This is a genomic window from Azonexus sp. GW821-FHT04F04, from assembly GCF_059420025.1.
This window is the reverse complement of record NZ_JBWKSX010000009.1, coordinates 164,011-206,254: the sequence shown is the minus strand read 5'-3', so window position 1 is coordinate 206,254 and position 42,244 is coordinate 164,011. Positions and strand designations below refer to the sequence as shown.

The window sequence follows — 42,244 nt, the reverse complement described above, 5'->3', positions numbered from 1 at the left end:
GCACGGCAACACTGGGCACCGATACCAGCGCCGCCAGTACGCTGCAGTACTACAACGGTACGGCCTGGGTCTCGGCCGCCGGTGGGGTGAGCATCCCGGCCGGCAGCACCAGCGTGCAACTGCGTCTGCAGACGACGGATGACTTGCTGGACGAACCGGCCGAGAACTTCTCGCTGACCGGCACGGTGACCAGTGGCAATACGGCCAATGCGTCGGCAACCGGTACGGCCTCGATTACCGACGACGATACGACGCCGACGGTCGGCACTGCTGGCGCTGTCCTCTCGGAAGAAGGTCTGGCCGGCGGCATTGCCGATACCACGGGCAATACTGATACGACTGACGTGCGGACGATTACCGGTACCATTCCGGTCGCCGATGCCGATGGCAACGCACTGACGGTAACGCTCACCGCACCGCTAACTGCGCTGACCTCCAATGGTCAGCCGGTAACCTGGAGCGGTACGGATACCCAGATGCTGATCGGTTCGGCCGGTGGCAACGAAGTGATTCGCGTCAGTGTCGACGATGCAGGGAATTACACGGCAACCTTGAGCAAGCCGCTTGATCACTTGCTGAACAGCCAGGAGGATGTGCTCAGCTTCAACGTGGGGGTTACCGCGAGCGACGGTGCGCAAAGTGGCACAGGAACGCTGACCATCTCCATTGAAGATGACATGCCGACGGCCATTCCGGGCACGCAAACGGTGGTTCTGCCTTCGCAGGACACCAACATCATGCTGATTCTTGATATTTCCGGCTCCATGAACGATGACGCTGATGGTGTGGCCGGTGGGCCGACACGTCTGGATGTCATGAAGAGCTCGGTCAACATGATGCTGGATCAGTACAATAATCTTGGCGACATCAAGGTTCGCATCGTCACCTTCTCAGGCAATGCTGCCGAGCGGGATGCGGTCTGGGTGGATATTGCCCGGGCCAAGGATATCGTGAATGCGCTGACGGCCGGCGGAAGCACCAATTACGATGCCGCCTTGCTGACCGCTCAAGGGGCATTTACCGATAGCGGCAAGATTGCCGGGGCCAAGAATGTTTCGTATTTCCTGACCGATGGACAGCCTACGGCAGCCAGCGATTGGGACGGCAGCGGTCCGCTGACTAGCCAGAATGGCATTCAGTCCGGCGAAGAGGCTCTGTGGGTCAATTTCCTGGCCACCAACCAGATCAACTCGATGGCCTACGGCATGGGCACCGGAGCGACGCAGTCCAACATGAATCCGGTGGCCTACGACGGGATCAATCAGGTCAACACCAACGCCATTGTCGTGGCGAATCCAGCGGTTGATCTGCCGCCGATCCTGCGTGATTCGATTGTGATGCCGACCGGTGGCGAACTGGTCAACGGGTCCCTTGGGGCCGGTTCGGGCATCGGTGCCGATGGCGGCATTTTGGCGTCCTTCGTCCTGAACGGCACGACCTACAGCAGTGGCGGCGGCGTTTCGGGCACCAACCGCGGCACCTACGATGCCGCCACGAATTCGTGGACGGTGACGACTACGGCGGGCGGCAAGTTCACGGTCGACATGGATGACAGCCAATATACCTACACGCCGCCGGCCTCGACTTCGGCCCAGTACAACGAAAGCATTGGCTACACCCTGCTTGACAACGACGGTGACAGCGCCTCTTCTGTCCTGACCATCGATGTCATGCCGCCGCAGGTTGTCACGCTGACCAGTACCAACACCAATATTACCGGCCTCAACATGGGCTTGTCCGGTGAGTACTTTGGTTACAACGATACCCGTACCGGTACCTCGACCGATCCTGCCTACGATGGATCGACGACGGTTCGTCTGCATTCCGACGACGGCACGGCCGATGCCGGTACCGCCAACAACGTCGATCGCCTGGCTGATGTCGAGGAAATCATCGAGGGACGTAATAACAACACCAACCTGATCAACAACGCGATCCTTTCGGATCCGAGCAAGGCCGATGCCACGTTCTCGGTCAACAAGGTGGAGTTCGGTCTGCCCGCCGGTTCGAATACGCCGCTGTTCAGCAACGACCTCGGCCAGAACGGCAAGGTGACCAGCGGCACGATCGGCGCCACGGCGGGCGGGAATACCAATAACCTTTATACCTTCCTCAAGGTTTCGTCAGGCAACGTGGATGGGCTGGCGGCTACCAGCGGCCTTGGCGACACCACCGATGCTGTCATCCGGATGGTTGGCTACATCTACATTCCGGCCGGTGGTGTCTACGATATGCGGGTGACGGCGGACGACGGCTATCGTGTGCTGATCAATGGTCAGAACCTCGGTCAGGCCGACTTTATCCAATCGACTGCGACTCAGGTCTACAGCGGTGTCACGCTGTCGGAAGGTCTCCAGCCGATCGAGATTCTTTACTGGGATCAGGCCGGTCACGCCAGCCTGCGCGTCGAGTTCAAGGTGAGCGGGGCGGCCGACAGCACTTACAAGATCATCGGCAACGACGAATATGCCCTGTTCTCGCCGAATGACGTTCCAGTGCTGGGTGCCAACGACGACATCGTCGAGTCGGCAACCAATGGTGTCTGGCAGATTCGCGAGGGTGAAGTCTTCAACGGCGCCGATATTTCCGAAAGGATCGTCGGCAGCGACGGCAAGGACACCATCCATGCCGGCGGCGGCGATGACATCGTTCAAGGCGGGGCCGCGTCTGATCTGATTTCGGGCGGTGCTGGCAACGATGTTCTGACTGGCGGTCTGGGTTCTGACACCTTTGCCTGGACGTTGGCTGATCAGGGCAGCATTGGCCTGCCGGCGAAGGACATCATTGCGGACTTCAATGTGGCGTCGAAGGCGGCCGGCGGCGATGTGCTCGACCTGCGCGATCTGCTGCCAACCGCGACGACCGGGGCCACGCTGGACGCTTATCTGAACTTCAGCACGTCCGGCAGCGATACGGTGATTGATGTGAAACCGGACGGTACCAACGTGACCCAGCAGATCGTGCTGGCCGGCGTTGATCTGGGGGCAACCGGCGCCAATGACGTGGCCATCATCAATGACCTGCTGACCAAGGGCAAGCTGATTACCGACTAAGCTGCTGCACCCCAAGGGTACTTCCTGCGGGGCGCGGTCGGCGGCAAAAAGGGGCGATTTTCATCGCCCCTTTTTCATTTCATTTTTGCCCGTTTTTTCCGGTTGACCGTAGCAACCCGGCCCTGAACGCAGTTATTCGTGCTGACGCAGCTTGGTCGCGTTCGGGATATGGATTTTCCGGCCTTCGACGACGATCAGCCCGAGTTCGGTCAGTTCGTGCAGGATGCGCGAGAAATGTTCCTGGGTCAGGTTGAGGCGGGAGGCGATGACGCCCTTGTTGGTCGGCAATGTGATCGCCACATTGATGCCGTCATGCTCCGCCTCGGGCAATTCACGCAGCAGGTAGCCGATGATGCGCTGCTTGCCGGAATGCAGCGAATACGACTCGACGTCGTTCATCAGTTGATGCAGGCGCATGGCCATGCCGGCCAGCATCTTGCGGCACAGGTTGTGGTCGCGTTGCAGTTCCTCGAAGACTACGCCTTTCGAGATATGCAACAGCAGGCAGTCGGTCAGCGCCTGGGCGAAGACAATGTAGGGCTTTTCCATGAACATGATGGCTTCGCCGAAACTTTGTCCCTGGCTGATGATTTCGACGACTTTCTCGCTGCCTTGCGAGGAGGTGAAGGCGAGCTTGATCTGACCGTACACCAGCAGGTGAAAGCCGCCGCAGGGGTCGCCCTTGTGGAAGAGGATTTCGCCCTTGCTGGCGTGGATTTCGCGGGTGCCACGGGCGATGCGGCTGAGCTCCTCCGGGGCCAGTCCCTGAAATAGCGGAACGTGCGTCAGTAGGGCTTCTATGTTGATTGGGTGGCTGCCGTGCATGATCTTCGCGCAATAACGATAACATCCAATGTTGGCACCCGACCGATGCCAAAGCAATACGACTTTATGACTACCTACTGCCGAGTAAGTTGCACATAAAGGAGGGGGAGCCGGCTGGGTAGTTCCTCCGGTTTGCGGATGACGCAGAAGCCGGCCGGCCCAAAAAGATAGGGCAGGTAAGCGCCGGCTTCGCGGTCGATGGTGACGCAGAAGGGGGTCAGGCCGAGGCGGCGGGCTTCGTGCACGGCCATCCGGGTGTCTTCGATGCCGTAGCGCGAGTCGTAGATGTCGAGGTCGTTTGGTTTGCCGTCGGTGATGATCAGCAACAGGCGTCGGCTGGCCGGCTGTTCGGCCAGAATGGCGGCGGCTTGGCGGATGGCGGCACCCATCCGCGTGTAGTAGCCGGGCTTGATGGCCAGGATGCGGCCGCGGGCGGCGGCGTCGTACTTGCCGGCAAAGTCCTTGAGGAGGTGGAAGCGGATGTTCTGGCGACGCAGCGACGAAAAGCCGTAGATGCCGAAACGGTCGCCGGTCGCAGTCAGCGCTTCGGAAAACAGCAGCAGCGAATCGCGGATGACGTCGACGATGCGGTGCGAGTCGGAGATGAAGGCGTCGGTGGACATCGACAGGTCGGCCAGCAGCAGACAGGCCAGATCGCGTTCGCAGCGGGCCTGGGCGAGGTAGCCGCCAGCTTCCGGCGTGTGCCCCGAGGCGCGGTCGGCGTGGTTGCGCACGCAGGAATCGACGTCAAGTTCCGGGCCGTCCGGCTGGCCCTTGAGCCAGCGGCGTTGCGGGGCGAGGGCGGCGAACTGGCCGCGCAATTTCTTGGCCGTGGCGGCCAGTTCAAGCGGCAGTGCGGCGGGCACGGCATCGTGGGCGACCATCGGCTGTAGCAGGCAATGCGCCGGCTGCATCGCGTTCTTGCGGTAATCCCACTCGGGTAGCGCGATGCCGGGGCCGATCGGGGTGTCGTCCTCGGCGGCCGAGGGCAGGTCGAGGTCGAACTTGACGCGCGACTTGGCCGTTTCGCCGTCGCGGGTCAGCGACAGTTTGTCGAGGTCGTTGGCCGCATCGCTGGCATTCGGGTTCTCGTCCTCGTCGAAGGCGCGATTGACCCGGACGTATTCGGCCCAGGTTGGCAGACTTTCGGCACGGAACATGGCGAGCATGGGATTCTTGTTATCCGGTGTCTCGACCTGCTCGGCCTTGTGGGCTTCCTTGGCTGTTTCGCTGTTGCCGCCACTGCCTTCGGGCGGCAGATTGTCGTTCGGGTCGGCGACTTTGACGCCCGCTTCCGGCTCCTCCGCTCCAATCAGCCAGAGCAGCACGGGCTGCGGCGGCCGCGATTTCATGGTGTTGAGCGGTGGCAGGCCGGCGACCGAGCCGGGGGCTTCGAGTGCCTGGCGAATGGCCTTTTCCTGCGCCGCTTCGTCGGGTTGCATGGCTTCAGCTGCAATGCGGCCGGCAAGATGGGCGGCAACCAGGCGCCGGTAACGCTCGTTGAGGCCTGGGTAGCGTTCGAGCGCTGTTCGGCTGGCGATCTGGTTGCGGATGAACCACGGTTGCCCGGGCGCGGCATCGCTGGCGGCCAGCGCGGCCAGCCATAAATAGAGATCGCGGTTCAGCGATTTTTCGGGAAAGGCGGCGATTTCCGGCGGCAGGCGCAGGGTTTCGGCGTCGCGCCGGCCCTGGGCGATGCGCTCGTTGCTGCCGGCGACACGCTGCAGCCAAGTGCGCCGCGCGCCATGTTCTTCCGAGGTGGCGGCCGCAACCTTGAGGCCGGGATCGCCGCCAAAGGCGCGAAACAGGATACCGGCCGTTTTTTCGACCTCGCCCAGTTTGACGGCGGCTTCCGGGTAATGGCCGGCGGCGGCCTTGGTGACCCAGTTGTGCCAGAGCTTGCCGATAAATTCTTCCATGGCTACAGTTTGGCTCCCGCGTCTTCGTCTGTATTTGATAAAGCCGAAAAACCGGCTTCATTGCGCCGGGCGTCCTCGTTGCTGACCCAGCGCAGGAGTTGGCCGTTCGGGTTGCTGCGGTTAACCGTGTTGCAGGCTGAAATGCACTGGCCACATTGGGTGCAGGCGAACATCCAGCGTTTGACGTTGCGCGGTTTGAGGCGCATCGGGCAGACGGCATCGCAGGCGCTGCCGGCGGGCGAGGCGAATTCGTTGCCGCTTTCGCGCAGGGCTTGCCGGGCCAGAACGGTGTGACCGGCGCTGCCGGCGCCCTGCTGGCAACTGGCGCAATCGGTCAGGCGCTTGCGGTCGAAGCCGACGACCATGGCCTTCTTGTTCACGATCCAGGCGAAGCTCTGGAAGATGCCGATGGCGCAGCCGTAGCGGCAGAACAGGTGGCGGGCGAAGAGGAATTCGAGGCTCAGCACCGTCGTGGCGGCGGCCAGGAAAATCACTTCCTTTTCGTAGAGCGTGAAGGTGAGCAGGCCGTGGTAAACCTGAAACGGCGGCATCAGGTAGGTCAGGCCAACCAGCGCCCAGGCGAAGGCGAAGCCGATGGCGGCTGGGACGACGAGCAGCCAGTAACGCTTGTCGCGCTTGGCCGGCGTGCCATCCGGTTCCCACGGCGGGGTTTGTTTCTTGTCCCAGACCGAGTGCTTGCCGCTGGCGATCAGCATCAGGCGGTTGATCGTTTCGACGACGGAAAAGTGCGGGCAAAGCCAGCCGCAGTAAAGGCGGCCCCATTTCCAGGCGACGCCGATGATCAGCGCCCCGGCGCCGAGGACGGGCAGGAAGAGGTAGAGGATGATGTTGATCACCGCCGTGCTCGCTTCGCCGGTGCCGGCCATCAAGTCGTCGATGCCGAGATGCCATGGATAGGTCAGGAAATAGGCGTGGCGCTCGGTGAGGTCGTAGCGGAACAGGTCGAAGATGGGCGTGACGGTGAATAGCGTGAAAAATCCCATCTGCGCCAGCAGGCGGTAACGCTGCAGCCTTTCAGTTTTGATCATTTTTTCCGGTTGACCGTGGAAGCGCCGGACCGATCAGCGGAAAACGCCAGATTTGCCCGTTCATGGCCTTGATCAGCGCGTACATGCCGAACAGCACGAGGGTCGAGTGGATGCAGGTGAAATAGAGAATCAGGGCGACCCAGGTCCATTCCCAATCGAGGCCGCCGAGACCGAGGATCAGGCCGGAAAAGGTGACGATGAGCAGGCCGCCGATCAGGCTGACGAAGGTGGTTTGCTTGAGGTGCTGGCGGGCCAGCAGCGGTGCGCTGTCCTTGTATTTGAACCATAGCCCGGCAAGCAGCAGGAAGGTGATGCCCGGCAACAGCAACAGGTTGATCAGATAGAGCGCTTCGGCGAGGACGGCCAGGTTTTGCCCGGCCTTTTCTTCCTCGAATCCGAAACTATCGTCCGAAAGTGGCATTGACGATTTCCATGAGCGCCTCGACGGTCTCTTCGTCGTCGGTCAGGCTTTCGACCAACGCGGCACGGCAGGCGGCGGTGACATCGAAGCCGGATTTGATGAGCGTCGCGGCGTAAACGAGCAGGCGGGTGCTGGCAACTTCCTCGAGATCGCGATCTTTCAACGCCCGGAAAGCTTTCGCGATGCCGACCAGTCGCTTGGCGAGGTCGGCGTCGCAGCCGGTTTCGCCGATCAGGATGGAGATTTCGCGCTCGGCGCCGGGGAAATCGAAGCGCATCGAGACGAAACGCTGGCGGGTCGATGGCTTGAGGCCCTTGAGCAGGTTCTGGTAGCCCGGGTTGTAGGAGACGACGAGCATGAAATTGGCCGGCGCTTCGAGTATTTCGCCGGTGCGGTCGATGGGCAGGATGCGCCGGTCGTCGGCCAGCGGGTGGAGGACGACGGTGGTGTCCTTGCGCGCCTCGACCACTTCGTCGAGGTAGCAGATGCCGCCTTCGCGCACGGCGCGGGTCAGCGGGCCATCAGACCAGTAGGTGCCCTTGTCGGAAATGAGGTGGCGGCCAACGAGGTCGGCGGCGGTCAGGTCGTCGTGGCAGGCGACGGTATAGAGCGGCAGTTTCAACCTTGCCGCCATGTGGGCGACGAAGCGCGTCTTGCCGCAGCCGGTCGGGCCCTTGATGAGCAGCGGCAGGCGTTGCTGGAAGGCGTGTTCGAACAGCGATATTTCGTTGCCGGAAGGTTCGTAGAAGGGGAGTTCGGTCATTTGAGAGAGATCCAGTAGGCAAGCAGAATCAGGCTGGAAACGAGGATCAGCCAGCCTTCGAGCAGGATGCGCCACATCATCGGCGCCTCGCGTAGCTCCATGAAATCGAGGATGACCAGCCGGCCCTTGACGAAGGCAATGACCAGCATGGCGACGATGGCTATGGTGCCGGCGGCGCCGACTTCACCGAGATACCAGGTGAGGCCGGTGGCGACCATGAGGATGAGCCAGGCGCGGTGGGCAGGATTTTTGAGGGCGGCGATCATCAGCGCATCACATAAACGAGCGGGAAAAGGACGATCCACAGCAGGTCGACCATGTGCCAGTAGGCGGCGCCGCTTTCCAGACCGTGCGCGTTGTGGCCGCCGTAGGCGCCGTTTCGGGCCTGGAACCAGAGGACGGTGAGGATGACCATGCCGAGGATGACGTGCATGAAGTGGAAGAAGGTCAGCGAGATGTAGAACATGTAAAAGGTGTTGGTCGACATCGAAATTCCGGCGCCGAACTTGGCGGCGTATTCGATGACCTTGACGACCAGGAAGCCGCCGCCGCACAGCCAGCCGAGCAGGATGTTGGGCGGCACGGCCTTGATGTCGTCGCGGTGCGCGGCCTGCACGGCGCGGACGATGAACCACGAGCCAGTAATCAGGAGCAGGGTATTGAGGGCGCCGAGGTTGCGGTCCAGGGTCTGCTGGTAGAGGTTGAATTCCTCGACATGGCTGGCCCGGGCGAAGGCGTAGGTGGCAAAGAACACCGCGAAGGCGAGCAGCTCGGCCAGGATGAAGAACCAGATGGCAAGATCGCCGGGCAGGCGTTTGTCGACGGGGTCTGGCGCGGGAAGGGTAATGGTGCTCATGGGCTGCATGGTAGCGGGGCCTTGATCAGCACAAATTGATATGCCCCAAAAATGAGACTAGTTCTCACAACGGAAGGGCAGGTGCGCCGCCGCCTGTTCGCGATAGTTGGCCACCGCGTCGCCCTGCACGTCGAGGTGGCGGCCGATCAGCTTGCGCATGGCTGGATCGGCAATCCAGTGGGCGGAATGGACGACGGTGGGCGTGAAGCCACGGGCGATCTTGTGTTCGCCGCCGGCGCCGGGCTCGAAGCGCTGCAGGCCTTCGCGCAGGCAGTAGGCGATGCCCTGATAGAAACAGAGTTCGAAATGCAGGCTGTGATATTGGCCGTTACAACCCCAGTAGCGGCCGTAGAGCGTTTCATCGCTGCGGAAGCAGAGTGATAGCGCCACGGGCTGGCCGCCGTCGCGGGCGATGAAGACGACCATGCGGCGGCCCAGCGCCGGTGCCAGATCGGCGAAACAGTCGGCCGTGAACACGGCGTGGTTGTTGAATTTGTCGAAGGTCGAGGCGTAGAGGGCGTGCAGGGCCGGCCACTCGGCCCGGTCGATTTCATCGCCGTGGCGCACTTCGATAGTCAGCCCGCTTTCGGCCACCTTGCGCCGTTCGGCCCGGACCTTGCGCCGCTTGTCGGCGGCAAAGGTGGCCAGATAGCCGTCGAAGTCGCCGCAACCGCTGTCGAGCCACTGGAACTGGACGTTATGGCTGATCAGCATGCCCGCTTCTTGCAGTTCTCTGCGGTCGCCCTCATTCGGAAAGGCGACGTGCCACGTTGACATGTCGTGCCCGCTGGCCACCGACTGTGCACCATCGATCAGGGCGCGACGGATGCTTGAGGCATCCGGTCCGTCGGCCACCAGCAGGCGCGGCCCGGTCGCTGGCGTATGCGGCAGGCCGCTCAGCAGCTTCGGATAATAGCTGCGGCCGAGTTGCTTGTAGACCGAGGCCCACGACCAGTCGTGGATGAAGTCGCCGTGCGAATTGAAGCGGACGTAGAGGGGCAGGATGCCGACGATGCGGCCTTGCTGATCGGCCGCCGTGAGATGACATGGCACCCAGCCCCAGTCCGGCCCGGCGGCGCCGTGGCGTTCGATGATGGCGAGAAAATCGGCGTTGAGAAAAGGATCGCCGGGCGGGCAAAGACGATCCCATGCCTCGCCCGCGATGGCGTCGGCAGAATCAACGGAAGAGAGTGTCAGGGCTGGCATCGGGGCATTTTCTGTGGCGGCACTTAAGCGGACCGCTGGACTGGCCATCGGTTCCCCGGCATCGGCCAGGCGAGCGTCAAATTGCGAGCTTTGGGTGCGATTGCTACGGTCAACCGCAAATTTCGGCGAAAATTGAAATCCCCGCCGGCCGCCCGGGACGCCGCGTTTTCAGATCAGGAAAATCCATGTACTACATCGTCGATAGCGACAAATCGTTTTACGAAGCCAGCACCGATCTCGTCCCGGTCATCCAGCGCCTCGGCCTCAGCGTGTTGCAGATGCACGATCTGGGCGGCATGCTCGACAGCAAGGAGATCGAATTCGACAACGAATGTCAGGTATTCGAAGTCGGCAATCCCCGCCTGGTCGAGAAAATGCTGGCCATCGACATGCGCCTCAGCGCGGCGCTGCCCTGGCGGATTTCGGTCTATACCGAGAACGGCAACACGAAGATCGCCCTGACCCGGCCGCTCCCCGTGCTCGCCGCGCTTTCGCCGGATGCCGGGCTGGCCCGGCTGGCGCAGGAGCTGGAAGAAAAACTCATCCAGATCGTAGACGAGACGCGCTAGGCGGATAGCAACAGTCTATCGAGCGTATCCGGGCAATCAATTAGCAATACGGGACATGCTCTCCTAATATCAGTTTGACCGTTTTCAAGAACGTCATTCAACGAGGAGAGTAGAGAAATGGATAGCAATCAAGCGAAGAGCGCCGGCAAATGCCCGGTCATGCATGGCGGCAACACGGCCAGTGGCAACTCCAACATGGCGTGGTGGCCGAATGCGCTGAACCTCGACATCTTGCATCAGCACGACAGCAAGACCAATCCGCTGGGCCAGGGCTTCAACTATCGCGAGGAAGTCAAAAAGCTCGACGTTGCCGCCCTCAAGAAAGACCTGGTCGCGCTGATGACCGACAGCCAGGACTGGTGGCCGGCCGACTGGGGCCACTATGGCGGCCTGATGATCCGCATGGCCTGGCACTCGGCCGGTTCGTACCGGGTGGCGGATGGTCGCGGCGGTGCCGGCACCGGCAACCAGCGTTTTGCCCCGCTCAACTCCTGGCCCGACAACGCCAACCTGGACAAGGCGCGCCGCCTGTTGTGGCCGATCAAGAAAAAATACGGCAACAAGCTGAGCTGGGCCGACCTGATCATTCTTGCCGGTAACGTCGCCTATGAGTCCATGGGCCTCAAGACCTTCGGTTTCGCCTTCGGTCGCGAGGACATCTGGCATCCCGAAAAGGACACCTACTGGGGTTCCGAGAAGGAATGGCTGGCGCCGACCGACAACCCGAACAGCCGTTATTCCGGCGAGCGCGATCTGGAAAATCCGCTGGCTGCCGTCATGATGGGGCTGATCTACGTCAATCCCGAAGGCGTCGATGGCAAGCCCGACCCGCTCAAGACCGCCCACGACGTGCGCGTCACCTTTGCCCGGATGGCCATGAACGACGAGGAAACTGTCGCCCTGACGGCCGGCGGACACACCGTCGGCAAGGCGCATGGCAACGGCGACGCCAAGCTGCTGGGGCCGGCCCCCGAGGCGGCCGACGTCGAAGAACAGGGGCTGGGCTGGAACAACCACACCACGCGGGGCATCGGTCGCGACACCGTGACCAGCGGTATCGAAGGCGCCTGGACGACCCACCCGACCAAATGGGACAACGGCTACTTCGACCTGCTCCTCGGCTACGACTGGTGGCTGGCGAAGTCCCCGGCTGGCGCCTGGCAATGGGCGCCGGTCAATATTCGGGAAGAAGACATGCCGGTCGATGTCGAGGACCCGTCGATCCGCTGCAAGCCGATGATGACCGACGCCGACATGGCGATGAAATTCGATCCCGAGTACCGCAAGATCGCCGAACGCTTCCACAAGGATCCGGCCTACTTCTCGGAAGTCTTCGCCCGTGCCTGGTTCAAGCTGACGCACCGCGACATGGGGCCGAAGGCCCGTTACATCGGCCCCGAAGTGCCGCAGGAAGACCTGATCTGGCAGGATCCGGTGCCGGTCGGCCGGGCCGGTTATGACGTCGGCACGGTCAAGGCCCAAATCGCCGCCAGTGGTCTGAGCATCGGCGACATGGTGGCGACGGCCTGGGATAGTGCGCGGACTTTCCGTGGTTCGGACATGCGCGGCGGGGCCAATGGCGCGCGCATCCGTCTGGCGCCGCAAAAGGACTGGGAGGGCAATGAGCCGGCCCGGCTGGCCCGGGTGCTCGGCGTTCTCGAAAGCATTGCCGCGCAGACCGGGGTCAGCGTCGCCGATGTGATCGTGCTGGCCGGTAATCTGGGCGTCGAGCAGGCGGCCAAGGCGGCGGGTGTCGACATCACCGTTCCCTTCGCCCCGGGCCGTGGCGATGCCAGCCAGGCAATGACCGACGCCGAGTCCTTCGAGTTCCTCGAACCGGTGGCCGATGGCTACCGCAACTGGCTCAAGAAGGATTACGTGGTCAGTGCCGAGGAATTGATGCTCGACCGCACCCAGTTGCTCGGTCTGACCGCCCATGAAATGACGGTGCTGGTTGGCGGTATGCGCGTGCTCGGGACCAACCATGGCGGCACCCGGCATGGGGTACTGACTGACCGTGTCGGAGCGCTGACCAACGACTTCTTCGTCAACCTGACCGATATGGCCTACACCTGGAAGCCGGTGGGTCGGAACCTGTACGAAATCCGCGACCGCAAGACCGGCACGGTCAAGTGGACGGCGACCCGGGTCGATCTTGTTTTCGGGTCAAATTCCATCTTGCGCGCTTACGCCGAGGTTTATGCCCAGGATGACAACAAGGAGAAGTTCGTTCGGGACTTCGTCGCCGCCTGGACGAAGGTCATGAATGCTGACCGCTTCGATCTGGCGTAGATCCGGCGGGCAATAAAAAAGGCGCGGTTCCGAAGAACCGCGCCTTTTCTCGCTATTTCAGCTACTTGCTGATCAAGCCGTCTTTTCTTCTTTACCACCGACAAAGAAGCTGACGATGTAGAGGATCAGACCGATCAGGAAGACCACTCCGGCCCATTCACGCATCCAGTAGAACAGCGCGATCTTGTCCTGCGCCACCATGAATGGCAGCGGAGTATCGGAAACGCGTTGCAGCCAGACTTGCAGGATGCCGGCGGCGGTCAGGAACAGCGTGATGAAGACGATAGCCGTGGTCATCAGCCAGAACGACCACATTTCCAGCACTTGCGACTTGTTGCTGTTGGCAGCACGGCCGCGCAGGATGGGCATGGCGTAGGAGATCATCATCAGGTTGACCATGGCGTAGGCGCCATAGAAAGCCATGTGACCGTGCGCCGCAGTGATCTGCGTACCATGCGTGTAGTAGTTGACCGGAGCCAGGGTGTGCAGGAAGCCCCACACGCCAGCGCCCAGGAAAGCCATCACGCCGGTACCCAGCGCCCACAGAACGGCAGCCTTGTTCGGATGCTCGCGACGACGACGGTTCACCATGTTGAAGGCAAAGACGGTCATGGCGAAGAACGGAATCGGCTCCAGAGCGGAGAAGATGGAACCCCACCACTGCCAGTATTCCGGCGTACCGATCCAGAAGTAGTGGTGACCCGTACCGATGATGCCGGTAATCAGCGTCAGGGTGACGATGACGTACAGCCACTTTTCGATGACTTCGCGGTCAACACCGGTCGTCTTGATCAGCACGAAGGCCAGGAAGGCGCCGAGGATCAGTTCCCATACGCCTTCAACCCAGAGGTGCACCGTCCACCACCAGAAGAACTTGTCGAGAACGACGTTCACCGGGTTGTAGAAAGAGAACAGGAAGAAGACGGCGAGGCCCCACAGACCGAGCAGCAGAACGATCGAGATCGAGGTCTTCTTGCCCTTGAGCACCGTCATGGTGATGTTGAACAGGAAGGCCAGGGCAACGACGACGATACCGAGCTTGGTTGGCAGCGGTTGTTCGAGGAACTCGCGGCCCATGGTTTCGACGAGGTTGTTACCGGTCATTTCCGCCAGCGCGGCATACGGCACGGCCAGATAGCCGACGATGGTCAGCGCCCCGGCGACCAGGAAGACCCAGAACAGGATCAGCGCCAGTTTCGGGCTGAACAGTTCGGTCTCGGATTCTTCCGGGATCATGTAGTAGGCGCCACCCATGAAGCCGAAGAGCAGCCAGACGATGAGCAGGTTGGTGTGGACCATGCGGGCCACGTTGAACGGGATGGCGGGGAACAGGAAGTCGCCGAGCACATACTGCAGGCCAAGAATCAGGCCGAACAGGATCTGACCGACAAACAGGCCGATAGCCGCGATGAAGTAGGGTTTTGCAACCGCTTGTGATTTGTATTGCATGTTCAGTTCTCCTCTCGATCAGCCCTGGCTGTTAGGCGGCCAGTTGTTGGTGTTGATCGAATTGACGTGCTTCAGGAAGGCCACGATGGCGTTCAGCTGCTCGTCGGTGAAATTGAACTGCGGCATGCTGCGGCGACCCGGGATGCCTTCTTTCGGACGACTCTGGATGAAAGCCTTGACGCCTTCGTCGCCGTAGCGAGCGATGACGTTACCCAGTTCCGGGGCGAAATAGGCGCCTTCACCCAGGAGGGTGTGGCAACCGATACAGTTATTGACTTCCCAGAGCTTCTTGCCCTCGGCGATTTGCGGCGTGATATTGGCCCGCATGTCGCGTTTAGGCAGTTGCGTATGGGTGTCGAAGGACAGCGCGAGGAACAACAGGAAGAAGAAGACAGTCCCCCCGTAAAATATGTTCCGCGCCATCGATTTGGTGAAAGCGCCACTCATTGTTTTCCCCCTTTCGGAAATTGTTTGGCCGACGGATGGTAGGTTGCGGGGGTAGGGGCAATCTTTGATGCCCGCTAAAAATGCGGAATTACTTGAGGCATCGGGGGAAACGGTGTCGGCGGTATACTGGCGCCTCTTCAAGTTGAAAGCATTCCATGGCCGCAGCCAACGACAACGCCAGCATGGCGCTCTTTTGTGATTTCGAAAACGTTGCCCTTGGCGTCCGCGATGCCAATTACGAGAAGTTCGATATCAAGCCGATTCTCGAGCGCCTGCTCGCCAAGGGCAGCATCGTCGTCAAGAAAGCCTATTGCGACTGGGATCGTTACAAGGCCTTCAAGTCGGCCATGCACGAAGCCAATTTCGAGCTCATCGAAATCCCGCACGTCCGCCAGTCAGGCAAGAATTCGGCCGACATCCGGATGGTCGTCGATGCGCTAGACCTCTGCTACACCAAGGCACACGTCGATACCTTCGTGATCATTTCCGGCGATTCCGATTTCTCGCCGCTGGTCTCCAAACTGCGTGAAAACGCCAAGAAAGTCATCGGCGTTGGCGTCAAGCAATCGTGTTCCGATCTGCTCGTCACCAATTGCGACGAATTCATCTACTACGACGACCTCGTTCGTGACCGCGAAGGCCGTGGCAATGCGCGGCGTGACCGCGAAGCGCCCAAGCGCTCGCCGGAAGAAGAAGCCAATCGCAAGCTGAAACAGGAAGAACGCAAGACCAAGGCCGTCGACCTCGTTACCGCCACCTTCGTCGACCTCATGGCCGACCGGGGCGAAAGCGAGCGCATCTGGGCCTCGGTCCTCAAGGAAGTGGTCAAGCGTCGCAACCCGGGCTTCAACGAAAGCTATTACGGCTTCCGGACCTTCGGCAATCTGCTCGAAGAAGCCGCCAGCCGTGGCTTGCTCGGCTTTGGTCGTGACGACAAGGGCGCCTTCGTTTTTCGCGGGCAGGGACGTCCTGCTTCGGGTGAGAGCGAGGCCGGCGGCGAGTTGCCGGTGGAGCAGGAGGTGGCGGCCATCGAAACAACTGCCGCTTCCACGGTCAACCCGGAAAATCAGCCAAAAATGGAATCGCCGGCCGGTGAGTCGGAAACTTCAGGAAACGCCCGCCGACGTGGTGGCCGTCGCTCGCGCAACGGTCGGGAACGGACGGTCAGCGAGCCGCTCGAACCGGCAGCGGTCAGCGCTGAAGCTGCGCCGGCCGAAAGTCTGTCTGAGCCGGCGATCAGCGAATCTGCTTCGACCGAAAAGGCCGAAAGCAAGCCACGCCGTGGCGCTCGTCGTCCGCGCAAGGAGAGTGTCGGACGGAGCACTGAAGTAGTTGTGGCGGAGACTTCATCGACTGAGCCTGTCGCTGTTCCGGTGTCCACAGTAGTCGCTGATGCGGAGTCGCCGACCAAAGTAGCGCGCCGCCGAGGCGGCAAGAAGGTTCGCCAGGAGCCTGGAGAGCCTCCAGTTTCCGAGTCGGCAGTGGAGTCTGCTGTTTCAGCTGGCCCGGTGCCTAAAGCCCGCAAACCACGCAGCCGCAAGCCAATAAAGTCGGCCGAAAAAATCTGATCGCCGCGCGAAAGCCCCGGCTCCCTGGTCGGGGCTGAGAGCCGGGTTCGCTGTTTGCGAATTGGGCTGTTAGATAACCTTCAGAAGTTCTGCCCGCAGATGTTCGGCTCGGCGTTTGCCCTGGGTTGTTTCGATGATGGCGGCAAACCATGGGGCGAATTGCTCACGCAGCGCCTCATGGGAGGTGGCAGCAAACACGGCTTCGACGATGGTCAGGTGGGAGTACGGACCGACGAAAGCCTTGAGCGAATTCATCATGTAGTTCTTGGCCATATCGAGTTCCTTCGGATTGGTTTTGTCCGGGAGGCTTCGGAAGGCTGTAATCGATGGCAAGGGAGCATCCGGTATCGAAGCCCGCCCTTTTTCATCGAGTACCGCAGCAACTTCGATATAACCCTCTTCTTCCAGCATGCCCAGCGTGTGCTGCAAGTCGTCCGACTGCAACATGCCGCGCAATTCGTCGACGGTCCTTTTTCCGTCGACGAATATCAATACCCGTCTGACCCGCGGTGACAGCCCGCCGGCCTTTGTGGTGATTTCGTCATGCCCCTTCGGGGTCTTGGCGAAAGCAATGCCCATGGTTTGTCTCCATTATTTGTGTGAATTTTTGTAGTGCATTGTACACAAAAGAAAAACCCGCCGAGAGGCGGGTTTTGAGCAAAGCTGAACTACTTCACGATCAGGCGGCGGCTTGCACCGGAATCTTGTGACCGCGTCGCGTGATGCGGTTCTGCGAATCGACGTAAATCAGATCGGGCTCGTGACGGGCCAGTTCGACTTCGTTATAGACGGCGAAGGTGGCGATGATCAGGATGTCACCCGGGGCGGCGCGGCGGGCAGCTGAACCATTGACGGAAATGACGCCCGATCCGCGTTCGGCGCGGATGGCGTAGGTGGTGAAACGCTCGCCATTGTTTACGTTCCAGATGTCGATCTGTTCGTATTCCTTGATGTTCGCCGCTTCAAGCAGGTCTTCATCGATGGCGCAGGAACCCTCGTAGTGCAGGTCGGCGTGGGTTGCAGTCACGCGGTGCAACTTGGATTTCAGCATTGTTCTCTGCATGGTTTCACTCATCCAGATAGTTGGGGGAAGCGCATTGTAACGACAATGGATTTGCTGTCAACGGCCGTAATTATGGATATTTTTTCTGCGTCAAATCTCGATGTTGTCGATCAGCCGCGTGTTTCCGAGGCGACTGGCGGCAAGCACCACCAGTGGGGCATCTACGCCTTTCGGCAGAGACAGGTCGGACTGTTGTCGCACCGCAACATAGTCGGTTTTCCAGCCTGCCACGGTCAACCCGGAAATTGCCTCATTTTCCAAAACAGCATAGTCGGTTCTGCCGCCGCGGATGGCGGCGCGGATTTCGTTGAGCAATCGGTACAGGCGCGGCGCCTCGGCGCGCTCGGCCTCGCTCAGGTAGCCGTTGCGCGAAGAAAGGGCCAGGCCGTCCTCGGCGCGCACCGTTTCGCCGCCGATGATGTCGATCGGCAAGGCCAGTTGGCGGGTCATGTTGCGGATGACCATGAGCTGCTGGTAGTCCTTCTTGCCGAATACGGCGGCCTGCGGCTGGACGATGTTGAACAGTTTGAGGACGACGGTGGCGACGCCACGGAAGTGACCGGGGCGGAATTCGCCGTCGAGGATGTTCTGGATGGCCGGCGGCTCGACCGTGTACTCCTGTGGCTCGGGGTAAAGATCGGTTTCGGTCGGGGCGAACAGGACATCGACGCCGGCGGCGGCCAGCTTGTCGCAGTCGGCCTGGAAAGTGCGCGGGTACTTGTCGAAATCCTCATTCGGGCCGAATTGCAGGCGGTTGACGAAGATCGAGGCGACAACGGTATCGCCGTGGGCCCGGGCTTGTTCCATCAGGCTGATGTGGCCGGCGTGCAGGTTGCCCATGGTCGGCACGAAAACGACACGGCCGCGCCCCTTGAGCGCCGCACGCAGGTCGGCGATGGCGGAAATGATTTGCATGGCTTTACGCTGAATAGGTGTGTTCGGGGCAGGGATAGCTGCCGTCCTTGACGGCGGCAACGGCGCGGCAGGCGGCGTCATGGATGCTGCTGGCGCCTTCCATGAAATTTTTGACGAACTTGGCCTTCTTGCCGGGCGGGATGTCGAAGGCGTCGTGCAGCACCATGACCTGGCCGGAGCAATCCTTGCCGGCGCCAATTCCGATGGTGATGATGTGCAGGCTGGCGGTGACTTCCGCGGCCAGCACGGCGGGAATGGCTTCGAGGACGATCATCGTGGCGCCGGCATCCTGAACGGCCTGCGCGTCGTCCTTTAGTTTTTGCGCCGCCACTTCGCCCTTGCCCTGAACCTTGTAGCCGCCCAGTGCATGGACCGATTGCGGCGTCAGGCCGACGTGGGCGCAGACCGGAATGCCACGGTCAACCAGAAATTTGACCGTTTTTGCCATTTCCTGGCCGCCTTCGAGCTTGACCATCTGGGCGCCGGCCGCCATCAGCGTGACGGCGTTGCGGAAGGCCTGCTCCGGCGATTCCTGATAGCTGCCGAAAGGCATGTCGGCGATGATGAACGCGTGGTCCGCGCCGCGTTTGACGCAGGCGGTGTGGTAGGCGATGTCGGCGACGGTGACCGGCAGCGTCGTGTCGTGGCCCTGGATGACATTGCCCAGCGAATCGCCGATCAGGATCGAGTCGACCCCGGCGCCATCGAGCAGGCGGGCGAAGCTGGCGTCGTAGCAGGTGAACATGACGACCTTCTCGCCGGCTTGATAAAGCTTGGCAAGATCGGCCTGGGTCAGGCGGCGGGTGGCGACTTGGGCAGACATTCAGGTCCTGAAAACGAAATAGACGGCGCCTAGGATACACAGAGCTGCCCACAAGTAGTCAAGCTTGAGCGGCTGGTTCATGTAAAAGACGACGAAGGGAACGAAGACGGCGAGGGTGATGACTTCCTGCAAAATCTTGAGCTGGCCGAGGCTGAGCTCGGTATTGCCGATGCGGTTGGCGGGCACCTGCAGCAGGTATTCAAACAGCGCGATGCCCCATGAAATCAGCGCGGCGATCCACCATGGCTTGTCGTTGAGGTGCTTGAGGTGCGAGTACCAGGCGAAGGTCATGAAGACATTGGACAGCGCCAGCAGCGTCACCGTCTGCCAGAGCACGGGGATGTGCAGGCCGAAGAGGGTCACAGCCTGACGATGCCCTGATTGGCGACGGCCGGCAGCCAGGCGGCGACAGTGCCGCGGCCGGGGATGGCGAGCCGTGGCGCGATTTCAGCCAGCGGCTGGAGGACGAAAGCGCGCAGGTGCAGGCGTGGGTGGGGCAGGGTCAGGCGCGGCAGGTCGATAAACTGGTCGTTGTAGAGCAGCAGGTCGAGGTCGAGCGTGCGCGGGCCGTTCTTTTCGGCGCGGATGCGGCCGAAGCGTTCTTCGATATCAAACAGCGCGGCGAGCAGGGCTTCCGGTGCCAGCGTGGTTTCCAGTTCGGCCACCGCATTGACGAATTCGGGCTGATCGGTGAGGCCGACCGGCGCTGTCCGGTAGAGCGAAGAGCCATGACTGACGCGGCTTTCCGGCAGGTTGGCCAGGGCGGCGAAGGCGGCCAATACGGTGGCCGCCGGGTCGCCAAGGTTGGCGCCCAGCGCAACGTAGGCAGTGTTCATTCAGCGGGGTTGGGCGAGCCACCTTCGGCCGCCGGTTTTTTCTTGCGGCGGCGACGTTTCTTGTCACCGGCTTGTTCCGGCTGCAGCATTTCTGCGCGCTCTTCGCCATCGACCTTCTGGAAGCGCGTCCACCACTCGGCCAGTTCCATGTCGACTTCGCCGGATTCGGCGCGCAGGACGAGGAAATCGTAGCCGGCCCGGAAGCGCGGCTGTTCGAGCAGGGCGTAGGGGCGCTTGCCGGCCCGAGCTTCAAAACGCGGTTGCAATGCCCAGATGTCCTTGATGTCGCCGGCGATGCGGCGCGTGATGGCGAGCTTTTCACCCTGCACGTCGATGACCGTGTCCATTGCCTGATAGAGCGCCGGAATTTTCGCCTCGCCCTTGGCCTTGAGCTTTTCCCAGTGAGCCAGGACTTCGTGCCAGAGCAGCGTGGCGAACAGGAAACCGGGCGAGACGCCTTTTTCCTGACGAATCCGGTCGTCGGTATTTTTCAGCGACAGCATGACGAATTTCTCGCCCATCGGCTGTTCGAGAATGACATCGAGCAGCGGCAACAGGCCGTGGTGCAGGCCCTCATCACGCAGTTGGGTGATGCATTTGACCGAATGCCCGGAGGTCAGCAACTTGAGCATTTCGTCGAAGAGGCGGGCGGCCGGCACATTTTCGAGCAGGCCGGCCATTTCGCGAATCGGCTTCTTGGCTTCCGGATCGATCATCAGGCCGAGCTTGGCGGCGAGGCGGACGGCGCGCAGCATGCGGACCGGATCTTCGCGGTAGCGGGCGCGCGGCTCGCCGATCATGCGCAGGGTTTTCTGCTTGAGATCGCCGACGCCGTGGTGATAGTCGATGACGGCTTCGCTGGCCGGGTCGTAATACAGCGCGTTGGCGGTGAAGTCACGGCGGGCGGCATCGTCGGCGTGGCTGCCGAAAACGTTGTCGTGGAGGACGCGGCCGTGTTCGTCGGTCTTTGTCTTTTCGTCGAGCATGCCGCGGAACGTAGTCACTTCCAGCGTTTCCTGGCCCATCATGACGTGCACGATCTGGAAGCGGCGGCCGATGATGCGTGAGCGACGGAAGGCGCGACGGACCTCTTCCGGCGTGGCGTCGGTGGCGATGTCGAAATCCTTGGGCACGGCGCCGATCAGCAGGTCGCGCACGGCGCCGCCGACGACGTAGGCCTTGAAGCCGTGGCCCTGCAGGGTTTCGCAGACGCGCCGGCTGCCGCTGCTGATGCGGTCGCGGGTGATGCCGTGGCTGGAGACGGGAATGACGGCCGGCTCGTGGCGGCTGGCTTTTGGTTTCTTGCCGCTGAAAACGCGGGAGATGAGTTTGCGGATCACGAATTACCGTTCAATGAGCGTTCTGGACGCTACGGGAAAAGGCGGATTCTACCGCAAAGTGATGATTTTCCAGCCCATTTCACTGGCATGCGCGTGCAGCTTTTCGTCCGGATCGACGGCCACCGGCGTCTTGACCTTGGTCATCAGCGGCAGGTCGTTGTGCGAGTCGCTGTAGAAATAGCTGTCGGCGAAGCTGCCCCACCACAGGCCGAGCGATTCGAGCCAGGCTTCGACGCGTTCGATCTTGCCTTCGCGGAAGGATGGCGTGCCGGTCGGTGATCCTGAAAATCGGCCATTTTCCGGGTTGACCGTGGGAACGGTGCCGATCAGGTGCGCAATGCCGAATTCGCGGCCTATGGCGCCGGTGACGAAGCTGTTGGTGGCGGTAACGATGGCGCACAGGTCGCCGGCCTCGATGTGTTGGTTGACCAGCGCCCGGGCCGGCTGTCCGATGATCGGCACGATGTGGCGGGCCATGTATTCGCGGTGCCAGGCATCGAGTTCTTCCCGCGTATGGCGGGTCAGCGGGGCGAGCTGGAAGTTGAGGAACTCGTAGATGTCGAGGGTGCCGGCCTTGTATTGCTCGTAGAACTGGATGTTCTTCGCTTCCTGCAACTCGCGGTCGACGACGCCTTTGCTGATCAGGAATTGTGCCCACTCGAAATCGGAGTCGCCGGTGAGCAGGGTGTTGTCGAGGTCGAAGAGGGCGAGATTCATATGGATTCTTGGGCTGTGGGATCAGGGGCGCAGTTTACCGGGGACGGCGCAATTCGTTGAGCAGATCGAGCTGGACTTCCTGGATTTCGATCATCCGTTCCCATTGGTGGGAGAGCAGGTGGTCGATTTTTTCGTGGAGCTGGCGGATTTCCAGCTCGGCCTTGAGATTGACCTGATAGTCGTTGCGGGCGCGCAGGCGGTCTTTTGCCTCCTGGCGGTTCTGGCTCATCATGATCACCGGTGCCTGAATCGCAGCCAGGCAGGAGAGCAGAAGATTGAGCAGGATGAACGGGAAGGGATCGACCGGGCGCCAGTAGAGGACCAGCGAATTCATCATGATCCAGATGACGATGAAAACACTGAAACAGATCAGGAAGGTCCAACTGCCGCCAAAGGTGGCGATGCGGTCGGCCAGGCGTTGGCCGAGATTCCATTGCTCTTCGTAATCGCTATCAATGTCGGCGGCCAGGGTCTGATGCGTTTGCAGGCTGTTCAGAACCTCGTGTTCCAGCTCTGATAATTCGCCTTTTTCGGAGACGAGCAGGGAGTGGACGTACTGCCCGCGATAGCGCGCCAGATCTTTTTGGCAAATGCGGCTGGTGGGTGACCAGTCCGGGTGATCGGCCCGAATGGTATTGAGGATATTGGTGCGGATCAGCGGCTCGGCGATCAGCTCGCGAGACGGAAAGGTGTTGCCGCAGACCTGACAGGTGCCGGTGGGTGACTTGCTATGACTCATGCGTGCTCCCGGGGGTGGCGTAGCATCAACCTGACGGCGATTGCAGCAGTTCGCGCAGCAGGGGCAGGGTGACAGCGCGCTTCTGTTCCAGCGTGTATTGGTCGAGGGCGACGACGATGGCGCTCAGCGTTCGCATGTCGCGCGGGGCGTGGCGCATCAGGTAATCGATGATTTCCGGCGTCAGTTTGAGGGCGCGCTCTTTGGCCTGGGTGGCCAGTGCTTCGGCCTTCTCGGCGTCGGACAGCGGTTGGAGGCGGCAGATCAGGCCGGAACCGAGGCGGGTGCGCAGATCTTCACGCAGCTTGAGATGTGCCGGCGGCTGCGCTGCTGCGGTCAACAGCATGCCGGAGGCCATTTTCAGGCGGTTGAAATGGTTGAAGAGGGCGACCTGGCCGGTTTCGTCGAGGTTTTCAACGTGATCGACAGCCAGTTGCTCAGTCGTCGGAGCATTTTTCAGTGCCGGGTCGAGGGCCGCATCGACGTAGGCAAAGCCGCTCGCCTGCAGCAAATGCGAGCATCCGGAGCCGGCTTCGCCCCACAGGCAGAACGAAGTGTCGGTGCGCGTCCCGGCCAGCCATTCGGTGAGCAGGGCGAGCGTTTCACCATTGCCGCCGGCGACGAAGTTATCCAGCGTGGGCGAGCTTTCGGGCAGCAAATCGAGAATCAGCTGGCGCATCGGGATAGCGAAAGGGAATGGGGCCGAAATTCTAGCATTGCTGCCGACTGCAGCGCCGATTTGGACCGGCGTCGGCGTTCCCGATGGCTGCTTTTCTTGGCTGGCCGGGCTTGCTTGTTCGGCAGCAAGCCCGGTTTTTCACACCGAGGCGCGGGCCAGGATGGCGGCCAGCCGCGGGTAGTAGCCAGTTCGGCTGATCCTGATGTGATGTTCCATTTCGAGCGATTCGGCCGCGTTGCGGGCAGACGGGGAGCGGCTGAGCAGGTCCGGGAAGGTTGTTGCCGCATCGACCACGGAAAATATGGACATCAGCAGGCGAGCGCATGCCTGGTAATAAGTCGGATCCAGTCGAACGAATTTTGCGCCGTTGTCGCAGGCATCAAGGTAGGCGGCCGCTGTTGTCGATGTTTCGGCAAGCGACCTGATCTGGCTGGAGCTTAAATGGGTCATGGCGCATCTCCTTCGGTAAAGCTTTACCGGAAAACTAACCCGGTAAATCAATTAACGTCAGGAAATGCTTCACGTTTAGCAAAATTACATGCTGAAACACCTTGCTACAGGGCGCGCACAGATCACGCTTACAGCCAGCTGACCAGCCCGTAGTTTTTCTTGCCGCGGCGGAGGATGGTGAAACGGCCGTAGAGGCGCTCGTCGTCGGCGATCTGGTGGTCCAGAGCCTCGGCCTTGGCACCGTTGATGGCGACGCTACCGCTCTGGATGAAGCTGCGCGCTTCGGATTTGGACTTGGCCAGACCGGCGGCGACGAGGGCATCGATCAGGCTGGCGTTGGCTTTTTCCAGCTGTACACCGGGCATGCCGTCCTGGGCCAGTTGTTCGAGGTCGTTTTCGGTCAGATTTTCGAGTTGACCGTGGAACAGGCTGTCGGTAATGCGGCGGGCGGCCATCAGCGCGACTTCGCCATGCACCAGACGGGTCGCTTCCTCGGCCAGGATGCGCTGGGCTTCCGGCTTGCCGCCGCTGGCCTTGTCGGCCGCTTCGATCTCGGCGATACGAGAAACCGGCAGGAAGGTGAAGAAATTCATGAACTTGTAGACGTCGGCATCGCTGGTGTTGAGCCAGAACTGGTAGAAGGCGTAGGGCGAGGTCTTTTTCGGGTCGAGCCAGATGGCGCCGGATTCAGTCTTGCCGAACTTGGTGCCGTCGGCCTTGGTGATCAGCGGCAGGGTCAGGCCGAAGACATGTTTCTGGTGCAGGCGGCGCGTCAGGTCGGTGCCGGCGACGATGTTGCCCCACTGGTCGGAACCGCCGATCTGCAGCACGCAGCCGTAGCGCTTGTTGAGTTCGGCGAAGTCGTAGCCCTGGAGCAGGCTGTACGAGAATTCGGTGTAGGAAATGCCCTGGTCTTCGCGGGTCAGGCGCTGCTGCACGGATTCCTTCTTGATCATGGCATTGACCGAGAAATGCTTGCCGATGTCGCGCATGAATTCGAGGCAGTTCATGCCGCCGAACCAGTCGTAATTGTTGGCCATGATGGCGGCGTTGGCGCCGTCGAACTTGAGGAAGGGCTCGACCTGACCGCGGATCTTGTCGACCCAGGTGGCGATGACGTCCGGCGTATTGAGCTTGCGCTCGGTGGCCTTGAAGCTCGGGTCGCCGATCATGCCGGTGGCGCCGCCGACCAGCGCGATCGGCTTGTGGCCGGCTTCCTGGAAGCGCTTGAGGATGAGCACCGGGACCAGGTGGCCGAGGTGCAGGCTGTCCGCCGTCGGATCGAAGCCGCAATAGAGCGTTACCGATTCCTCAGTCAGCAATTTGTCGAGCGCCGCAGCGTCGGTGATCTGGGCGATCAGGCCGCGATCGTGCAGATCCTGGATGAGGGGGGACTGGTACATGCTGTTGCTCTCCACAAGACGGGGATGCCCGGCGCCGGGCGTCAGGAAACGGTAAAGCCGGGCATTTTATCAGAGGCGGGCCGGCATCCCGCCAAACTGCGGCCGCGTGGACGGTGCCGGGCACATTTCAATTTTGGCCGTTTTTTCCGGTTGACCGTGGAAGACCGCTTGAAGGCCGGAGACGGGGGCATCTGACCTCAAACGTACCTGCATCAGGCCGGTCGGCGCCCCCGGCGCTGGCTGACTGGCGAAATCTGCCAGACGGCGGTCGCTTTCGGTCAGCCGGGCCGGCGCGATGCGGTGCCCGACCAGCGCCTCGGCGGCGCCGGCCAGGGCGCGATAGACCTGGCGCGGATCGTAGCTGACCAGCACGAGATCGACCCCGGCGGCCAGCGCCTCGCCGGCAACGCGGCCGATGCCTTTGCGGTAAACGGCGCCCATGTTGAGGTCGTCGGTGATGAGCAAACCGTCGTAGCCCCAGGCCTGGCGCAGCAGGCCGTCGACGATGGCCGGCGAATGCGAGGCGGCGTGCTCGGCGTCGAGTGCGGTCAGCGTCACGTGGCCGAGCATGATCGCCGCCGCCGGGTGGCCGGCCAGTTGCCGGAAGGGTTGCCAGTCGGCAGCCAGGTCGTCGGGCGTGGCGGTGAGGACGGCCGGCCGCAGATGGGTGTCGATGCGCACCCGGCCAAGACCGGGGAAGTGCTTGAGCGTGCCGCGCACGCCGACGGCGTTGAGTCCGTCGAGATAACCGCCGGCAATGTCGGCGACCTGTTGCGGGTCGCTGGCGATGGCGCGGGCGGCGATGTTGCTCAACGGGTCGGGCCAGGGTTTTCCGGCCGGGCGCAGGTCGACGACCGGGCCGAAATTGAGATTCACCCCGAGCGCAGCCAGGCCCCGGCCCTGCTCTTCGCCGTAGCGGCGGGCGGCAACAGTCGGGTCGGGGCGGTTGGCCAGGGTCGCCAGCGGTGGCAGATATTCGAGCAGTGGCGACAGATGCGACACGCTGCCGCCCTCCTGATCAGCGGTGACGATCAGCGGCGGCAATTCGGCCCGGCGGCGAATCGCCTGCAATTCGGCGATGTCAGCGGCGACCTCGCCGAGATCGCGGCCGCGCACATTGCGCTTGGCCAGATAAATGCCGCCGATCAGCCCTTTCGCCGCCAGCGGACGGAGTTCGTCGAGGTCGGTGTAGCCGGCGACGAGGTGGGCGCCCACTGCCTGCATGGCCGGCCCGGCTTCGAGCACGGCATCGCGCATTTGCCGGTATTCCAGCTCGCGGCAGGCAGTCAGCGCGAACACCGCGAGAAAGAGCGGGCGAGCCAGTCTCGGAAGCCGCTGGTGAAAGATCAGGGCCAGTACCGGAAAACCCAGCAGCAACGGCGTTTCGATATGGCGGAAGGCGAACAGCAGCGGGTGCTTGAGGTGCCAGGCCGGCCACAGCAGCAGGGTGGGCAGGGCGATGCCGAGCCAGCGGCTAACTCGCCCGCTTGGCCCGCCCGGGCGGCGGGTGAATGCTGCGGGCAGGCGGATCATTCGGCTGTCTCCATCAAGCGGTTGCCCAGGCCGTACCAGTTCAGGCGGCGGGTGGCGAGCATGACGGCGCCAAGGGCGAGGAAGAGTAGCAGGCTGCCCATGAGCAGCGCGTTGTCTTCCGAGAGCAGCACGCCGTAAAGCACGCCGTAGAGGCCGGTCAGCCCGCTACCGAAGGCGACGCCCTGACGCCAGCCGCCGAGCGCACCGGCCAGATACCAGGCGATCAGCCCGATACAGGCCGTCGCGGCGATGCCATAGGCAGCGGCAAAAGCCAGGTGTTCCGAAAAGGCAATGAGCAGCAGGAAGAAGATCGCCAGCGCCAGCCCGACCAGCAGGTATTGCATCGGGTGGATCGGCGTGCGGCGCAGGATTTCAGTCAGGAAAAAGCCGGCAAAAGTCAGGATGATGAACAGGACGCCGTATTTCACCGCCCGCTCGGCCTGCAGATAGACGTTGACCGGATCGATGAAATCGATGCTCAGCGCTTCGCCGCTGTTCGCCTTGAGCGCTGCGTCGAAATTGCGGGCGAGGTGCGAGATTTCCCATTGCGCTTCGAAGCCCTTGCCGCTGACAGTGCGGGATTGCGGCAGAAAACGGCCGCCGAAATTGGGGTGCGGCCAGTCCGACTTCAAATGGATGTGGTTGGCCTCGCCGACCGGAGCAACAGCCAGGCGCGTCGTGCCGGTCAGTTGCAGCGGAAAACTGAAGTCGAAGCGGCTGGCCTGTTGCAGGTCGGCCGGCCCGAGATCGGCGGTCAGCCGACGCAGGCCGTTTTCGCCGGCGGAATCCGCCGAGGCGAAACGATAGGCCTTGCCATTGACGGTAATGCGCGGGTCGTTGCTGATGCCGCGCGGGTCGCTGACCCCGAGTTGCAGGGCGAGGCGGACATTGCTCACCGTCTTGCCGCCAAACAATTCAGCCAGCGGGCGAATGGCAAAATAGCCGCTGCCGTTGGCCGTCAGGCGAAACAGCCGCGCCTGGTAAATGCCGCGCTGGCGCGTCTCCACCCCCGCCTCGCCATCCAGATTCAGCTCGGTCGGCGGCAACAGCAGCGTGCGCTCCACCACCTGCCGGTGCGGCCCGGTCTTCTCCGACTCGGCCGGAACCTCGACCGTCTCCCGGTAATGAATCGCCAGCACCGGCCCAGCCAGTGTCTGCTCACCCGCCGCGCTGTTGGCGATATTGTCCTGCACCTCCCGCTGACGCTGCGCCCGGTCGCTGATCTGGCTCTCCACCATGGCCAGCGGAATCAACAGCAACAAGGCCATCAGGCCAATAGCCAACATCTTGAACAGCAATTTCTTGTCCATCTCGAACTCCCTGGTTGAATGACAGGAGCGAGTCTGGAAGGCGTGAGTGTGGACTTGTCGAAGTGACGGTGAAGCGGGGGTGAAGTGGGGTGGTAAGTTTGTTTTTTTGGCTTGCCGGAATCCTGTGCCGGGCGCCTGCGCTTGTCCCTTGATACTTCTGTCGCCCGAGTTTCGAACTGTTAAGTTTTCCTTAACAGTTCCTCCGGCCGTCCGCCTTCAGACAAATTGGCACTGAGATCAGCGCTATGCGGGACGGATTCAATTTGAAAATGGGCCGATTTTTCCGGTTGACCGTAGCAATTGGCAAAATGGCAGGTGGCTAAGTGCCCAGAGGCGACGTTCGGAACTTTGGAAAGAGGTCCTTCAACGTGTAAGTAAGTGGCGATGTGCTTTATCGCGCAGCGACCGGAGCGAGCGGCCTTGGCATGGTTAGGCAGCGAACGAGGATTCCCATTCAGATAGGGGACGCAGCAATAGATCACCAGCTTTGTCGGTCATCCATGTTGGGACTAGGTTTGGAGGTACGAACCATTCGATATGATCGGGCTCAGAGTGCAGCCAGTCGGAAACCATTGGTCGAAGTAGTTGCGAATATTCTTCCTGCGAACTTTCGCGGAGGTAACCACCGGCCATCACTAAGGTCTGCGCAGGCTGGGAATCAAATTCGTGCTTCGAAGTGATGTACGTCACTCCGCCCTCTACCCGGCTAACCTGGTAGAGCACTTTTGCGTAAAGCTCGTCAAACTGAATTGGGTGTAGTTTTTTTCCGGCGACGGCATTGACATAGCGCCCATAACTATCAGAGGTGAGCCCTCCGTCTTCCAGCGCGACGATGATGCCGACCTCGCCCATTCTGATGGAGAGAGTCATGTGGAAAAGGCTGTCACGGAAATAGAAATTTCTTAGCTGGCCTAGGTCATGAAGGTTGCAGACAAGAACGGAGTAAGGTGGTTTGCCGGAAAACTCGTGCCTGCCACGAATGGATTGAAGGAAGAGGTGAAGCTCTGAGAATGCCTTGAGGGATTCCTTTGGGAGGATAGTTCCCTCGTGAGGTCTTGATCGATCCTGCGCGAGGGTGATCTCCTTTCGCAGAACACCAAAGTAGAGCTTTCCTGCCCAAAGATATAGGAGGTGCGAGTCAAGCTTGGATGTGCAATCGAAGCCCCGTGAAATGGCTGATGAAACCCTATCTTCAAGTCGAGAGAGGTCTTCGCTGTTGCACCTTGCACAGCACGGTATTAATAGATTCTTGTATTGGATTTTCGTTTCGTTGAGGAGTCCTAGGGTCTTGTTCCATAGGTTATAGCGGTGCTGCAGCCACTTCGGAAAGACGTGCTCTTGCGTCGGAGGGAGGCTTCCTGAGCCGCACAGGAAGCAACTGTCACTATCAACTCGCAGATCGCTGAACCCGTATTCCCGCAATTGGATCACCTGTAAAGTTTTGAATGACATTGAGATTATTCGAAGCCAGTCTCCTTATCAATCAGCAATCATACGGACAGAGCCCATGTCCGCTTTGGAGCGATTTCTTGAGAGACCGCTCCTGGCCGTTACCTGTAGTCGTCACTCCGACCGAACCCGAATCCACGCTACCCCACCGCCCTCCGGGTGATTTTCAAACCCAGCCTCCCCACCATGTAACCGCGCCACCTCCCGCACCAGCGCCAGACCCAACCCGGTGCTTTTCTTGCCGGTGGCTGGGCGGGGCAGGGAGTAGAAGCGGTCGAAGATTTGCGGCAGGGCGTAGTCGGGGGCGCCGGGGCCGTGGTCGCGGATGTGGAAGCTGACGGTGTCGTCGGCGGCGTCGATGTCGAGTTCGATGGTGCTGCCGGGGGGCGAGAAGTCGATGGCGTTGTCGATGAGGTTGAGCAGAGCTTGTTGGAGCAGGAGGGCGTCGCCGCGGATGGGGGCGGTGTGGCTGACCGCGATCCGGGTTTGCAGTTGGCGGCTGGTCAGGGCTTGCTGGCGCAGGGACAGGCAGGTGTCGAGGAGGGTTTTCGGGTCGAGGGTCTGGTCGCCTTCCGGAGCTTGCAGTTGCTCGACGCGGGCGAGCAGGAGCATGCGGTCGATGATGGCTTGCAGGCGGCGGCCTTGTTCGGCGACGCTGAGGGTGAAGCGGTGGCGGTCGTCGGCCGGCGGGTCACTTTCGAGGATTTCGGCGGCGCCGAGGATGGCGGTGAGCGGGCTTTTGAGTTCGTGCGCGAGGTTTTGCACGTAGCGTTCGACGTATTGTTTGCCTTCGAGCTTTTCGCGCATGGTGGCGAGCGCCTGGGCGAGTTCGGAGAGTTGCCGGCCACCGCCGGTTGGCGCTTCGGCCTTCTGCCCATCGGCGACGGCGCGGGCGTAGTCGCGCAGGCGGTGGATGGACCAGCCGAGCCAGAGGGTGAAGCTGAGGCCGATGGCGGCGGAGGCGGCGAGCAGGATGAGGCCGGATGCCTTGACGCGCTGGGCGGCGCGCTCGGCGTAGGGGGCGACCGAGGACATCGGCTTGGCGAGCGAGAGGACGCCGATCAGTTCGCCTTGCCAGAAGATCGGGGCGGCGACGTGCATGACCGAGCTGGCCGGGTCGTAGGGGTCTTCACGCGATTGGCGGGCGCCGTATTCGCCGCGCAGGACGCGGGCGATGTCGCGCCATTGCGAGAAGTCTTCGCCGACGGCGGCCTGTCGTGAGTCGTAGACGACGATCCCTTGGGCGTCGGTGACGTAGATGCGGAAGTCGACGTGTTCCTTGAGGACGCCGGAAATGTCGGCTTGCGGGCTGCGCCGGATGGCGGCGCGGACCGAGTCGGCGAAGGCGCCGTGGCCGATGCGGTCGGCCGAGAGGTCGAGAGCGGCCATTTCGGCGAGGACGTGGGCGGTGTCGACGAGGGTTTCTTCGGTGGCCTGGCGGACGCCGGGTTCGGTTTCGTTGGTGACGACGTTGAGCACGAACCAGGCGGCCAGGCCGACGATGAGGAAATAACCGAAAAAGAGGCGGACGGAGATGTTCACGCCGGCTTACCCGATCAGGCTGTAGCCGAGGCCGCGATGGGTGACGATGATCTCTTCGTCGCGAATGCTGCGCAGCTTGCCGCGCAGGGTCTTGATGTGGGTGTCGACGGTGCGTTCGAGGCTGTCACCGCCGTCCTGCCAGACGGTGTCCATGATCTGGGCGCGATTCAGGATGCGGCCGGGTTTCTGGAGGAGCAGGGCGAGCAGCAGGTATTCGTAGCGGGTGAGCGCCAGCCACTGGCCGTGGTAGGCGATGCGCAGGCCGTCGGGGTCGATTTCAAATTTGGCCGTTTTTTCGGGTTGACCGTGGGAATGTACCTGTTCGCCGTTGGTGACCCGGTTTTCCGGCTTGAGCCGGCGGCTGATGGCGCGGATGCGCGAGGCGACCTCGCGCGGGCTGAAAGGCTTGGTGACGTAGTCGTCGCCGCCCAGTTCCAGCCCGACGATGCGATCCACCTCGTCGGCGCGGGCGGTCAGGAACAGCACCGGCACGTCGGAATGCCGGCGCAGGGCGCGGCAGACGTCGAAACCGGTCATGTCCGGCAGGCCGACGTCGAGGACGACGAAATCGATGCTGTCAGACGCCAGCCGGCTCAGCGCCTCGCTGCCGAGCGTGCAGCAATCGACGGCAAATCCCTCGGCGCGCAGGGCGTAGCTGAGCGTGTCGGCAATGGCCGGCTCGTCGTCGACGATGAGAATTTTCATGCGCGACATGATAATTCATCCCATTGCCATCATCATCCGCAGATTGCCGAGTGAAACAGGCTCAGTCGCTTCGGGCTGCGTGCTATGCTTTTTTTGAATAAACAAACTGTTGCCCGGGTGATCGGGCCGTTGTTATTGAGGGGGTGTCATGAGCCGGGCCGGGGAATTGATTGTCCAGTCTTTTGCTGATCCGGCGACACGCCCGGAAGCGCTGGCGCGTTATCTGGAAGGCGAGCTGGCCGGTGCGGCTGCTACGCCAGAGTTGCTCGAGGCGGCCTTGGCCGCGGCGCTGGCATCCTACCAGTCGGTGCAGGCCGACAGCGCGCGCCAGGCGGCCGAGGGGCAGGAGGCCGAGCGGCATACCGAGAACCTCTTGCAACTGCTCGGGACCATCCTGGAGTCGTCCGACGAGGGCATTCTGGCGCTCGATACCGGGGATCGCATCATCCGCTTCAACAGCCGGCTGGTCGCTCTGTTCTGCATTCCCGACGAGGTCATTGCCTTCTGGCGGCACGAAGAGGTAATGGCCGCCATGCTGGCGCAACTGGCCGATCCGGAGGCTTTCAGCCGGTCGTTCGCACAACTCTGCCAGTCGCCCGAGGCCGACTGGCGCGAAACGCTGGAGTGTCGCGACGGCCGCGTCATCGAGTGGCGTTCGCAGCCGCAGCCGGCGGTGTGGGCTGGCGTCAAGCGGGTGGTCAGCTTTCTCGACGTGACCGAACGCTTTCGTTCGGAAACCAACCAGCGCCTGCTCGAACGCAAGCTCGACGAAACGCGCGAACGCTTGCTGCAGGCCGAGAAGCTGGCGGCCATCTTCCAGCTCTCGGCCGGTCTGGCGCATGAAATCAGCAATCCGATCGGTTTCATCCAGTCCAATCTGGAGGCAATGGGGCGCTACGTGCATGCCATGCTCGGCTTGCTCGATCTTTATGGCCAGGCCGAGTGCGAGTTGCCGGCCGACAGTGCCCGGCGAGGCGGGATCGAGGCGGCAAAAAAGGCGGCCGATCTTGAGTTCCTGCGCGACGATGTGATCGATCTGCTCGACGAATCGCTGCGCGGCACCCGACGGCTATCGACCATGGTCGGCAGCCTGCGCGTACTGGCGCACGCCCAGGGCAGCACGATGCAGGCGGTTGGTCTGGCCGGCCTGGTCGACAGCGCGCTGGCCGCCGCCGATGCGACCGCCGGCGGCCGGGTGCGGACCCGTCGCGAGATGGATGATTCGCTGCTGGTCGCGTGTCGCCCCTCCGAATTGACCGAGGCACTCAAGAACTTGCTGGGCAACGCGCGGGACGCCATTGTCGGCGAAGGCGAGATTGTCATTCGGGCCGGAGTCGATGACCGGCAGGTCTGGATCGAAGTCGCCGATAACGGTAGCGGGATTTCGCCGGAGAATCTGGCGCGCATCTTCGAGCCCTTCTTCACCACCAAGCCGCCCGGCGCCGGGATGGGGCTGGGCTTGTCGGTTGCCTATGCCATCGTTTCGATGCACGGCGGCAGCATTTCGGTGACCAGCGAGGCGGGCCGGGGCAGTACCTTCCGGGTCAGCCTGCCGCGCCAACAGGCATCAGCCCGGGCCAACTGAGCTGTTGGCCGACTTCACCGTCGCTTCGTCATGACTTCACCGGGCGGGGCGATTCTGGAAGCTCTTCGTTCAAGGAGCACGCCATGTCCGCCACCGCCCACAAGATTCTCCTGCTCAACCCGCCGCACACCGCCATCGGCAGCCGGATTCCGGATGACCACCTGCCGCCGCTCGGGCTGCTCGCCATCGGTGGGCCGCTGATCGACGCCGGATTTGCCGTCGAGTTGCTTGATGCCGACTACGATCCGCTGCCGCCGGATGAAATTGTCCGTCGCATCGTCGCCGCAGCGCCGCGCATCGTCATGGTCGGCCACGCCGGCTCGTCTACCGCCCATCCAACCATCATCGATCTGGCTGTGCGGATCAAGGCGGCACTGCCCGCAACGGCCATCGTCTATGGCGGCGTTTTTCCGACCTATCACTGGCGGGAAATCCTTGATGAATGCCCGGCCATCGACGCCATCGTGCGCGGCGAAGGCGAGCGCACAGCCGTCCTCGTCGCGCGCGCCATCGTCACGCACGGCCTGCTCGCCACAGTGCCCGGCTGCGCCTATCGGGACGGCGGTCAGGCGCGGGCGACCCGGCAGGCCAAGCCGATTGAAAACCTCGACGCCTACCGCGTCGGCTGGGAACTGATCGACTTCAACCGCTATTCCTACTGGGGCGGGCGCAAAGCCGTTGTCGTGCAGTTTTCGCGCGGTTGTCCCTACCTGTGCAATTACTGCGGTCAGCGCGGTTTCTGGCGGACCTGGCGGCATCGCGATCCGGTGTTGTTCGCCCGCGAACTGGCCTGGCTGCACCGCGAACACGGGGTCGAGGTCATCAACTTTGCCGACGAACTGCCGACCGCCTCGCGCGAAGCCTGGCAGGCTTTCCTCGAAGCCCTGATTGTCGAAAACGTGCCGCTGACCTTGGTCGGCTCGACGCGGGCCGGTGACATCGTGCGTGACGCCGACATTCTTCATCTCTACAAGAAGGCCGGCGTCGTGCGCTTCCTGCTCGGCATCGAAAGCTACGACGAAGCCACCTTGCAGGCCATCCGCAAGGACGCCTCGCCGCGCGAGGACCAGGAAGCGATTCGCCTTCTGCGCCGGCACGGCATCGTGTCGATGGCCACCTACGTCGTCGGCTTCGAGGAAGAAAGCGACCGCCATTACTGGCATTCGCTGAAGCAGTTGCTGCGCTACGACCCCGACCAGATCCAGTTGCTGTACGCGACACCGCTGCGCTGGACGAGTTATTTTTCAAGCGTGGCGCATCGCGAGGTGGTGCAGCCCGATACCCGGCTGTGGGATTACAAGCATCAGGTGCTGGCCTCGCCCGGCATGCCGCCGTGGCGCATGCTGCTCTGGGTAAAAGGCATCGAGGTGGCCATGCAGTTGCGGCCGCAGGCACTGTTACGCACCTTCCTCAATCGCGATCCCGAATTCCGGCATGCCATGCAGTGGTACGTACAGATGGGGCGTCGCGTGTGGTTCAGGGAAGTCGGCGAGTTTATCTTTGGGCTGCGTCCGCGTTCGACCGGGGTGCGTCTGGCTGATTTTCGCGGGGCGGGTTATGGCGCCCGGCCGATGCCGGAGCCTGGGCTGGCGGAGCGGGTAGCCACGCCGATGGTGCCAAAAATGCTGCGCTTTCCGCCAGTGGCGGGTATAGCGAGTGTCGACGGAAGCGCTTAGGAAGCCGGTCGGTTTCGGGTAAAATCGCTTTTTTTTCCAGCGGCTAGCCGCCGCGCTCGGCGAGTTCCCAGACCATGACCCAGAACACTTCCCTTTCCTACCGTGATGCCGGCGTCGATATCGATGCCGGTGATGCCCTCGTCGAACGTATCAAGCCGCTTGCCAAGAAAACGCTGCGCGACGGCGTGCTCGGCGGTATCGGCGGTTTCGGCGCGCTGTTCGAAGTGCCGAAGCGCTACAAGGAGCCGGTGCTGGTGTCTGGCACCGATGGTGTCGGCACCAAGCTGCGCCTGGCTTTCGATCTGAATCGCCACGACACGGTGGGCCAGGATCTGGTCGCCATGAGCGTCAATGACATTCTCGTGCTGGGCGCCGAATCGCTGTTCTTCCTCGACTACTTTGCTTGCGGCAAGCTCGATGTCGATACCGCTGCTGCGGTCGTCGGTGGCATCGCCAAGGGTTGCGAACTGGCCGGCTGCGCGCTGATCGGTGGCGAAACGGCTGAAATGCCGGGCATGTACCCGGCTGGCGAATACGACCTGGCCGGCTTTGCCGTCGGCGTCGTTGAAAAATCCAAGGCCATCGACGGCAAGGCTTCGATTGCTCCCGGCGATGTGGTGCTCGGTCTGGCTTCCTCGGGGGCCCACTCCAACGGTTACTCGCTGGTGCGCAAGATCATCGAGCGTTCGAATCCGGACATGAACGCCAAGTTCGACGGCGAGCGGACGCTGGCCGACGTCGTCATGGCGCCGACCCGCATCTACGTCAAGCAGGTGCTGGCGACGATGGAAAAGGTCACGATCAAAGGCATGGCTCACATCACCGGCGGCGGCCTGCTCGAAAACGTGCCGCGCGTGCTGCCGGAAAACACCGTGGCCGAGCTGGAAAAGGCCGCTTGGCCGCGTCCCAAGCTGTTCGACTGGATGCAGGCCGAAGGCAATGTGGCCGAGAACGAAATGCACCGAGTCTTCAACTGCGGCATCGGGCTGGTCATCGTCGTTGCTGCGGCTGATGCCGATGCAGCGATGGCCGAGCTCAAGGCGCAGGGCGAAACGGTTTATCGCATCGGCAAGATCCGGGCGCGTTCGGGTGACGAAGCACAGACGATTGTCGTCTAAATGGCAGTTGCAGGTCGCGGCGATGTTCGTCTGCGGCCTGTTCCTGCTGAATGCCTCGTCGCCGGTCTGGGCGGCGAGCCATAAGCCGTCGCACAAGACGGCAACCAGACATGCCAAGAAACCGGTCCGGCATTCGCCGCGCCAGGCCGAGTTGGCGCCCGAATTCGGGCCGGCCGACCTGGTTGAAGACGGCGTTCCTGGCCTGCGTGGCCACGCCAGCTTTTACGGCAGGGGCTTTCAGGGTCGCAAGACGGCCACCGGCGAACGTTTTGACGTCGAGCAATTCACCGCTGCCAGCAATCGCTTTCCGCTCGGTACCATGCTGGCCGTTCGACGGCTGGACAACGACCGTTGCGCCATCGTCAAGGTCAATGACCGGATGCACCCGAAACACCGCAAACGCATCATCGATGTATCGCGCAGTGTGGCGGAATACCTCAACATGATTCGCGCCGGTGTTGTTTTCGTCAGCGTCGCGCCCTTGAAAAAAGGCTGGCAGGATGGCGATGCAGCGTCCTGTCACGCTGCGTTTGAGCCGGAAGCAGAACCGGCGTGCGTTTCCTGCGGTCAACTGCCAAAACTGCCCGAATTCCTGCCTGGCATCGACGGCTGATTTTTTTCTGCGAATTCAGCCGGTTCGTTACAATTCCGGCTATTGCTGACTGCCCGGTCAGTTCGACCTTTTGCCGAATGCCATGAATAAAAAAACCCGTTTCGGAATTATCGCCATCGCGCTTGTCGGCCTGGCTGGCCTGGGCTACTACGCCTACACCGCCAACCGGGCGCCTGCAGCCGAGCCGGTAACCCCGCCTGGCGGGGCGGGCAAACCGGCGGGGGGCGGCGCGCCGGCCAGCTTTCCGACGGCAGTGGAAGTGGCCCGGGTGGCAGCCAGCGATTTTGCCGATGATGTAACCGCAGTCGGCACGCTCAAGTCGAATGAATCCGTTGTCCTGCGCCCGGAAACGGCGGGGCGCGTGGCCTCGATCGGTTTCAAGGATGGCGCCGTTGTGGCCAAGGGAACGGTGCTGGTTGTTTTCGATGCGGCGATCCAGGATGCCGAATTGCTGCAAGCCCGGGCCAACCTGGCGCTGGCCAAGAGCAGCTACGAAAGAAATGTCGAACTGGTCGGCAAAAAATTCCTCAGTCAGCAGGCACTCGACGCTTCGGCGGCGACGCTCAAGGTGCAGGAGGCTGCTGTCCAACTGGCCGAGGCGAAGGCCGCGAAAATGCGTATCAAGGCGCCATTCACCGGCATGGTCGGGCTGCGCAACGTCAGCGTTGGCGATTACCTCAAGGATGGCCAGGATCTGATCAATATCGAGGATGTCGCCACGCTGCGCGTCGATTTCAAGCTGCCGGAAAACTATCTCGGCCGGATCAGCAAGGGCCAGGTTGTCGAAGTGCAGACCGATGCTTTGCCCAGCGAACGCTTCAAAGCCGTGCTCGACGCCATCGACCCGCTGGTGGACCAGAACGGTCGTTCGATCTCGGCCCGCGCCCGGCTCGACAACGCCAAGGGCAAGCTGCGGCCCGGCATGTTCGTGCGCGTCCGCCTGCTCTTCGGCGAGCGCAAGGCCGTGCTCATGGTGCCTGAGCAAAGCATCGTGCCGGGCGGTCAGCCGGCGGTGTTCAAGGTCGTCGATGGCAAGGCAAATCTGGTCAAGGTCAAGCTCGGAGTTCGGCGGATGGCGCAGGTTGAAGTTGTTGAAGGACTGGCGGCTGGCGACGTGGTCGTGACGGCCGGCCAGTTGAAGCTGCGCGAGGGCGCTGCGGTGCGTCCGGTCGGTGAGGGCACGCCACCTGCGGCAGCGCAGGCTGTCGCCGCCGGGACGGCCGCCGGCAAATGAAAATTTCCGAAATTTGCATCAAGCGGCCGGTCTTCGCGACCGTGCTGTCGCTGGTCATCATGCTGCTCGGCATCGTTTCCTACGACCGGCTACCGGTGCGCGAGTACCCCAAGATCGACGAGCCGGTGGTCACGGTTAACACAAGCTATCGCGGTGCCTCGGCCGAAATCATCGAATCGCAGGTCACCAAACCACTTGAGGATTCGCTGGCCGGAATCGAGGGTGTGGAAGTAATCACTTCCATTTCACGGGCTGAAAGCAGTCAGATTTCAGTGCGCTTCAAGCTCGAGCGGGCGCCTGATTCGGCGGCTTCCGATGTCCGCGACCGGGTATCCCGGGTCCGCAACAGACTGCCGGACGAGGTCGACGAACCGGTCATCGCCAAGGTTGAGGCCGATGCCAATCCGGTGATCTGGATCGCTTTTTCATCCGACAAGCATTCGGCCCTCGAAGTCACCGATGTCGCCACGCGCATCGTCAAGCCGCGCCTGCAGACCCTGCCCGGCGCCGCCGACGTGCGGGTCTTCGGCGACCGCAAGTTCGCCATGCGCATCTGGCTCGACAAGCAGCGACTGGCGGCTTACCAGCTGACGCCGGCTGACGTTGAGGATGCCTTGCGCAAGCAGAACGTCGAGGTGCCGGCCGGCCGTATCGAAAGCCGCGAGCGCGAATTTTCGGTGGTGGCCAATACCGATCTCAAGACCACCGAGGAATTCGGGGCGGTCATCGTCAAGACGGTGAACGGCTATCCGATCCGTATCAACGATCTTGGCCGGGTTGAAATCGGCGCCGCATCGGAGCGTAGCTCCGTGCGTTTCAAGGGGCGTTCGGCCGTGGCGCTCGGCGTCATCAAGCAGGCGACGGCCAATCCGCTTGAACTGTCGAAAGCGCTGCGTGCCGAGTTGCCGAAAATCACCAGCGAGCTGCCGGATGGCATGAGCGCCAATCTGTCCTACGATTCGTCGGTGTTCATCGACCGTTCGATCGAATCGGTGTTCAAGACCATCGGCGAGGCCATCCTGCTCGTGCTGGCGATCATTTTCTTCTTCCTGCGCAATCTGCGGGCGACGCTGATTCCGCTGGTCACCATCCCGGTGTCGCTGGTCGGCGCCTTCGGCATCATGTTCGCGCTCGGTTTCACGATCAATACGCTGACGCTGCTTGCGCTGGTGCTGGCCATCGGTCTGGTCGTCGACGACGCCATCGTCGTGTTGGAAAACATCTTCCGGCACATCGAGGAGGGCATGCCGCGCATGCAGGCGGCGCTCCAGGGCTCGAAGGAAATCGGCTTCGCGGTGGTTGCCATGACCCTGACGCTGGCCGCGGTTTATGCCCCGGTGGCGTTCATGACCGGGCGTACCGGCAAACTGTTCATCGAATTCGCCCTGACCCTGGCCGGCGCCGTGCTGGTCTCCGGTTTCGTCGCGCTGACCCTGTCGCCGATGATGTGCTCGGTGCTGCTCAAGCATGAGGAGAAGCACGGCAAGGCTTTTCTGATGGTCGAAGGCTTCCTGAACTGGTTGAATTCCGGCTATAAGCGGGTGTTGACCGCAGCACTCAATCGTCGCTGGATCGTGCTTGTTGGTTTCGTCATCGTCGCCGCCTCCTGCGGCGTTCTGCTCAAGGCGCTGAAGTCCGAACTGGCACCGGTCGAGGATCGCGGCATCATTTTCGGCATGTTCCTCGGCCCGGAGGGGGCGACGCTCGATTACACCGAAAAATACGCTCGCCAGATCGAAGGCATTTACAGCCAGACCAAGGATGCCGAGCGCTATTTCGTCGTCGCCGGCAACCCGACCGTGAGTCAGGGGATTTCCATTCTCGGCCTGACTGACTGGAACGATCGCACTCGTCGTTCGCCGGAGATCGCCAAGGAGTTGTTCCCTAAATTCGCCGCCATTCCCGGTGTCATGGCCTTCCCGGTGACGCCGCCGTCGCTCGGCCAGAGCCCCCGTGAACGGCCGGTCAATTTCGTTGTTGTTACCGCTGCGCCATATGAGGAGCTACAAAAGGTGACCGGCCAGATCCTCGCCGAAGTGGCGAAGAATCCGTCGCTGACCAACGTGGATACCGACCTCAAACTCAACAAGCCTGAGCTGTCGGTCGACGTCAAGCGCGACAAGGCGGCTGACATGGGCGTGCCGGTCGAAACCATCGGCCGGACGCTGGAAACCTTCCTCGGCGGCCGACAGGTCACGCGTTTCAAGCGCGATGGCGAGCAGTACGACGTGATCGTCCAGGTCGCCGAAGTCGAGCGACGCAATCCGGAGGATATCGGCGATATCTATGTGCGGGGCCGCGATGGCAGCATGATTTCGCTGGAAAATCTGGTCGATGTCCGGGAAACGATCAGCCCGCGCGAACTGAACCATTTCGGCCAGCGCCGCGCCGTGACGATTACCGCCAATCTGGCGCCGGGTTACACGCTGGGCGAGGCGCTGACTTTCATGGATGGCGTTGCCAACCAGGTCCTCAAACCGGGCTACGCCGCCGACTACAACGGCCAGTCGCGTGAATTCCGCCAATCGTCGTCGTCGCTGGCCTTCACCTTCGGTCTGGCGCTGGCTTTCATTTACCTCGTGCTGGCCGCCCAGTTCGAAAGCTTCCGCGACCCGTTCATCATCATGCTCACCGTACCGCTGTCGATGGCCGGGGCGCTGCTCGCCCTCTGGCTGAGCGGCGGCACGCTCAACGTGTATAGCCAGATCGGCCTGGTCACACTGGTCGGCCTGATCACCAAACACGGCATCCTGATTGTCGAGTTCGCCAACCAGTTGCAGGAAAAGGGCATGGCGCTCAAGGAGGCGGTCATCGAATCGTCCTTCCTCCGTCTGCGCCCGATTCTGATGACCACCGGCGCCATGGTCCTCGGCGCCGTGCCGCTGGCCTTCAGCACGGGGGCGGGCGCCGAGTCGCGGCAGCAGATCGGCTGGGTCATCGTCGGTGGCCTGCTGCTTGGCACTCTCTTCACGCTGTTCGTGGTGCCGACGGTGTATTCGCTGCTGGCAGCGCGCAAGGAGCAGATCGAGAGCTGATCGGCCGGCTTTGCCTGGTCAAACGGATATTTCGTTTTTGGGCTTTTTTTTCGGTTGACCGTAGCAGCGCTTCAGGCAGCACCGAGGAAGCTTGTCGTCCGTTCGGCAATCTGCTCGGCCAAGGCCGGGTCGAGGCAATCGAAACTCTCGGCTTCGAACGAGTTGGTCAGCCAGGTGATCTGGCGCTTGGCCAACTGGCGTGTCGCGAAAATGCCGCGGTCACGCAGTTCATTGCGCGGTAGCGTTCCATCCTGCGCTTCCCAAGTCTGCCGGTAGCCGACGCAACGCATCGACGGCAGGTCGAGGCTCAGCTGGTATTTCCGGCGCAGCAGGCGCACCTCGTCATCGAGCCCGGCCAGCAGCATTTCGTCGAAACGGCGGGCGATGCGTTCGTGCAGAACGGCGCGGTCGGAGGGCAGGAGGGCGATCGACAGCAAATCGTAGGGCGGCTTCTGTTTTTCGCTTTCGGCTAGCAGTTCTGACATCGGGCGGCCGCTCAACCGGCAGATTTCGAGGGCGCGTTGCAGGCGCTGGCTGTCGGTGGAGTGCAGCCGGGCGGCCGTGACCGGGTCGAGTTTGGCCAGTTTGGCATGCATCGCCGGCCAGCCCTCGGCCGCGGCTTCGGCATCAATTTGGGCGCGCAGGGCGGCGTCGGCCTGCGGCAGATCGGCCAGGCCGTGGAGCAGGGCGCGGAAATACAGCATCGTGCCGCCGACCAGCACGGGCACCTTGCCGGCCTTCGTGATGTCGGCCATCGCGGCCAGCGCATCGGCGCGAAAACGGGCGGCCGAATAGCTCTCTTCCGGCGAGATGAGGTCGATCAGGCGGTGCGGGTAGCGGGCCAGCGTGGCGCGGTCCGGCTTGGCCGTGCCGATGTCCATGTCACGAAAAACCTGGGCCGAATCGACGCTGATCAGCTCGACCGGAAAACGGTCGGCCAGCGCCATGGCAACCGCCGTCTTGCCCGAAGCGGTTGGGCCCATGATCAGGATGGCAGGCGGCAGGCGGGGTGAGTTCATGGCGGCGAATGCTACCACGCAGTGCTGCCGCCTTTAATGGCCAAAC

Annotated in this window: 38 protein-coding genes; 10 read left to right on the top strand and 28 right to left on the bottom strand. The window is 62.1% G+C overall.

From position 1 onward, the window contains the following. On the top strand, positions 1–3,053 hold a 3,053-nt coding region (locus tag AC07TV_RS17465; protein ID WP_494649636.1), incomplete at its 5' end, for a type I secretion C-terminal target domain-containing protein. A gap of 132 nt (positions 3,054–3,185) precedes the next feature. Here the strand turns inward: AC07TV_RS17465 and AC07TV_RS17460 are convergent. The 8 genes from AC07TV_RS17460 to AC07TV_RS17425 all read right to left on the bottom strand — a co-directional run bounded on the left by AC07TV_RS17460 (position 3,186) and on the right by AC07TV_RS17425 (position 10,092). Beyond that, complete coding sequence (locus AC07TV_RS17460) at positions 3,186–3,878, bottom strand: Crp/Fnr family transcriptional regulator (RefSeq protein ID WP_494649635.1); 693 nt, start codon at positions 3,876–3,878, stop codon at positions 3,186–3,188. Between the two features lie 74 nt (positions 3,879–3,952). Then, positions 3,953–5,797 (bottom strand): nitric oxide reductase activation protein NorD, encoded by a 1,845-nt coding sequence (locus AC07TV_RS17455; protein ID WP_494649634.1) that lies wholly within the window; start codon positions 5,795–5,797, stop codon positions 3,953–3,955. Positions 5,798–5,799: 2 nt separating this feature from the next. Beyond that, complete coding sequence (locus AC07TV_RS17450) at positions 5,800–6,846, bottom strand: 4Fe-4S binding protein (protein ID WP_494649633.1); 1,047 nt, start codon at positions 6,844–6,846, stop codon at positions 5,800–5,802. Continuing rightward, complete coding sequence (locus AC07TV_RS17445) at positions 6,833–7,267, bottom strand: magnetosome magnetite crystal formation protein family (RefSeq protein ID WP_494649632.1); 435 nt, start codon at positions 7,265–7,267, stop codon at positions 6,833–6,835. Before AC07TV_RS17445 ends, AC07TV_RS17450 begins: the two co-directional genes overlap by 14 nt. Then, on the bottom strand, positions 7,248–8,030 hold the full coding sequence (locus AC07TV_RS17440; protein WP_494649631.1) for a CbbQ/NirQ/NorQ/GpvN family protein: 783 nt from the start codon (positions 8,028–8,030) through the stop codon (positions 7,248–7,250). Before AC07TV_RS17440 ends, AC07TV_RS17445 begins: the two co-directional genes overlap by 20 nt. Further along, positions 8,027–8,296 (bottom strand): cytochrome C oxidase subunit IV family protein, encoded by a 270-nt coding sequence (locus AC07TV_RS17435; RefSeq protein WP_494649630.1) that lies wholly within the window; start codon positions 8,294–8,296, stop codon positions 8,027–8,029. Before AC07TV_RS17435 ends, AC07TV_RS17440 begins: the two co-directional genes overlap by 4 nt. Further along, positions 8,296–8,886, bottom strand: a complete 591-nt coding sequence (locus AC07TV_RS17430; RefSeq protein ID WP_494649628.1) for a cytochrome c oxidase subunit 3 family protein — start codon at positions 8,884–8,886, stop codon at positions 8,296–8,298. The genes AC07TV_RS17435 and AC07TV_RS17430 overlap by 1 nt, the downstream gene beginning before the upstream one ends. 57 nt (positions 8,887–8,943) lie before the next feature. Continuing rightward, a complete protein-coding gene (locus tag AC07TV_RS17425; protein WP_494649627.1) occupies positions 8,944–10,092 on the bottom strand; it encodes a GNAT family N-acetyltransferase in 1,149 nt (382 codons plus the stop codon). A 185-nt stretch (positions 10,093–10,277) separates the two neighbouring features. Here AC07TV_RS17425 and AC07TV_RS17420 point away from each other — a divergent pair, with 185 nt between their 5' ends. Beyond that, entirely contained in the window at positions 10,278–10,661 is a 384-nt protein-coding gene (locus AC07TV_RS17420) for a DUF302 domain-containing protein (protein WP_494649626.1), read from the top strand. 117 nt (positions 10,662–10,778) lie between these two features. Continuing rightward, on the top strand, positions 10,779–12,953 hold the full coding sequence (katG, locus tag AC07TV_RS17415) for a catalase/peroxidase HPI (protein ID WP_494649625.1): 2,175 nt from the start codon (positions 10,779–10,781) through the stop codon (positions 12,951–12,953). Positions 12,954–13,025: 72 nt separating this feature from the next. Here katG and AC07TV_RS17410 read toward each other — a convergent pair whose 3' ends face one another. Together AC07TV_RS17410 and AC07TV_RS17405 are read right to left on the bottom strand one after the other, a co-directional pair. Continuing rightward, the gene (locus tag AC07TV_RS17410; protein ID WP_494649624.1) at positions 13,026–14,402 is read right to left on the bottom strand and encodes a cbb3-type cytochrome c oxidase subunit I; all 1,377 of its coding nucleotides are present in this window, start codon (positions 14,400–14,402) and stop codon (positions 13,026–13,028) included. A gap of 18 nt (positions 14,403–14,420) precedes the next feature. Continuing rightward, positions 14,421–14,849: a c-type cytochrome gene (locus AC07TV_RS17405; RefSeq protein ID WP_494649623.1), complete on the bottom strand. Its 429-nt coding sequence runs from the start codon at positions 14,847–14,849 to the stop codon at positions 14,421–14,423. A gap of 155 nt (positions 14,850–15,004) precedes the next feature. Here AC07TV_RS17405 and AC07TV_RS17400 point away from each other — a divergent pair, with 155 nt between their 5' ends. Further along, positions 15,005–16,417 (top strand): NYN domain-containing protein, encoded by a 1,413-nt coding sequence (locus tag AC07TV_RS17400; protein WP_494649622.1) that lies wholly within the window; start codon positions 15,005–15,007, stop codon positions 16,415–16,417. Positions 16,418–16,486: 69 nt separating this feature from the next. Here the strand turns inward: AC07TV_RS17400 and AC07TV_RS17395 are convergent, their stop codons facing one another. The 17 genes from AC07TV_RS17395 to creB all read right to left on the bottom strand — a co-directional run bounded on the left by AC07TV_RS17395 (position 16,487) and on the right by creB (position 31,927). Beyond that, positions 16,487–16,996 (bottom strand): hypothetical protein, encoded by a 510-nt coding sequence (locus AC07TV_RS17395; protein WP_494649621.1) that lies wholly within the window; start codon positions 16,994–16,996, stop codon positions 16,487–16,489. Between the two features lie 100 nt (positions 16,997–17,096). Next, positions 17,097–17,468, bottom strand: coding sequence for an aspartate 1-decarboxylase (gene panD / locus AC07TV_RS17390; protein WP_494649620.1), 372 nt, complete (start codon positions 17,466–17,468; stop codon positions 17,097–17,099). 102 nt (positions 17,469–17,570) lie between these two features. Then, the gene (panC, locus tag AC07TV_RS17385) at positions 17,571–18,395 is read right to left on the bottom strand and encodes a pantoate--beta-alanine ligase (RefSeq protein ID WP_494649619.1); all 825 of its coding nucleotides are present in this window, start codon (positions 18,393–18,395) and stop codon (positions 17,571–17,573) included. A gap of 4 nt (positions 18,396–18,399) precedes the next feature. After that, positions 18,400–19,218 (bottom strand): 3-methyl-2-oxobutanoate hydroxymethyltransferase, encoded by an 819-nt coding sequence (panB, locus tag AC07TV_RS17380; RefSeq protein ID WP_494649618.1) that lies wholly within the window; start codon positions 19,216–19,218, stop codon positions 18,400–18,402. Next, on the bottom strand, positions 19,219–19,581 hold the full coding sequence (locus tag AC07TV_RS17375; RefSeq protein WP_494649617.1) for a DMT family protein: 363 nt from the start codon (positions 19,579–19,581) through the stop codon (positions 19,219–19,221). After that, the gene (folK, locus tag AC07TV_RS17370) at positions 19,578–20,054 is read right to left on the bottom strand and encodes a 2-amino-4-hydroxy-6-hydroxymethyldihydropteridine diphosphokinase (protein ID WP_494649616.1); all 477 of its coding nucleotides are present in this window, start codon (positions 20,052–20,054) and stop codon (positions 19,578–19,580) included. The genes AC07TV_RS17375 and folK overlap by 4 nt, the downstream gene beginning before the upstream one ends. After that, positions 20,051–21,394, bottom strand: coding sequence for a polynucleotide adenylyltransferase PcnB (gene pcnB, locus AC07TV_RS17365; RefSeq protein WP_494649615.1), 1,344 nt, complete (start codon positions 21,392–21,394; stop codon positions 20,051–20,053). The genes folK and pcnB overlap by 4 nt, the downstream gene beginning before the upstream one ends. Positions 21,395–21,442: 48 nt before the next feature. Further along, positions 21,443–22,111 (bottom strand): histidinol-phosphatase, encoded by a 669-nt coding sequence (locus AC07TV_RS17360; RefSeq protein ID WP_494649614.1) that lies wholly within the window; start codon positions 22,109–22,111, stop codon positions 21,443–21,445. A gap of 34 nt (positions 22,112–22,145) precedes the next feature. Further along, a complete protein-coding gene (locus AC07TV_RS17355) occupies positions 22,146–22,850 on the bottom strand; it encodes a DUF1003 domain-containing protein (protein WP_494649613.1) in 705 nt (234 codons plus the stop codon). A 25-nt stretch (positions 22,851–22,875) separates the two neighbouring features. Then, positions 22,876–23,526: a DnaA regulatory inactivator Hda gene (hda, locus tag AC07TV_RS17350; RefSeq protein WP_494649612.1), complete on the bottom strand. Its 651-nt coding sequence runs from the start codon at positions 23,524–23,526 to the stop codon at positions 22,876–22,878. A 138-nt stretch (positions 23,527–23,664) separates the two neighbouring features. Further along, complete coding sequence (locus AC07TV_RS17345) at positions 23,665–23,976, bottom strand: hypothetical protein (protein ID WP_494649611.1); 312 nt, start codon at positions 23,974–23,976, stop codon at positions 23,665–23,667. A 128-nt stretch (positions 23,977–24,104) separates the two neighbouring features. Next, positions 24,105–25,379, bottom strand: coding sequence for a tyrosine--tRNA ligase (tyrS, locus tag AC07TV_RS17340; RefSeq protein WP_494649610.1), 1,275 nt, complete (start codon positions 25,377–25,379; stop codon positions 24,105–24,107). Between the two features lie 69 nt (positions 25,380–25,448). Continuing rightward, positions 25,449–26,912: a glycoside hydrolase family 3 N-terminal domain-containing protein gene (locus AC07TV_RS17335; protein ID WP_494649609.1), complete on the bottom strand. Its 1,464-nt coding sequence runs from the start codon at positions 26,910–26,912 to the stop codon at positions 25,449–25,451. Beyond that, a complete protein-coding gene (gene creD, locus AC07TV_RS17330) occupies positions 26,909–28,222 on the bottom strand; it encodes a cell envelope integrity protein CreD (protein WP_494649608.1) in 1,314 nt (437 codons plus the stop codon). The genes AC07TV_RS17335 and creD overlap by 4 nt, the downstream gene beginning before the upstream one ends. Before the next feature lie 429 nt (positions 28,223–28,651). Next, positions 28,652–29,674: a hypothetical protein gene (locus tag AC07TV_RS17325; protein ID WP_494649607.1), complete on the bottom strand. Its 1,023-nt coding sequence runs from the start codon at positions 29,672–29,674 to the stop codon at positions 28,652–28,654. Positions 29,675–29,785: 111 nt separating this feature from the next. Beyond that, positions 29,786–31,213 carry a two-component system sensor histidine kinase CreC gene (creC, locus tag AC07TV_RS17320; protein WP_494649606.1) on the bottom strand — a complete coding sequence of 476 codons (1,428 nt, stop codon included), beginning with the start codon at positions 31,211–31,213 and terminating at the stop codon, positions 29,786–29,788. A gap of 6 nt (positions 31,214–31,219) precedes the next feature. After that, positions 31,220–31,927, bottom strand: a complete 708-nt coding sequence (gene creB, locus AC07TV_RS17315) for a two-component system response regulator CreB (protein ID WP_494649605.1) — start codon at positions 31,925–31,927, stop codon at positions 31,220–31,222. Between the two features lie 139 nt (positions 31,928–32,066). Here creB and AC07TV_RS17310 point away from each other — a divergent pair, with 139 nt between their 5' ends. The 6 genes from AC07TV_RS17310 to AC07TV_RS17285 all read left to right on the top strand — a co-directional run bounded on the left by AC07TV_RS17310 (position 32,067) and on the right by AC07TV_RS17285 (position 41,179). Beyond that, on the top strand, positions 32,067–33,503 hold the full coding sequence (locus tag AC07TV_RS17310; protein ID WP_494649604.1) for a sensor histidine kinase: 1,437 nt from the start codon (positions 32,067–32,069) through the stop codon (positions 33,501–33,503). 83 nt (positions 33,504–33,586) lie between these two features. Then, positions 33,587–35,179, top strand: coding sequence for a magnesium-protoporphyrin IX monomethyl ester anaerobic oxidative cyclase (gene bchE / locus AC07TV_RS17305; protein ID WP_494649603.1), 1,593 nt, complete (start codon positions 33,587–33,589; stop codon positions 35,177–35,179). Positions 35,180–35,253: 74 nt separating this feature from the next. Then, entirely contained in the window at positions 35,254–36,297 is a 1,044-nt protein-coding gene (gene purM, locus AC07TV_RS17300) for a phosphoribosylformylglycinamidine cyclo-ligase (RefSeq protein ID WP_494649602.1), read from the top strand. After that, entirely contained in the window at positions 36,287–36,910 is a 624-nt protein-coding gene (locus AC07TV_RS17295) for a septal ring lytic transglycosylase RlpA family protein (RefSeq protein WP_494649601.1), read from the top strand. Before purM ends, AC07TV_RS17295 begins: the two co-directional genes overlap by 11 nt. Positions 36,911–36,992: 82 nt before the next feature. Next, positions 36,993–38,144, top strand: coding sequence for an efflux RND transporter periplasmic adaptor subunit (locus tag AC07TV_RS17290; protein WP_494649600.1), 1,152 nt, complete (start codon positions 36,993–36,995; stop codon positions 38,142–38,144). After that, entirely contained in the window at positions 38,141–41,179 is a 3,039-nt protein-coding gene (locus AC07TV_RS17285) for an efflux RND transporter permease subunit (RefSeq protein ID WP_494649599.1), read from the top strand. The genes AC07TV_RS17290 and AC07TV_RS17285 overlap by 4 nt, the downstream gene beginning before the upstream one ends. A 71-nt stretch (positions 41,180–41,250) precedes the next feature. Here AC07TV_RS17285 and miaA read toward each other — a convergent pair whose 3' ends face one another. Next, on the bottom strand, positions 41,251–42,198 hold the full coding sequence (miaA, locus tag AC07TV_RS17280) for a tRNA (adenosine(37)-N6)-dimethylallyltransferase MiaA (protein WP_494649598.1): 948 nt from the start codon (positions 42,196–42,198) through the stop codon (positions 41,251–41,253). Positions 42,199–42,244: the final 46 nt, after the last annotated feature.

Excerpts from the sequence above, each read along its gene's own strand:
- AC07TV_RS17440 (WP_494649631.1), bottom strand. The coding sequence starts at position 8,030 with ATGACCGAACTCCCCTTCTACGAACCTTCCGGCAACGAAATATCGCTG.
- bchE (WP_494649603.1), top strand. The coding sequence starts at position 33,587 with ATGTCCGCCACCGCCCACAAGATTCTCCTGCTCAACCCGCCGCACACC.
- AC07TV_RS17325 (WP_494649607.1), bottom strand. The coding sequence starts at position 29,674 with ATGTCATTCAAAACTTTACAGGTGATCCAATTGCGGGAATACGGGTTC.
- purM (WP_494649602.1), top strand. The coding sequence starts at position 35,254 with ATGACCCAGAACACTTCCCTTTCCTACCGTGATGCCGGCGTCGATATC.
- miaA (WP_494649598.1), bottom strand. The coding sequence starts at position 42,198 with ATGAACTCACCCCGCCTGCCGCCTGCCATCCTGATCATGGGCCCAACC.
- AC07TV_RS17405 (WP_494649623.1), bottom strand. The coding sequence starts at position 14,849 with ATGAGTGGCGCTTTCACCAAATCGATGGCGCGGAACATATTTTACGGG.
- tyrS (WP_494649610.1), bottom strand. The coding sequence starts at position 25,379 with ATGTACCAGTCCCCCCTCATCCAGGATCTGCACGATCGCGGCCTGATC.
- AC07TV_RS17285 (WP_494649599.1), top strand. The coding sequence starts at position 38,141 with ATGAAAATTTCCGAAATTTGCATCAAGCGGCCGGTCTTCGCGACCGTG.
- AC07TV_RS17355 (WP_494649613.1), bottom strand. The coding sequence starts at position 22,850 with ATGAGTCATAGCAAGTCACCCACCGGCACCTGTCAGGTCTGCGGCAAC.
- panB (WP_494649618.1), bottom strand. The coding sequence starts at position 19,218 with ATGTCTGCCCAAGTCGCCACCCGCCGCCTGACCCAGGCCGATCTTGCC.
- AC07TV_RS17460 (WP_494649635.1), bottom strand. The coding sequence starts at position 3,878 with ATGCACGGCAGCCACCCAATCAACATAGAAGCCCTACTGACGCACGTT.
- hda (WP_494649612.1), bottom strand. The coding sequence starts at position 23,526 with ATGCGCCAGCTGATTCTCGATTTGCTGCCCGAAAGCTCGCCCACGCTG.
- AC07TV_RS17410 (WP_494649624.1), bottom strand. The coding sequence starts at position 14,402 with ATGCAATACAAATCACAAGCGGTTGCAAAACCCTACTTCATCGCGGCT.
- AC07TV_RS17420 (WP_494649626.1), top strand. The coding sequence starts at position 10,278 with ATGTACTACATCGTCGATAGCGACAAATCGTTTTACGAAGCCAGCACC.
- folK (WP_494649616.1), bottom strand. The coding sequence starts at position 20,054 with ATGAACACTGCCTACGTTGCGCTGGGCGCCAACCTTGGCGACCCGGCG.
- AC07TV_RS17450 (WP_494649633.1), bottom strand. The coding sequence starts at position 6,846 with ATGATCAAAACTGAAAGGCTGCAGCGTTACCGCCTGCTGGCGCAGATG.
- AC07TV_RS17310 (WP_494649604.1), top strand. The coding sequence starts at position 32,067 with ATGAGCCGGGCCGGGGAATTGATTGTCCAGTCTTTTGCTGATCCGGCG.
- AC07TV_RS17345 (WP_494649611.1), bottom strand. The coding sequence starts at position 23,976 with ATGACCCATTTAAGCTCCAGCCAGATCAGGTCGCTTGCCGAAACATCG.
- AC07TV_RS17425 (WP_494649627.1), bottom strand. The coding sequence starts at position 10,092 with ATGCCAGCCCTGACACTCTCTTCCGTTGATTCTGCCGACGCCATCGCG.
- AC07TV_RS17455 (WP_494649634.1), bottom strand. The coding sequence starts at position 5,797 with ATGGAAGAATTTATCGGCAAGCTCTGGCACAACTGGGTCACCAAGGCC.
- panD (WP_494649620.1), bottom strand. The coding sequence starts at position 17,468 with ATGCTGAAATCCAAGTTGCACCGCGTGACTGCAACCCACGCCGACCTG.
- AC07TV_RS17445 (WP_494649632.1), bottom strand. The coding sequence starts at position 7,267 with ATGCCACTTTCGGACGATAGTTTCGGATTCGAGGAAGAAAAGGCCGGG.
- AC07TV_RS17395 (WP_494649621.1), bottom strand. The coding sequence starts at position 16,996 with ATGGGCATTGCTTTCGCCAAGACCCCGAAGGGGCATGACGAAATCACC.
- AC07TV_RS17430 (WP_494649628.1), bottom strand. The coding sequence starts at position 8,886 with ATGAGCACCATTACCCTTCCCGCGCCAGACCCCGTCGACAAACGCCTG.
- panC (WP_494649619.1), bottom strand. The coding sequence starts at position 18,395 with ATGCAAATCATTTCCGCCATCGCCGACCTGCGTGCGGCGCTCAAGGGG.
- AC07TV_RS17290 (WP_494649600.1), top strand. The coding sequence starts at position 36,993 with ATGAATAAAAAAACCCGTTTCGGAATTATCGCCATCGCGCTTGTCGGC.
- AC07TV_RS17435 (WP_494649630.1), bottom strand. The coding sequence starts at position 8,296 with ATGATCGCCGCCCTCAAAAATCCTGCCCACCGCGCCTGGCTCATCCTC.
- creD (WP_494649608.1), bottom strand. The coding sequence starts at position 28,222 with ATGGACAAGAAATTGCTGTTCAAGATGTTGGCTATTGGCCTGATGGCC.
- creB (WP_494649605.1), bottom strand. The coding sequence starts at position 31,927 with ATGTCGCGCATGAAAATTCTCATCGTCGACGACGAGCCGGCCATTGCC.
- AC07TV_RS17400 (WP_494649622.1), top strand. The coding sequence starts at position 15,005 with ATGGCCGCAGCCAACGACAACGCCAGCATGGCGCTCTTTTGTGATTTC.
- katG (WP_494649625.1), top strand. The coding sequence starts at position 10,779 with ATGGATAGCAATCAAGCGAAGAGCGCCGGCAAATGCCCGGTCATGCAT.
- AC07TV_RS17360 (WP_494649614.1), bottom strand. The coding sequence starts at position 22,111 with ATGAATCTCGCCCTCTTCGACCTCGACAACACCCTGCTCACCGGCGAC.
- AC07TV_RS17335 (WP_494649609.1), bottom strand. The coding sequence starts at position 26,912 with ATGATCCGCCTGCCCGCAGCATTCACCCGCCGCCCGGGCGGGCCAAGC.